Raw genomic sequence first — 57671 nt, forward strand, 5'->3', positions numbered from 1 at the left:
TGGGTCTGCTCATGCATCACAGCTACCACGCTGGATTCACGAGATGAATCCCTCACGCGATTTGTGCAACAGAGCCGTGTAGGGCCTGAAACCCTGCATAAGTGGAACCCGGATTTAGTTATTCTGCGCGTTTCGGGTTACGGTCAGGACGGCCCGATGCGGGACGTGCCCGCTTTCGGGCGCGCGGCAGAGGCGTTGAGTGGTCTAGCCCATCTGACTGGTTTTGCGGACGGGCCACCGATGCACCCCGGATTTCCAGCGGCCGACAGCACGACAGGGTTGATGGGTGCTTTGGGGATCATGATCGCGCTGTTTGCCCGGGAAAAAGGGATTGCGCGTGGTCAGGTCGTCGATCTTGCGGTGTTCGAGGCGCTGCTTCGACTGATGGACTATCCCGTGCCCGCATTGACGGGCGCGAACCTCTCGCCGCGGCGCAACGGGCTGCGCCAGCCGATGGATTTTGCGCCGGGGGGCATGTTCCGAACCTCTGATGGGGTGTGGGTGACCGTTTCGGCTGGCAGCGCAGAAACAGCGCAACGCCTGTTGCGGGCGGTCGGCGGAGATGCGCTGGCCGATGATCCGCGGTTCGCTACACTCGACGAGATGTCGCAGCATATGGCCGTGGTCTTCGACGCCATAAATGATTTCGTCACGCAACACACGCTTGCGGAAGTCGAGGCGGAGTTTGCCCGCTATGATGCGGTTGCCTCTCGTGTGCTGAGCGTCGAGGAGATCATGACGAATGAGCAGATACGTCATCGCGGCGACATCGTATCGGTTGAGGGCGAGCAGACGCAGGTGATTGGACCTATCCCGCATCTCAGCGCCACCCCCGGTGAGTTGCGCTGGCTAGGGCGGCCGCCGGGCGCGGACAGCCGAAGCATTCTGCGCAATCTTGGATATGAAGATGACCGGATCACTGTCCTGTGTGAGGCAGGGTTTGTAGGTGTGGATGGGAGCGAGACACAATGACATTTCGAATGACGGGTGAACAAAAGGAAATTCGAGATCAGATCCTGCGTGTATGTGTGCAGTTTGATGACGACTACTGGCTGGACCGGGATCGGAACGGGGGTTTCCCTCATGATTTGCACAGGGCGATGGCAGATGGTGGCTGGCTTGGCATTGCCATGCCGGAAGACGTAGGCGGTGCTGGTCTGGGGATCACCGAAGCGACCATCATGATGCAGGCGATTGCCGAATCGGGGGCTGGCGCCAGCGGGGCCTCGGCCATCCACATGAACATTTTCGGGCTCAACCCGGTGGTCAAGTTCGGAACCGATGAACAGCGCGCTCGCATGCTGCCCCCTCTGATCGCCGGCGATCAAAAAGCTTGTTTCGCTGTAACCGAGCCGACGACCGGGCTGGATACCACCAAGCTTAAAACCATAGCTGTGCGACAGGGGGACAGGTACGTCGTTCATGGTCAAAAGGTCTGGATTTCGACCGCGCAGGTGGCCCACAAGATGTTGCTTCTGGCCAGAACGACACGGCTTGAAGACGTGACTAACCCGACCGAGGGTTTGAGCCTGTTCTATACGGATCTGGACCGCAATTTCGTGGATGTTCGCGAAATCGAAAAAATGGGCCGGAAAGCCGTTGACTCGAATGAGATGTTCATCGACGGACTGCCAATCCCGGCCGAAGACTTGATTGGGGAAGAGGGCAAGGGTTTCCGACAGATTCTGCATGGGCTGAACCCGGAACGCATCCTCGTTGCCGGCGAATGCATCGGCATCGCACGCAATGCATTGGTGCGCGCCGCGCAATACGCCAACGAGCGTGTGGTCTTTGGGCGGCCGATCGGCCAGAATCAGGGCATCCAGCATCCGCTGGCAATGGCATGGGCACGGGTGGAAGCTGCCAATCTCATGGTGATGCATGCCGCCGCCCTCTATGATTCGGGAGAGGCGTGCGGAGTGGAAGCCAACGCTGCCAAGCTACTGGCCGCAGATGCCGCGGTCGAGGCGACTGAAGCAGCGCAGATTACCTTTGGCGGGTTTGGATACGCCAAGGAATATCATGTGGAGCGTCTGGTAAGAGAGGCACTACTTTTCCGTATCGTCCCCGTGACACCACAGATGCTTTTGTCGTTCATCGCCGAAAAAGCGTTAGGGCTTCCAAAGTCTTACTGACGAGAGGTGATCACTATAGCAAAGCGCATTCTTGTCTTGCATAGTTTTCTAACACGCGTCAGATTATCCGCAACGAACCCGAACGGGACACAGGGAGGAGGCGTCATGACTAAGACGCAGTACGGGTCTTCGCGAGGAGGCTTGGCGTCACGCGCAACCGTGTATGCAAGCGACTTGTTTGCGGGTAAAACCGTTGCTGTGACGGGCGCCGGCGGTGGCTTGGGTCTTTCCATTGCGGTGCTGTTCGCTAGGTTGGGTGCCAATCTTGCGATCAATGGACGCGACGCGGTAAAGCTGGCCACGGCGAAGGAATTTCTCGAAACTTTTGGTGGCATGGTGTTTGCCAAGCCTATGACGATCCGGGATCCTGGCCAGGTCGAGGACTTCGTTGGCGAGGTCAACCGTGAATTCGGATCGATTGACGTTCTGGTGAACAATGCCGGGGGTCAGTTTCCCCAAGCAGCGTTGGACTTTTCTCCGAAGGGCTGGAACGCGGTCATCGACACCAACCTCAACGGGACCTGGTGGATGATGCAATCCACCGCACGACACTGGGTCGAGCAAAAGCGACCCGGTTCCATCGTGAATATCGTGGCCGACATCTGGCGCGGCATGCCGGGCATCGCGCATACCTGTGCGGCGCGAGCAGGGGTGATATACTTGTCAAAATCGGTCGCGGTAGAGTGGGCGCCGCATGGGATTCGCGTGAACTGCGTGGCGCCCGGATGTTGTGAAAGCAACGGCTTTCACAACTATCCCGAAGACGGCGCGGCCACCTTCCAGGACTCAAATCCGATGCGCCACGCCGGCGACGAATGGGATGTCGCCGAAGGCGTTGTTTATATGGCGGCAAATTCGGGGAAATTCGTAACCGGTGAAGTTCTGAATATCGACGGTGGGCAGCAGTTGTGGGGAGATCCCTGGCCCACAGGTCGACCGGATTACTTCCGGATATCTTGATACGTGCATTGCCTGGGGGAAAACGGGGGCCATATGACGACACTAAGTAATAAGCCGATACTGGAATGCACAGGGATCGAACGCCGTTTTGGCGGTATCGTTGCTGTCACCGGTGTCGATCTTGTCATCCAGCGAGGGGAAATCTTCGGCCTTGTTGGGCCGAATGGCAGTGGCAAGACGACGCTTACCAATGCAATCACCGGGTTCTACCCGCCAAACGAGGGGACTGTCCGGTTGGCCGGAAAGAACATCACCGGCACGGCACCCCACAAGGTTGCAAAGCTCGGTGTGGCCCGGACGTTTCAGAACCTCGCGCTCTTCAATGGGATGAGCGTTCTCGATAATATCCTGCTCGGCCGGCACATTCATATGCACCCAGGAGTTTTCCGCACGGCGTTCTATTGGTGGGCGGCCCGCCCTGAAGAAGTCGAGAACCGCAAAATCGTCGAGGAGGTGATCGAGTTCCTGCAGCTCGAGAGCATCCGGTACGAACTGGTCGACGGCCTTCCGATCGGGCTGAAAAAGCGGGTCGAACTTGCGCGGGCCCTGGTGGCAGAGCCGCAGATGTTGATCCTTGACGAGCCGATGGCGGGTATGAACCAGGAGGAGAAGGGGTATATGTCCCGCTTCATTCTGGACGCGCGGGATGAACGCGGCGTTAGTGTCCTGCTTATCGAACATCATATGGACGTCATCATCGGTATTTGTGATCGGGTGCTGGCACTCAACTACGGCGAAATGATCGCCAGCGGTATCCCGAAGGATGTTGTAAAAGATCCTAGGGTTATCGAGGCATATATTGGAGGATCGCATGGTTGAAGCAGCAAAATCGCAGTTTTCCGCCAGCGAAACGATCGGGGCATTGCTGGCACGGAACGCGTCAAGCTACGGGTCGAATATTGCTATTCGCGAAAAGGAGCGTGGAATCTGGAAAGAAACCACCTGGGCAGAGTACGCCGAAGAAGTACTGGCCTGCGCTGCCGGGCTTGAGAAGATCGGCGTAAAGCCCGGCAAGGCTGTGCTCATTCTGGGCGACAACCGTGCGCGGCTATATGGAGGCATGCTCGCGATTTCGCTACTCGGGGCTTATGCAATGCCGGCTTATCCTGGCGCAACGATCGAAGAGCTTCAGCATTTCCTGAGCGAGGTCGAGATCGTAGCAGCCATAGCAGAAGATCAGGAGCAGGTGGACAAACTCCTCGAGCTACGGAGTGCGAGCGCGAGTGGCATAGCTCATGTTATATACGATGAAACACGCGGCTTGGGATCCTATGAAGACGATGGACTAATGTCATGGGATCACCTGATTAAAGTCGGACTGGATTATCTCAACTTGGATCCACACCGCCGCGATGAACTTCTGAACAGAGCAAAACCCGAGGACCCGGCAATCTTCCTGCATTCGTCGGGAACCACGGGCAAACCGAAGGGTGTCGTACTGAGCCAAAAAAACGTTCTTGCCGCAGCTCGCAACGGCCACGCGGCGGGAGTGTACGGAGAGGATGAGGACATCCTCGCATATCTCCCGATGGCCTGGGTCGGCGATTATGCCATCACGGTGGCGGCGGCGCTGATGTTCCGGTTCACAGTGAACGTACCGGAGAGGCAGGAAACGGTCGTGCGGGACATGCGGGAAATCGCACCGACCTTTTATTTGGCGGCACCCAGGAGCTGGGACCAAATGTTAACTACGATCCAAGTCGGCATGGAGAACTCAACCCCGTTGAAAAAGTGGTTTTACCACTTCTTCATGGACCGGGCGATTGCCGCCGAGACGCGCAAGCTGAACGGCCACAGTGGCGGTGCGTTGGAACCACTGGGCCGTTTTCTGGGGGAGGCGCTCATTTTCGGTCCAATCAAGGATCAATTCGGCATGAGTCGCCTGAGGAGTGCGTTTACCGGTGGCGAGGCAATTGGCGAAGACACCTTCGTGTTCTATCGCGCCCTCGGGATCAAGCTGCGCCAGTTCTACGGCCAGACGGAGAACAGTGCGATCACCGCGATGCAAGCCCCTAACGAAGTGCGCCTGCATACCGTCGGTAAACCCGCGCCCGGTGTCGAGGTGAAGATCGATGCGAGCGGCGAAATTCTCTTGCGCTCGGAAAGCGTGTTTGATGGCTACTTCAACAAACCGGAGGCGAGCGCTGAAGCCTTGGTGAGCGGGTGGTTGCATACCGGTGACGCCGGCTATCTGGAGGATAATGGCCAGCTTGTGGTTCTGGGGCGCGTCTCCGAGGTCATGCATACGGCGGGCGGTGAACGCTACGTGCCTAACTATATAGAGAACCGGCTGAAATTCAGTCCGTATATCAAGGATGCGGCCGTTGTCGGAGCGGGGCGGAATGAGCTGACTGCGATGATCTGCGTGGATTTTGAAGCTGTCGGTCATTGGGCCGAGGTGAACGGTGTGCCATATGTGTCCTATTCAGATTTGTCTCAGCGCGACGAAGTCGCGGCGCTAATACGCCCGGCTTTCGAACGGGTAAACAAGGCCGTCACCGAGCCACTGCACCTGAAGCGCTTTGTCTGCCTTCCAAAGGAATTTGACCCGGACGACGGCGAGATCACTCGAACCCGAAAATTGCGTCGCAAGGTCGTAGAGGAACGCTATGCCGACGTTATCGCGGCACTCTACGACGGTTCAGCCGAGGTCCATGTGAGTGCCCAGGTGGCTTACGAGACCGGAGAAATGGGGAAGGTTGAAAGAAACCTTCCCATAAGGGAGGTTTAAATGGATTGGGTTTTTTTATCAGAGCTTGCGATCAACGGTGCCCTGACGGGTCTGTTGTATTCACTTTTTGCCATCGGCCTGGTCCTGGTCTATAAGGCATCCTCGGTGCCCAATCTGGCGCAGGGCGGGCTGACAATGGTCGGGGCTTATGTGGTTCTTGCCCTAGCGCGCGATCTGGGAATGCCGTTATGGCTAGCTATTCCGCTTGCTGCGGTCGTCATGTTCGGTCTGGGGTTTGGCATTGAAAGGGTGGCGCTTCGGCGTCTCGCGGGCCGTCCGGTCGTCATGATCCTGATGCTGACACTTGGCCTCGACATCTTCCTGCGGGGCACAACGCTTGCAATCTCGGGTGGGACGTCGCGTTCGATGGAACTCGGTGTCAGCTATGAACCATTGCTCCTGGGCGACATCTTCATCAGCCGCATCCATCTGGTCGGCGCCGGCGTTGCGCTTGCCCTGTTCGTCGCTTTCATTGTGTTCTTTCGAACCCGGACCGGGATCAAATTGCGGGCGATCGCGGATGATTACATGGCATCATGGTCTGTCGGAATTTCGGTCGAGCGCGGTGTCGGGCTGTCCTGGGCCCTCGCTTCTGTGGTGGCTGTGGCGGCAGGTGTCATTTGGGGCGAAATCCAGGGTGTCGATCAGGCACTGTCGCTTCTGCTTCTCAAGGGTCTGACTGTCGCTGTTCTGGGTGGTCTCGACAGCATATTAGGCGCGATCGTTGCTGGTATCATTCTGGGCGTAATCGAAAATGTCGGTGCGGAATTTCTTGATCCGCTTGTCGGAGGCGGCAGCCGCGAACTCATCGTCGCCGCGGTCCTGATTCTTACGGTCATGATCCGTCCGCACGGACTGTTCGGCCGTCACGACATCGAAAGGGTGTAAAATGTTCTATCGACTCTCGGGTGTCTACCACTCCAGCTTGATCTCGGACAGCCGCATGTTCAAAGTTCCGGCAGACCGGAACTTGGCGGTGTTCCTTCTGTTGATCGGACTTGCGGCACCGTTTATCCTACCGTCACTTTACCTTAACAGTTACATTTTGCCTTGGCTGATCTGGACCGCCGCCGCTTTAGGACTGAACTTGGTGACAGGCTGGGCCGGACAGCTCCATCTCGGATATGCCGCAGTAATGGCCGTTGGTGCCTATTCGGCCATACATACCGTGCGGCTCGGGGTGCCTTGGGAAATCGCCTTGATCATTGGTGGGTTGGCGGCATCAGTGATCGGCAGTCTGTTCGCCTTTGCTGCATTGCGGGTCAAAGGTCTTTATCTCGCGCTCACGACCCTCGCGATGCAATTCGTGATGGACTGGGTATTGACCCACTCCCCAACGATTTCCGGCGGGTCACACGCATCACTTCAGGCTCCAACTTTGGCGCTGTTAGGACAGCAGATCACCTCTGATGCCGGCTATTATTATGTCGCACTTGGCTGGTGCGTCTTGGTCACAATCTTCATGCTAAACCTCAAGCGCACTGGGCTGGGACGTGCACTTGTCGCAGTGCGTGAGAAGGATTTTGCTGCGGCGATCCTCGGCGTAAACAGCTTCTACTACAAGATCCTAGCCTTCGCGGCATCGTCTTTCATTGCCGGTGTCAGCGGGGCCCTGCTGGTCGCGACCTTCTACTTTCTGGCCGCACCCGAACAGTTTTCGGTAAACGTATCAATCCAGGTATTGGCGATGGTGATCGTAGGCGGACTTGGCAGCATCATCGGGTCCTATTTCGGAGTTGCGTTGATCCTGCTCGTGCCGGGGCTGGTGAACGGGCTCGTCGTGACAGCGAGCGAAGAGCTCGGCATGCAGGTCAATGTGGAAACGCTCGCTCATATCCCCAATGCGGTCTACGGCGCGTTGATCGTCATCATTCTCATGATCGAACCGCTAGGTCTCGGAAAACTCTACGGCAATATCAGAGACTATCTTATGACCTGGCCCTTCGATCAGCTCAGAAAGTAAAGAGGAATGCCGATGCAAGAGAAAGCCCAAGGCCAGTCCATTCTGTCGATGAATAGCATCGAGGTGCTGTACGACAACGTAATGCTGGCGATCAAAGGCGTTTCTGTTCAGGTGCCGAAGGGCGGAATGGTCGCGCTTCTGGGCTCCAACGGAGCCGGAAAAAGCACAACATTGAAGGCGATCAGTGGTCTTCTGAAGGCAGAACGCGGCCATATCAGCCGGGGTGAGATAAAGTTTGACGGGACCGACATCACAGAGATGCTGGCGCAGAAACGTGTCGAAATGGGCATCTGTCACGTCATCGAAGGACGGCGCGTTTTCGAGCATCTGACTCCAGACGAGAACCTGACTGCGGCCGCACCGATGGGAATGTCCAGATCTGAATTGAGTGTGCAAAAGGATAAAATATACGACTATTTTCCCAGGCTTGCCGAGCGCCGCAATTCGCAGGCGGGTTATCTGTCGGGCGGCGAACAGCAAATGCTTGCCATTGGCCGAGCTCTTGTGACCCAACCGAGTCTTCTGATGCTCGATGAGCCGAGTCTTGGGCTAGCGCCATTCTTGGTGGCTGAAATTTTCGGCATCCTTCAAAAAATCAACCGCGAGGAGGGTTTGTCGGTGCTTTTGGTTGAACAGAATGCCTTGGCCGCGCTGGAAATCGTTTCGGAAGGTTATCTGATCGAAAACGGCCGCGTGGTCATGCATGGTACAGCCGAGGCGCTCAAATCCAACTCGGACATCCAGGAATTCTACCTTGGCGGCGGAGAAGGTACCAACTTTCACAATGTCAAACATTACAGCCGACGCAAGCGTTGGCTGAGTTAAGTCACTAGACAGAGATTGTTCAGGGAGGAAAAGATGAAGAAACTTACCAAGACACTAGCTGTTTTTTCTATGATGGGGAGCTAGATGGCCGGAACACTGGCTCTGGCGGAGCCATTCAAGGTCGGGGTTTGTTATGATCTTAGCAAGGCCTATACTTTCGCCACGCCTCAGGTGTCGCAGGCGGCGATGGATGTGGCGAAGCTGATCAACATGCAGGGTGGTATCGGTGGAGAGCCGGTAGAGGTTATCGTTCGTGATCACGGAAACGAGCCACAGCGCGGCATCGAGTGTTATTCCAGGCTGAGCCGGGAAGGGGTTTTCGTCTTCGACACGCTGTCGACGCCTGTATCTTTGGCGATCCTGCCACGCGCTATGGAAGATGGGCGGATTCTGATGCAGTCACTGGTGGGTCGGGGCGATGCGGTGGATGGAACCGTTTTCGAATGGGTCTATCCCGTCGGCCCGACATATTGGGGGCAGATGGCAAACGATATCAGATATATCAAACAGCTACATGACGACGATCTCTCGGACGTCAAGATCGGCTACATTTATTTCGACTACCCGTTCGGGCAGGAGCCGATCGAGATTCTGAAAACGCTGTCGCAGAAAGAGGGTTTCGAACTACTGCTTTACCCCGTGCCGCTGCCGGGCAGCGATCAATCCGGTGCATGGTCGAAGATGCGTCGTGACAATCCCGACCATGTGATCTCATGGATGCTTGGTGGTGCGCATGTCGTCGCTTCGAAGGAAATGCAACGCAATCGCATTCCGATGGACAAGTATATTTCCGTAAACTGGCTGAATGAAGTCGACATCGCCAATATTGGCGCCGAGGCCGCCACCGGGCTCAAGCGCGGCACAAATGTCGTGGGTGGTCAGGACGTGCCCCTGCGTCTGGAGATCATCAATAAACTTTATGACGAGGGAGAGGGCTCCGGTCCGCTCGTGAACACGCAGGACGTCTATTACAACACAGGTCTGGCGATGTATTCGATCATCTTCGAGGCTGCCCGCAGGGCCGCAGACCTGGAGGGGATGCCGATCACGGCGGAATCCTATAAAAAGGGCCTAGAGTCGCTGGAAAACTACGACGCCAACGGTCTGATGGCACCAATCACGGTCACAGCCGAGGATCACGGCGGCGGCGGCAAGACGCGTATCGAGATGTGGGATGGCGAAACCTGGGTTCCGCAGACTGACTGGATCGCGGCGTACGGAGAAGTTGTTTGGGACGTCGTTAGGGAAAGTTCTTCGAAGTACGGGGAATGAAGAATGGCAACTGAACGCAAAATGCGTGGGGCTGAGAATCAGTATTGGAACTATGAGCCCTGCGTTCAACAACGGGAGAGAGAAACATGAAAACCAAACGGAAAGTATGGACTATTGCCATCGCCGCTGCGTTGGCAACCAGCGGGGCGATGGCATCAGCTCAGGAAAATGAGCCGATCAAGTTCGGCCTCTGCTTTGACCTCAGCAAGTCATACGCATTCATTACGCCACAGGTCGCACAGGCGGCCCAAGATCTTGCGATGTACACCAATGAAAACGGTGGCATCGAGGGGCACCCGGTTGAAATCATCGTGCGCGATCACGGCAATGAGCCGCAGCGGGGCGTGGAATGCTATGAGCAGCTGAAGCGTGAGGGCGTTTTTATCTACAACTTCCTGTCTACGCCGGTCACGAACGCGGCTTTGCCGCGTGCCATGAAGGATGGCAACATTTTGATGCAATCTTTCGTCGGCCGTGGTGACGCAGTCGACGGCGAGGTTTTCGGATGGGTCTTCCCTGTCGGTCCGACCTATTGGCAGCAGGCGGCGAACGATGTTGCCTTCATCAAGGGCCAAATGGGGGGCGATCTGAGCGATGCCAAGATCGGCTTCATCTATCTGGACTATCCTTTCGGGCAGGAGCCGATCGAGATTCTTAAGACGCTTGCCGAGAAGGAAGGCTTCCAACTGGAGCTCTATCCGGTTCCGCTGCCGGGGTCGGATCAGTCCGGCGCATGGAGCAAGATTCGCCGAGACAAGCCTGACTATGTGATCAGCTGGCTATTGGCCGGTGGGCATGCTGTTGCGTCCAAGGAAATGCGTCGTAACGGTTTCCCAATCGACCGCTACTTGTCGGTGAACTGGATGAACGAGGTCGATATAAATAACATCGGCGCGGAAGAGGCAAAAGGTGTCTTGCGCGGGACTAACGTGGCCGGCGGGCAAGACGTGCCGATCGTCAAGACGATGCTCGACACCTACTATGCAAACGGAAAGGGAAGTGGGCCGGAAAGCCTGGTTCGTGACGTATACTACAATCTCGGCCTTGCGGTCTATACGACGGGTTTCGAAGCTGCTCGGCTTGCGATCCAGGAGAACGGTTGGCCGTTGACGCCCGAGAGCATGAAATCGGGCTACGAGGCGATAGAAAACTTCGACGCCAATGGCTTGATGGCCCCTGTGACCGTAACGCCCCAGGATCACGGTGGCGGTGGCAAGACACGCATTGAACAATGGGACGGGGCAAACTGGGTTCCTTTGACCGACTGGAGCGCGGACTACATCGATGTGGTGTGGGAAGTGATCAAGGAAAGCTCGGCGAAGTTCACTGTCGAATAGATGGCAGCTCCCCCGTGGCGATCATGTCGCGGGGGAGCAACAACCGCGTGTTCAAGTTAAAACGATGCTGGAGAAACGAAGTGGAAACCATGAGCCCGATCAAGCTTACAATTGAAGACGGAATCGCGACCGTCTGTATCAATCGGCCCGAACGCAAGAACGCGTTGTCTGTGGACGCAACGAACGGGCTGACAGATGCTTGGAAGAAAATCGGAGCGGATGACACCGTCCGCGTGGCGATACTTACCTCGACCGATTGCGGTGTCTTCAGTGCCGGGCTGGATTTGAAGGAAGCTTCGCAGATAGCGCGTGATGAAGGGGTCGATATTCTGACGAAAATGCGTGACCCGTTTCATGAAACCATGCGCGCCTGCAAGAAGCCGATCATCGCCGCGATGACCGGATCGCTGATGGCGGGGGGCATGATGCTGACCCTCAATTGCGACCTGCGCGTCGGCCTCAAGGGAACAAAGGTTGGTGTTACAGAGGTGAAGATTGGCCGGGGGTCGCCTTGGGCGGCGCCGGCGCTGTCGATGCTGCCGCAACCCATTCTCATGGAAATCCTTCTGACCGGCGATCTGATGCCGATTGAGCGTCTGCATGATTACGGGTTCACCAATTATCTCGAGGATACGCCGGACGCGGTGCGCGCGCGGGCGTTGGATCTCGCCAAGCGGATTGCCGGGGGCGCGCCGCTTTCCGTGATCGCCGCCAAAGGCGGCGTTCGCGCCACCATGGATCTGGGCTGCGCAGGCGGTCTGGAAGAAGGTAAGCGCCTGCACGAGGTCGTTTACGCCAGCAATGACGCAATCGAGGGCCCCAGAGCATTCGCCGAAAAGCGCGCCCCGGTGTGGACCGGAACCTGAAGGAGATTGGCATGACCGAGTTGATGCGCCTAGACCGGGACGGCCCTATCGGCATCCTACGCTTTACCCAGCCCGGGAAACGTAACCCCTACAGCATCGGGTTTGTCGAGGATCTCGTAGCATGCCTGCGGCAGGCGGAGCGGGACGACACGCTACGCGCAGTTGTCATGACCGGTGGCGATTATTTCAGCAGCGGTGGGGATCTGGTCGGCTTTCAGTCTGAGATTGCCAAAGGCGCGAGAGCCACATCGGAAATGGTGGACAAGGTTCATGATGGCGGGCGCGCCGCGTATCTCTTTCGGAAACCCCTGATCTCCGCCGTCTGCGGTGTCGCCTTCGGTGCCGGCCTGAGCCTGGCCCTGTCGGCGGATATCGTCGTAGCGGCCGAAGATGCCCGGCTGTGCGAGGTTTTTGCCCGTGTCGGCGGCTGCCCTGACACCGGGTCGAGCTGGCTTCTTCAGCAACGCGCCGGCGCGGGCGTGGCGCGGACGCTTGTTCTCACGGGGCGCGAGATCGACGGGCGCACCGCCCGCGACCTGCGCGTCGTCGAGGAATGTGTGCCGGCCGGACAGGTCGAGGCCCGCGCGCTTGAGATCGCGCGCGAGATTGCACAGCATCCGATGTTCGGCGTTCAAACCGCCAAGCGTGTGATGCGCGCGTCGGCGGAATGTAGTTATCTTGAGGCTCTGGACATCGAGCGTGACTGCCAAAGTGTTCTGCTGTGCGCGCATGACTTTCCCGAAGCTATGAACGCGTTTTCGGAGAAGCGCAAACCACAATTCACGGACCGATAAGTCGGTCGAAACCATATCGAAGAACTCAAGGGAGACCACGCCAATGAAGGTACTCGTGCCTGTCAAACGTGTGATCGACTACAACGTGAAGGTTCGCGTCAAGGCGGACGGAAGCGGTGTCGATCTCGCCAATGTCAAAATGTCCATGAACCCTTTCGACGAGATCGCGGTGGAAGAGGCGATCCGGTTGAAGGAAGCGGGAAAGGCTGATGAGGTCGTGGTGGTTTCCATCGGCGTCAAGCAAGCGCAGGAAACCCTGCGGACCGCGCTGGCCATGGGCGCCGACCGCGCCATTCTGGTCGTGGCTACGGACGATGTTCACAACGACATCGAACCGCTGGCCGTGGCCAAGATCCTGAAAGCCGTCATCGCCGAGGAAAACCCCGGTCTGGTGATTGCGGGCAAACAGGCCATCGACAATGACATGAACGCAACCGGTCAGATGCTGTCCGCTCTGCTGGGCTGGTCACAGGCGGCCTTCGCCTCGCATCTGGACATTCAGGGCGATCATGCGCTGGTCACGCGCGAAGTGGATGGCGGCCTGCAGACGATCAAGGTGAAACTGCCCACCATCGTCACCGCCGATCTGCGCCTGAACGAGCCGCGCTATGCATCGCTGCCGAACATCATGAAGGCCAAGAAAAAGCAACTCGATGAAAAGACCGCCGCCGATTACGGCGTCGATGTCACCCCGCGCCTGACTGTGGTCAAGACCACGGAACCCGCAGCGCGCGCGGCAGGCATCAAGGTGGGCTCGGTCGATGAGCTTGTGGCGAAACTCAAGGAAGTGGGGGCTGTATAATGGCTGTTCTTCTGATTGGTGAAGTAACCGACGGCACGCTGGCGCTGGACGCCACCGCCAAGGCCGTCACTGCGGCCAAGCAATTGGGCGAAGTGACCGTGCTCTGCACCGGCGCATCGGCCAAGGCCGCCGCGGATGAGGCGGCCAAGATTGCAGGCGTCTCCAAGGTGCTTGTCGCCGAAGACGCGCTCTATGGGCACCGTCTGGCTGAACCCGTCGCCGCGCTGATCGCCAGCATGGCCTCGGAGTATTCGCATATCGTGGCCCCCTCCACGACGGATGCGAAAAACATCATGCCGCGCGTCGCCGCTCTGCTGGACGTGATGATCCTGTCCGATGTCGTGGGCGTGGTCGATGCAGACACGTTTGAGCGTCCGATCTATGCGGGCAACGCGATCCAGACCGTGAAATCTACTGACAGCGTCAAGGTCATGACGATCCGCACCTCGACCTTCGATCTGGCCCCGATGGGCGGCTCTGCCTCGGTTGAGGCGATTGCCACGGGCGACAACCCCGGCCTGTCCGAATGGGTCGAAGACAAGGTGGCCGCCTCGGACCGCCCCGAACTGACCAGCGCAGGCGTGGTTGTGTCGGGCGGGCGCGGCGTCGGCTCGGAAGCTGACTTCGCCCTGATCGAGAAACTGGCCGACAAGCTGGGTGCCGCCGTCGGTGCATCCCGTGCCGCCGTTGACTCGGGCTACGCGCCCAACGACTGGCAGGTCGGACAGACAGGCAAGGTCGTGGCCCCCGATCTTTATGTCGCGGTCGGCATCTCGGGTGCGATCCAGCACCTTGCCGGCATGAAGGACAGCAAGATCATCGTCGCCATCAACAAGGACGAAGAAGCCCCGATCTTCCAGGTTGCCGACTATGGCCTTGTCGCGGATCTTTTCACCGCGGTGCCGGAATTGATCGAGAAACTCAGTTGATTCGGGGCGCACAGCGTTTGAAAGGTCCGCCTTGCGCGGAGCTTATCATGAACGGGAGCAACCAGTAGGGGAACCGGCTCTTGGGAGGATATTTGCTTAATCTGTTGAACCTGTTCCTCCTCATTTTCAAGACAAGACACCTGATAGATTTCAACAGATCAAGTCGCCTTTGTAGGAAAAAACATGTCTCTGATCAAGAACTCCCCAAACTGGGTTTCCGATGAACACAAGATGTTCGCGGAGAGTACCCGCAAACTTTTTGATGCCGAGATGGCGCCAAATGTCGACAAATGGGCGTCACAAGGCATCGTCGACAGAGAGTTCTGGAAGGTCGTCGGCGAGCAGGGCGTCATGGGCGGATCCATTGCGGAGGAGTATGGTGGATTCGGGGGCGGTATTGGGTTTGACGCGATCACTGTCTATGAACAAGGGCGCACCGGAGATACCGGCTGGGGTTACGGCATCCAGAGCATCGTAATTCACTATCTGAACACCTACGGCAGTGAAGGGCAAAAGAAAAAGTGGCTGCCGCGGTTGATTAGCGGCGAAAGCGTCGCCGCTATCGCCATGACAGAACCGGGCACCGGCTCGGACCTTCAGAGCGTTCAGACCTATGCAGAACGAGACGGCAATCACTACAAGATCAACGGGTCGAAGATTTTCATAACCAACGGTCATACCGCCGACATAGTCGTAGTGGTGGCCAAGACGGACAGAAGCGCAGGGGCCAAGGGTGTGTCGCTGATCGTTCTGGAGGCCAAGGAAGCAGAAGGATTCCGGCGTGGGAGGAACCTAAAGAAGCTTGGCATGAAGGGCTCTGACACGGCCGAGCTGTTTTTTGAGGATGTCCGCGTGCCCACAGCCAACCTGCTAGGTACTGAGGAAGGGCAGGGGTTCTATCAGCTGATGAAGCAATTGCCCTGGGAGCGATTGATGTCGGAATCACCGCGCTTGGTTTCATCGACTTCGCGATCGATGAGACCGTAAAATACGTTCAGGATCGCAAGGCGTTCGGCAAGCGGATCATGGATTTCCAGAACACCCGGTTCAAACTGGCGGAATGCAAGACCAAAGCCGAACTGCTGCGTAGCTTCGTCAATGACGACATTGCCCGAATAGAGGCTGGCGAGCTTGATGCTGCCACCGCGTCAATGGCGAAATGGTGGGGCAGTCAGACGCAGAACGAAGTCATGCATGAATGTCTGCAACTGCATGGCGGATACGGTTACATGATGGAATTCCCGATCGCGCGTCTTTACGCCGACAGCCGGGTGCAGATGATCTATGGCGGCACCAACGAAATCATGAACGAACTGATCGCTCGTTCGCTGGATGTCTGATCGGTCCGGGTGGGGTTACTCTTCGGCCGGGCCCAAGATCTCTTCGCTGTGCTCGCCCAACCGAGGGGCTGGTCGGTGGTCGTGTCGCGCCGGGGTTGCCGAAAATCGAACCGGCGGGCGTGTTGTCCAAATGGCACCTTCCGTTGGATGAGCAATCTGCTGAAAGAAACCGGTGGCGGCAAGATGGGGGTCGCTGGGCAGATCTGACAGGTTTCGGACTGGCATGGCGGGAATATCGGCCTGCTCCATCAGGGCAAGCCATTCTTTTGTGGTCCGTGTCAGCGCGAGCTGCGCCACCATATCGTAAACCGCGCCTATGTTGCGGCTGCGGGTGTCCATGTCGGTCACCCACAAGTGGCCGAGCATGTCATCCCGCCCGACTGCCTTGAAAAAGCGTGCCCATTGTACGTTGGTGTAGGGCAGAATAGTGATAAACCCGTCCGAAGTCTGAACCGGGCGGCGATGAGGGACAAGCATGCGGGCATAGCCGAAATCTTGCGGGTTGTCCTCGAATGTGGCACCATCCATATGTTCGGTCAGCAGGAACGACGTCAGCGTTTCAAACATCGGCACTTCGACATGCTGGGGCACGCCCGTGCGCTCACGATGGAACAAGGCGGCCATGACAGCATAGGCCGCAGTGACGCCGCCAAGCTTGTCGGCAAGGATCGTCGGGGCATAGGCCGGCGCAGCTTCGGGATCGCGCAATGATGCCAAGCTGGCCATCCCCGAGACCGATTGGACGATGTCGTCGAAGGCAGGTTTGGCCGCATAGGGCCCGTCCTGCCCAAAGCCGGTGGCGGATACCGTAATCAGTTTCGGATTCTCGCGGCGCAACGTTTCGGGGTCAAGGGACAATCTGGCAAGCGCCGCGGGCCGGATGCTGGAGATCATCACATCGGCATCGGCCAGCAGCTTGCGCAGCCGATCGCGATCATTTGGCGTCTTGAGGTCTAGAATGACGCTGCGTTTGTTGCGGTTTGCACCCAGAAAGGCGGCACCCATCAGCTTGTTGCGGGACGGCTGGACCTGGCGCAAAAGATCTCCCTCGGGGCTTTCCACCTTGATCACATCGGCCCCCAGATCGCCCAGCATTTGCGTGGCCAAAGGCCCGAAAACCACAGAAGTAAGATCGACAATCTTCACGCCATCAAGGATCGCGGGTTTCTGCGCAGCGGTCATTTACGCGCGTATCCTGTTTTATGACGAGGGTCGAACTCGGTGCGGATGGCTTTGCCGTCTGCGTCGAAAGCCGGGCAAGGGCCAAGTGTCGTCTCTCCGACGCTGCGCCGGATCGGGGGCGCAGGGACGTTGATTTCGCCAGATGGCGTGCTGATGACGGACCGGTCGAGTTGGGGGTGGTCGGACAGGGACGCCACATCGTTCACCGCCCCGTATGCAATGCCCGCCGCGTCAAGCCGCTTTAGCATCCCGGCGCGGTCATGAGAGGCGAACACGGCCTTGATGAGCGCTTCGAGCGCGGGCTTGTTCAGCAGCCGCGTCGAGTTGTCGTGAAAACGTGGATCGGTTGCCAGGGCGGTATCCCCAAGGATGTTGTCGCAAAAGCTCACCCACTCACCGCTGTGCTGTACGGCTATCACGATAAGCTGGCCGTCCCTGCACTCATAGGCGCCGTAGGGGCAGATCATCGTGTGGTTAAGACCGACGCGGGGCGTCGGTTTGGAAAGATAGTCGTGATAGAGCAGCGGAACCGACATCCAGTCGGCCATCACGTCGAACATGGCCACCGAAACGCCGCTGCCTGTGCCGGAGCGCTCACGCCCGATCAGCGCTTCGCAGATCCCGGCATGAGCTGTCATGCCCGTGGCGATGTCGCAGACCGACACGCCAACCCGCCCCGGACCGTCCGGCGTGCCGGTCACCGATGCCAGGCCGCTTTCGCATTGCACCAGAAGGTCATAAGCCTTGGCGTTGCGCATCGGGCCGTCTTCACCGTATCCGGTGATATCGCAGGTCACAAGCCGCGGGAACTTCTCTCGCAAGGTCGTCGAATCCAGACCCAGCTTTGCAAGGGCGCCCGGCAAAAGATTTTGGATGAACACATCCGCGTTTTCCAGCATTTTCAGCAGGATATCGCGATCTTCTGCTGCTTTGATGTCTAGTGCGACCGATTCCTTGCCCCGGTTCAGCCATGTAAAATAGGCGCTTTCGCCGTTGGCAACAGTATCATAGGCGCGCGCGAAATCGCCCACGCCCTTGCGTTCGACCTTGATCACCCGCGCACCGGCATCGGCAAGCCGCGAAGAGCAAAAAGGCGCCGCCACCGCCTGTTCGAGCGCGATGACGAGCTTGCCGGAAAGGGGCGCTGAATTTGAACTTGACATGGCGTTCTCTCACGTGATCCTAGGAGCGTGACAGAATCTAACAGATGTTAGAAACATTATCAATACGATTAACCAGGAATGGGCCATTTGAGGAGAATGCCGGTGCCGGACGCCACAGGACCAGACCAGATATTCCAACGCGCGCTGACAAACGGAGAGATCGTGCTGCCCAGATGCGATGATTGCGGAGCCTATCATTTCTTTCCAAGGGTCTTGTGTCCGCACTGCCATGGGACCGCGATCTCTTGGCATCCCGCCAGCGGTAAGGGCCGGGTCCATACTACCACTGTCGTGCGTCAGAAGCTCGAGCGCGGCGGCGACTATAACGTGTGCGTGGTGGAACTGGAGGAAGGCGTTCGGATGATGAGCCGAGTCGAGGGCATTGCCCCCCGTGACATTGTCATCGACATGGTCGTGACCGCCTTCGTGGGCGGGGCCGAGGGGCAACCGGCCGTGTTGTTCAAACCGGCGGAGGTATAGGCCATGACACCCAAACTTCGGGGAAAATCCGCCATTGTGGGAACCGGGCACGCGGGTTTTGGCGAGGCGCATGGGCTTACGGCCTATGATGTCATGGCGCAATCCGCGCTTGCGGCGCTTGGCGATGCGGGGCTGAAGCTGTCTGATGTGGACGGTCTGTTCTGCACCATGATGGAAGACAGCATGCCGGCGCTGATGGCGGCCGAATATCTGGGTATTCAGCCCAGGTTCATCGACGGCACCATGACGGGCGGTTCGTCCTTCGTGAATTACTTGACCTCCGCCACAATGGCGCTGGAGGCCGGCCTGTGTGATGTGGCGCTGATCGTTTATGGCTCCAACCAGCGCACCGCGTCGGGCAGGCTTGTGACGGCATCGCGCCCGCCCGCCTATGAGGCGCCGTATAATCCGCGCTATCCGATTTCCGCATATGCGATGGCGGCGGCACGGCACATGCATGAATTTGGCACCACCCGCGAACAGCTGGCCGATGTGGCCGTGGCCGCGCGGGCTTGGGCGCAGCACAACCCTGAGGCATTCGAGCGCGGCCCGCTGAGTCTTGAGGATGTTTTGGGCGCGCGTATGGTGGCCGATCCGTTGACGGTGCGCGATTGTTGTCTTGTCACCGATGGCGGCGGGGCGATCGTGATGGTGCGCGCCGACCGCGCCAAGGACTTCCCGAAGGCCCCGGTTTACGTTTTGGGCAGCGCGGCGGAAAGCTCGCACCGGCAAATATCGCAGATGAAGGATTTCACCGTGACCGCCGCTCGCGAGTCGGGCGCACGCGCCTTTGACGCGGCTGGCGTGTCGCCCGCTGACATTCAGGTGGTCGAGCTGTACGATGCGTTCACCATCAATACGATCCTGTTTCTGGAAGATCTCGGCTTTTGTGCCAAGGGCGAGGGCGGCGCCTTTGTCGAGGGCGGGCGCATCGCGCCGGGCGGGGTCTTGCCGGTGAATACCAATGGTGGGGGTCTGTCCTGTGTGCACCCCGGCATGTATGGCATTTTCACCGTGATCGAGGCGGCGCGGCAGATCCGTGGCGATGCGCCCGGCATTCAGTTGAGGGATGTCGACCTGGCGCTGGCCCATGGGAACGGCGGTGTGCTGTCCAGTCAGGTCACGGCAATCTTGGGTTCGCAAAACACCCTCTAAGAACAAACCAGGGAGGAAAGATCATGCCATTGGATTTCGACGCGCTATCGAACTGGGACTTCGAAGAGATCGAGCAGACACTGACCGATCGGGATACGATCCTTTATGCGCTCGGCCTCGGGTTTGGCGAGGATCCGACCGACAGGAAAGAGTTGGCCTTTGTCTATGAAGCTGGGCTGAGGGCGGTTCCCTCAATGGCGGTCACGATGGGGTACCCGGGCTTCTGGCTGCGCGACCCCAAGACCGGCGTGAACTGGCAGAAGGTGCTGCATGGTGAACAATGGCTAGACATCTACAAGCCGCTGCCGGTGAACGGCAACATCATCGGCCGCAGCCGGATCGACTTTATTTCCGACAAGGGCGAGGGCAAAGGTGCCGTCATCTACCAGAGCCGCGACATCATCAATGCCGATAGCGGCGAAAAGCTGGCTCGCGTGGCGATGTCGGCCTTCTGCCGTGGCGATGGTGGGTTCGGTGGCGAAAACAGGCCCGGCCCGGCCCCGGCGGCCTTGCCCGACCGCGCGCCCGATCATGTCTGCGATATCGAAACACTGCCGCGCCAGGCGCTGGTTTACCGCCTTAGCGGTGACATGAACCCGCTTCATGCCGACCCGGATGTGGCGCGTTCGGTCGGGTTCGACCGCCCGATCCTGCACGGCCTTGCGACCTATGGTCTGGCGGCGCGGGCGATCCTCAAATCGCTGCTCGATTATGACGCCGCCCGGCTTGTCGGGCTGGACGTGCGGTTTTCCGCCCCGGTCTATCCCGGCGAGACCGTGCGGTTTGAGATCTGGGAAGAGGGTGGCGAGGCCCGGTTCCGCGCTTCGATCCCGGCCCGCGACGTGGTGGTTCTAAACAATGGGGCTGCGCGTTTCGCGTGAGGGAGGGAGGATGACACAGCCGCTCAAGGATATCTTGGTGCTGGATTTCAGCACCCTTCTTCCCGGCCCGATGGCCACGCTCATGTTATCCGAAGCCGGGGCCGAGGTTATCAAGTTCGAGCGTCCGGGCACGGGTGAGGACGCACGCCTGACCGCGCCGAAAATAGACGGGGAGAGCATTGGCTTCGCTGTTTTGAATCACGGCAAGCGGTCGGTGGCAATCGACCTCAAGTCAAAGGGCGCAATGAATGTTCTGCGCCCTTTGCTTGAAAAGGCCGATGTTCTGGTAGAGCAATTTCGCCCCGGAGTGATGGACCGGCTCGGTCTGGGATACGAGGCCGTGCGCGAGATCAATCCCGGTCTCATCTATTGTTCGATCACCGGTTATGGACAGACCGGCCCGAAGGCTTCGACTGCCGGGCACGATCTCAATTATGTGGGCGATGCGGGGATTCTGTCGCTGAGCCGGGGACCGGATCAGCAGCCAACCATGCCCTTCGGGTTGGTCGCTGATATCGGGGGCGGAACCTATCCGGCGGTGGTCAATATCCTGCTGGCCCTGATTGCGCGGCAGGCAAGCGGTCAGGGAACGCATCTGGATATCGCCATGTCCGAGGGGGCGTTTGCCTTTGCCTACTGGGCCCAAGCAGATGGCGTGATCGCCGGCAATGACATCGCAAGCGGCAGCAGCCGTCTGACCGGCGGCCTAGCGCGCTATCGTCTCTATACCGCGGCGGACGGCCGTCAGATCGCCGTCGGGGCGATCGAGGAAAAGTTCTGGCAGTTGTTCTGCGATGTCATCGGCCTGCCGCAGGAGCTTCGTGATGACTGGTCCGACCCCAATGCCAGTGTTGCGGAAGTGGCGCGTCGTCTGGGCGACCATCCCTCGACCCATTGGGAGTCTTTGCTGGCCGCTGCGGACTGTTGTTGTTCCGTCGTGAAAACGCCCGCCGAAGCTGCGGCCGATCCGCATTTTATCGCGCGAGGCGTATTCGAGCGAAAGCTGAACATTTCTGGTCGGGAGGTACCGGCGCTGCCGCTGCCAATTGCTCCGGAATTCCGTTCTGCGGCGAGTTCGGCCGGACGTGCTGCGGCATTGGGGGAAGATAATACCCGCTTTGGCCAGGACTTGCGAAAAACACAATGAAATTCGTTGACCCGCAGGTTTTCAGATTGTACTCTAACATTTGTTAGAAAAAAAAATGGAGAGGTCCATTGGCCCAACCCCACGACGACCTGCCGACAGAAGCTGCGCGCTTTGTCTTGCCCGCGCACTTTGTCGAGAGCGACAGCCTCGAAGTGCAGGGTTTCATCACATCGGCTTTGCGCGATCTTCCTGTGGACGCGACCAATCGAGATAAGGCAATCCGCCTGTTCGAAGCGGTTCGCGACGATATCCGTTACGACCCGTATTGTTTTGCGCTGGATGAAGATTCTTATCGTGCCAGCCGGATCGCCGGGGCGGAGGCAGCCTTCTGCGTCCCCAAGGCAATCCTACTTGCGGCCTGTCTGCGCGCCGTCGGTATCCCCGCCGCTTTGGGATTCGCGGATGTGCGCAACCACCTGAATACTCCCAAGCTGCAGGAGCTGATGGGGACCGATCTCTTTATCTATCACGGTTATGTTCAACTGTGGCTGGGTGGTGAATCCTATAAGGTCACACCCGCTTTCAACATAGAGCTGTGTGAAAGATTCGGGGTCAAGCCTCTGGTTTTTGACGGCTATCACGATGCTCTTTTCCACGAATTCGACGAGAAGGACCAGCGCCACATGGAATATGTGAACGACCGGGGTCTTCATGTCGATGCGCCGATGACGGAATTCCTGACGGCCTTCAAGGAAACCTACCCGAAACTGGAAGAGTTCAACCGGGTGAGAATCTCCAAAGATTCGAGCGGGTATGATTCCGGTTTCGCAAAGGAGGGGGCCGCTTGAAATATCTTGACGATTTCGAGTCGGGCCAAGTCTTTCACTTTCGCAGCGCCCCGATGAGCGCACAGTCCATAAAGGCCTTTGCCCAGGAGTGGGACCCGCAGCGGCTGCACACCGACGAAGACTATGCGACCGCGATACATGGCAGCCTGATCGCCTCGGGATTTCAGACCGCGCTTGAGGTGTTCAAACCTGTCGTGACGGAATTGATGGTCAATGTGGCCAATATCGGCGGCATGGGCTTCGAGAATCTGCGCTGGCTGCTGCCTGTCCGCCCGGATGAACCCCTCGATATCGAAATGACTATCAACTCGGTCACGCCGTCCAAAAGCAAGCCCGATCGAGGTGTCTTGCACTATACGCTCAGCGTCAGGAACCCCAAGGGCGAGGTGGTTCTTTCAGCTGACGTCCCATTGATGATGAAGCGAAAACGAAATGACACAGGTTGATATGCAATCCAGCGAACAAGAAGAAGACCTTCGCCTGCTGCGCGAAAGCGCGCGCACGCTGTTTGACCGCGCGGGCGGAAGTGGACGGTCGCGAAAGCTCCGCGATGCCGGGGGCGAATTTGACCCGGATATGGTCCGGGAATTGGGCGAAGCCGGTGTTTTTGGCGTGGCCGTGCCCGAAGAACAGGGGGGGCTTGGCATGGGCCTGGCTGCCGGTGGCGTTATCGCCGAAGAGGTCGGCCGCGTGATCGCCCCGGAACCGGTCGTGGCGACGATTGGTCTTGGCCTAGGCCTTCTGCGCCGCCTTTGCCCGGAGCATCCGAAGCTGGAACAGCTTATCGGCGGCGAGGCATCGCTGGCGGTTGCCTGGCAGGAACGTGGTCCGGGCGGCGCTTCCGCTGATGCGACTTGCCGGTATGCGGACGGAAAGCTGACCGGCGGCAAGGCCTGGGTGGTTGGCGCGGGAGGAACGCAGGATTTCCTTGTTGTAGCCGAAGCAGATGGTGGCCCGGTTCTAGTTCTGGCCGAGGCCAGCGCGGATGGGCTTGTTACGACCAGGCGGGCGCAGGCCGATGGCAGTTCCTTGGGCGAGCTTTCCTTTTCAGGAACGCCGGCTGCGGAGCTGGCCTGCGGTGCCGCGGTTCAGGGAGCGCTGTCCGAGGCTGTGGCCGACGCAACGGCGCTTGCCGCAGCCGAGCTTGTCGGCCTGAGCCAGCGCGCCTTCGAGATTACGCTCGACTACATCAAGACGCGCGAGCAGTTCAACAAGCCGATCGGATCCTTCCAGGTCATCCAGCACCGCGCCGTCGACCTGAACGTGATGTGCGAGGTCGCGCAGGCCGCAGTGCGCGAAGTTCTGATGCGGATGGATGGCGAAACGGACGCAAGTATCCGCGCACGTCTGGCCAGCCGGGCCAAGGCACGGGCGGTCACGGCCGCCAGGAAAGTCACCCGCGACGCCATCCAGCTGCACGGCGCGGTCGGCTACACCGATGAATTCGATATCGGGCTTTATCTGAACCGGGCGCTGGTGCTGTCGGCCTGGCTGGGCGACGACGCCTATCACCGTCGGATCTGGTTTGACGCGCGCGAAGAAGAGGGGGCCGCACAATGACCGACTGGAACGCAATGAGCGATGCGGAATTCCGCAAAGAGGTGCGCGGGTTCCTCGAGGCCGAGTACCCCGAAGAGCTGCGCCATCTGCCGCACCGCCCCAAGTTCGCCGAGATTGAACATTGGCATCGCAAGCTGCACACCAAGGGATGGGTTGCGCCGGCCTGGCCCGCGGAATACGGCGGTATGGGGCTGAATGCCGCCAAGCTGCTGATCTTCTACGAAGAGCAGCAGCGCTGGGGTGTCAATCGTGGTCGAGACATGGGTGTGCAGATGGTCGGCCCCCTGATCATCAAGTTCGGCACTCAGAAACAAAAAAACTATTGGCTGCCGCGAATCCTCAGTTGCGAAGACATCTGGTGCCAGGGGTATTCGGAACCCGGTGCCGGGTCCGATCTGGCCAACCTGCGCACACGCGCAGAGATTGACGGCGACGACTTTGTCATAAACGGACAGAAGATCTGGACCACGATGGCGCATGACGCCACGCACATCTTCATGCTGGTCCGCACCGATCCGGACGCGCCCAAAAAACAACAGGGAATCAGCTTTGTCCTTGCGTCGATGGATCAACCCGGTGTCGAGGTGCGCACGATCACCACGCTTTCGGGGGAAACGGAATTTTGCGAGGTTTTCTTCGACAATGCCCGTACACCCCGCGAAAACCTCGTGGGCGAGTTGAACAAGGGCTGGACCATGGCCAAGGCGCTCCTGAGCTTCGAGCGCATCTTCATCGGCTCGCCCAGCCTGGCCCAGAACGCGTTGGGGCAGCTTGAGAGCTTCGCACGGGGCCGTGGCGCTTTTGACGATCCAGTGTTCCGCGACCGCTTTGCGCAAGCCGCGCTTGATGTCGAGGATCACGCGGCGCTTTACTCCCGTTTCGCCGACCAACTGAAGCGCGGCGAAACGCTGGGCGCCGATGTCTCGATGCTCAAGATCTGGGTGACCGAGTGCTTTCAGCGCATCACCGAGCTGATGATCGAGGCAGCCGGACCCGATGGCGGCACCGTCGGCCCGCTTCAGGTCGGCAATGTAAGCGTCGATGTCCTTGCGAGTTTCTACAAGGCCAGACCGACGACGATCTATGGAGGGTCGAACGAGATCCAGCGAAACATCCTGTCCAAGGCCGTTCTCGGATTGCCTGACTGAACCTAATACCCTGAGGAGGAAAAGAACCATGTCCGATCGTTACGCAAAATATCACAAGATGAGATTCGACTACCCGGCTGATCGCGTCCTGCGCATCACGTTCGACCGCCCTGAGACTTTCAATTCCGTAGATGCGGAAACCCACACTCAGATGACAGATATGTGGATCGATATCGATCGTGACCCCGACATCAATGCGGTCATAGTCACCGGCGCGGGCAAGGCATTCTCGGCCGGCGGCGATTTCAGCCTGATCGAAAACATGATCGGCAATTCGTACGAGATCATGAAGACGTGGAAAGAGGCCAAAGACCTCGTCTACAACATCATCAACTGTAACAAGCCGATTATTTCCGCCATCAACGGCCCTGCCGCCGGTGCCGGCCTTGTGGTGGCCATCCTAGCCGACATCTCGATCGCCGGTAAGAAGGCCAAGATCGTCGATGGTCACCCGCGTCTGGGCGTTGCCGCTGGCGATGTCGCGGCAATCATCTGGCCATTGCTGACCTCGATGGCCAAGGCGAAATACTATTTGATGACTTGTAAGCCGGTTTCGGGCGAAGAGGCCGAGCGCATCGGCCTAGTGTCAATGTGCGTCGAAGATGACGAGTTGCAGCAAATCGCTTTGGATACGGCCGTCGAGCTCGCCAACGGCTCGCAAAGCGCGATCCGCTGGACCAAATATTCGCTGAACAACTGGCTGCGCCAGGCTGGCCCGATCTTCGATGCCTCGACTGCGCTTGAAATGCTCGGGTTCATGGGCGAAGACGTCAAGGAAGGGGTACTGTCGCATCGCGAGAAGCGCGCGCCGAACTTCCGCAAGGACTGCCCGCTTTAAGCCACGACTGAAGAGGGAGGCATGATCATGTCTGAAGACATCTACAAGGACATAGCTCAAGCCTATGCCGCCGCAGCCGAAAGGGCATCTGGGCTGAAATCACGATTTGCGGCTGCCGGATTCGATCCGGCGGCCGTCAGGTCCTTGGCAGATCTGTCACGGCTGCCGGTGATGAAGAAGGAAGAGCTTCTCAAGCTCCAGCGCGCCAATCCGCCCTTCGGCGGGTTTCTCGCTGCCGATCTAAAGGATGTCGGCCGGATCTACGTGTCGCCCGGCCCGATCTTCGAGCCGTCGCTTTCGGGCGGCGGTGGCCACGGCTTGGACCTTCTATTCAGATCGGCCAGCGTGGGTGCGGGCGACATCATTCTGAACACCTGGATGTATCACCTCGTGCCGGCGGGGCTTTTGTTCGACGAAGCGGCACAGGCCGCCGGGGCCACCGTAATTCCCGGCGGCGTCGGCAATACCGAGCTTCAGGCGCAGATCATCGTCGAAACCGGCGTCACTTCGATCTGCGCATCCACCGCGTTTTTCCTGACGCTGGCGGACAAGGTGATCGAAACCTATGGCCGCGACGCCTGGAAGGTGAAAACGGCCTTCCTCGGTGGTGAGATGGGCGACTGGATGGCCAAGCGCCGCCGGATCGAGGCAGACTATGGCGTGACGACCTGGGCTGCCTATGCCACTGCGGATCTGGGCCTTGTCGGCTATGAGGATGGCGGCGATGGCTATGTGGTTCATCCCGACCGCGTTGTGCAGATCTGCGATCCGGTCAGTGGAGAACAGGTCGCTCACGGGGAACCGGGTGAGGTTGTTGTGACCGCGCGCGATGCCACCTGGCCGATGATTCGGTTTGGCACCGGAGACAGCGCTTTTGCGCTGGGGAGCAACGCTGATGGCACCGTCAGCCGGATTTCCGCACTGCAGGGCCGAGTCGGCGCAGCGGTCAAAGTGCGCGAGATTTTCGTTTATCCGCGCGTGATCGAGGAGGTCGTCATCGGCTCGCCCGGCGTGAAGGCCGCGCAGGCCGTGGTAACGCGCGAGAACGAACGCGACATGATCCGCATCTCGCTTGTGCTGGAAGACGGTGCCGATGCCTCGGCCGCAATCATCGCCGCTGCCGAGGCCTTCAAGTCGCATTCCAGGATCCGCGCCGACGCGGTGAGCGTGGTGCCGGAGTTGCCGGAGAATGCCGATCTGATCGTCAACGACAAGGACGGATGAGGCGCGGACCCGGACCGCGCTGATTTTCCGGGCAGATCGCAAGGCGGGCGACCAAATCCGGCTGATATGACTGTCTTGACCGAAACGGGTTTGCTCAAAGTTGCCCGCGCTCAGTCGCAGAGCGCGTCCTTCGCGGCACGGTATTCCCGGCCGAGGCGGTCGACGTAGTCCGCCGTTGTCGTCACCGCGTGAACCGCTCCGATACCCTGACCGCAGCCCCAGATGTCGCGCCATGCCTTTGGGCGGACGTCGCCGGTGGAGAGGTTTAGCTTGTTGCCTTCGCCGGTCAGGTTTTCCGGATCTAGGCCTATTGACCGGATCGAAGGTTTGAGGCAATTGGCATTCACCCCGCTGAAATGGGTAATCTCCCCCTTTTTGACGGGGTGTATTCGTAGAATTTACGCGGCCATTTTCAGTTTCATGGCAGGTGTGATGCCGCCGATGGCTCTGTTGCACAAGTCCCTTTTGGGATTCATCTCATGAATCCAGCGTGGTAGCTGGAATCCATGAGCAGACCCACACCTCCAACCTACAAGACCAGGAACTGGCCATCCTACAATGAAGCGCTCAAGCGCCGCGGATCGCTGACGATCTGGTTCGATCCCGAGATGAGCTGGGAGGCCGCACCAACTGGCAGGCGTGGCCGCCAGCAGAGCTACAGCGACGCCGCCATACAGACTTGCCTCTCGATGAAGGTGCTGTTCGGCATGGCGCTCCGGCAGACGACCGGGTTCGTCGAGAGCTTGTTGCAGCTGGTTGGTCTCGACTGGACGGTGCCCGACTTCAGCACGCTATCTCGCCGCCAGAAGACCTTGGCCGTAAACATCCCCTACCGCGGCTCCAAGGGGCCACTGCACCTGCTGATCGATAGCACCGGCATCAAGGTCGAGGGGGAAGGCGAGTGGCATGCCCGCAAGCATGGCGGTCCCAAACGGCGCGTCTGGCGCAAGATCCATCTCGGAATCGATGAGGAAACACTGGAGGTCCGCGCTGTCGAGATCACCGGGAGCCACATCGGTGATGCCCCTGTGCTACCCGACCTGCTCGGTCAGATCCCGGCGGACGAGCGGATCGGCAGCGTCACCGCCGACGGTGCCTACGACACACGTAAATGCCACGACGCCATTGCCGACCGCGGCGCCCATGCCGTCATCCCGCCCCGCAAGAACGCGAAGCCCTGGAAGACGATCACCGCTGGAGCCGTGGCGCGAAACGAGGCCCTGCGCGCGGCGAAATACCTGGGCCGCGCGCTCTGGCGACGATGGAGCGGATACCACCGCCGAAGCCGCGTCGAGACAAAGATGCATTGTGTGAAGTTGCTGGGGCAGCGGCTCATGGCGCGGGACTTCGACCGTCAGGTCGCTGAACTCCAGGTCCGAATCGCCGTCCTGAACGGATACACCGCGCTCGGCATACCCGTCACGGAAGCTGTGGGATAAGTCGGTCCGGGGAAGGGGGAACCTCGGCCATCACCCGATTTGTGCAACAGAGTCTATCCCCGATCACCGAGCGGCGGGTGACGGCTTCGCCGATCGTCAGCGGCGTGAAATGTGTAACATCGCCGCCGGCCCACATGCGGGCGGGCAGCGGGACAGGGGGCAGAAATCCACCCCTTGCGGCATGGCCATCGTCTGACAGGGCGGCAGCTGGCACGGTATCAAGGGCAATACACCAATGAACCCCCAGCGGGACATCACCTGCTCCGCCCCAAAGATGCGGACCGAACGTGGCACGGAATTTGTCGATCAGACCGTGCGTCAGGACGTCTTCTTTGGTTTCAGTGCGTCCTAGCCAGGGTGCCAGCGCGTCAAGGTCGATCTCATTCATGGTCCCTGGCCTCAGAACGACCGCGGCATACCCAGGATATGCTCGCCGACATAGGACAGGATGAGGTTGGTCGAGATCGGGGCCACCTGATACAGTCGGGCCTCGCGGAACTTGCGCTCGACATCGTATTCGCGCGCAAAGCCGAAGCCGCCATGAGTCTGGATGCAGGCATTTGCCGCTTCCCAGCTGGCATCGGCGGCCAGTAGTTTTGCCATGTTCGCCTGTGCCCCGCAATCCTGCCCGGCGTCAAAGCGTCTTGCGGCCTCGAAGCGCATCAGGTTGGCGGCCTCGACGTTCACATAGGCCTTGGCGATAGGAAACTGCACGCCCTGATTCTGACCGATCGGGCGATCGAAGACAATACGCTCGCCGGCATAGGCGCGGGCCTTGTCCACAAACCAGTATCCGTCCCCGATACATTCCCCGGCGATCAGCGTGCGCTCGGCGTTGAGCCCGTCAAGAATGTGGTAAAATCCGCGGCCTTCGGTTCCGATCAGGTTCTCGGCGGGAATCTCCAGGTTGTCGAAGAACACTTCATTGGTTTCGTGGCCCGGCATGTTGGCGATGGGGCGCACCTCCATGCCATTGCCAATGGCCTCTTTCAGATCAACCATGAAGATCGACAGGCCCTGGGACTTCTTCTTGACATCTTTCAACGGTGTGGTGCGGGCCAGCAGGATCATCAGGTCCGAATGTTGAATGCGGCTGATCCAGACCTTCTGGCCGTTGATCACATAGCGGTCGCCCTTCCTGACCGCTGTAGTCTTGAGCTTGGTGGTGTCGGTCCCGGTCGTCGGCTCGGTCACGGCCATGGACTGCAGGCGGAGCGCGCCGCTGGCGATGGCGGGCAGGTATTTCTGCTTCTGCTCGTCCGAGCCGTGCCGCAGAAGCGTGCCCATGTTATACATCTGCCCATGGCAGTGGCCCGCGTTGCCGCCGCAGCGGTTCACCTCTTCCATGATGATCGAGGCTTCGGTCAGACCCAGGCCCGATCCGCCGTATTCCTCGGGGATCATCGCGGCGAGCCAGCCCTCGCGGGTCAGCGCATCGACAAATTCCTCGGGGTAGGTTTCGTTCTCGCCGAACTTTCGATGATATTGCGGCGGGAACTGTGCACAAAGCGCGCGCAGGGCATCGCGCAGGTCGCCATGGGTGTCGGGGGCTGATGTCTGCATCGCTTATTTCGCTCCCGGTCCCGAGGTTTCAAGGATTTCCTGCTCGGCACGCTGCCACAGCTCATAAGAAATTGGGTTTTCGCTTTCCTCAAGGATATGGCCGACCAGCCCGATGGCCCGCGCCATCACGCCAAAGCCGCGCACGATCTTCCACGGAAAGCCGAATTCGCAGCAGATCGCGCCTATGGCACCGGTAGCGTTGATCGGCAGCATCTTGCCCGATTTCGCCTCGGCCACGCCCTGAATTTTCTGGATCAACTCGATGTATTGACCGGATCTGCCGTTCTCGGCTGCGATCTGGAACAGGCGCGGTGTGCGCGGATCGACCGGCTTGTGAACCGGGTGGCCCAGCCCCGGCACGATGGCCTTGCGGGCGTGGAACTTCTCAACCGTTTCCAGCGCTATGGCATCCAGGTCGGCGCCGGTGCCGCGCCTGTCCTGCGGCAGCGCCTCGTAGAGCATTTTTGAGGCGCCCTCCATCGAGCCAACAAAGACCGTGCCCAGCCCGCACAGTCCCGCCGCCACCGCCGCCTGAAGCGATTCCGGTGCGCCCATATATGTCATGCGCGCGGCCAGCGCCGAGGGCGTGATGCCATGTTCTACCAGGGTGATGATGATGGCGTTGAAGACCCGGCTTTCCTCTGGCGTGGCCTTGCGGCCCGTCAGTTGCAGAAAGGCGAGATCGCCCAGGTTCATGTGGCCCAGGATCTCGTTCGGCAGATCAAGGCCCCGCACGCAGATCTTTTCCGGCGTGCTCCAGGCGATGTTCGAGCTAATCTTTTCCTTACGTTTTCCCATCAGACCGGATCCCACGAAAAGACGTCCGCCGACACTTCGAGCGGTGTGAACTGCGATCTGAGCGTGGGCATGGCGCGCTCGGCGATTTCGTCCGCTGTCCAGCCCTCGCCGGAATGAACCGACCGCACCGGGCGGGGCTGGTTGAACAGGAAGATCTCGTTCTTGCGAACCGCAAAGACTTGTCCGGACACGTCAGCCGCGCGGTCGCTCATCAGGAAACAGGCCATCGGCGCAACTTTTGCAGGGGTCATCTGCTTGATTTTCTCGACCCGCGCCACCTGTTCCGGGGTGTCTGTCTTGATAGACGAGATCATCCGGCTCCAGGCGAAGGGCGCGATGCAGTTCGACCGCACGTTCCACCGCTTCAGGTCGAGCGCAATCGATTTCGACAAGGCGGCGATGCCCAATTTGGCAGACGCATAATTGGCCTGCGCCAGATTGCCGATCAGACCCGAGGTCGAGGTCATGTGAACCAGAGCGCCGCCTTCCTGTTCGCGGAAATAATCGGCGGCAGCGCGGCTGGTATTGAAGGCACCATAAAGATGGACCTTCACCACCGCATCGAAATCCTCGTATGTCATCTTGTGGAAAAACCCGTCGCGCAGGATGCCTGCGTTGTTGACCACCGCGTCAATGCGACCGAATTCCTTGACACCGGCCTCGATCATCGCACGCGCGGCCTCGGGGTCGGTGACCGAACCGCCATCGGCGATCGCATCACCTCCGGCGGCTTTGATCTCTGCGACGACGGCCTGAGCGGCGCTTTCGGTCTGGCCGGTGCCTTTCAGGGACGCCCCCAGATCATTGACTACCACCGCCGCCCCTTCGGACGCCGCCATCAGCGCGATATCGCGGCCGATACCGCCACCCGCGCCGGTGACCAGAACCACTTTTCCGTCAAGCGCCTTCGCCATCTTCATCCCTCCTCAGTTTGCCTTGCGGTACTTGTCGAGCCCGCCGGTATGCATGACCCGGCCCATGAGAGGCACGCCGATGATCTCTTCCGCCTTGACCGCCGCTGCGATCAGCTTGTCCAGATCAATGCCGGTTTCGATGCCAAGCTCGTGGCACAGGAACACCGCATCCTCAGTGCAGACATTTCCTGCGGCGCGGGCGTGGCCGTGGCCCGCGAAAGGACAGCCGCCAAGACCGGCGACCGAACTTTCGAACATGTCCACGCCCATCGACAGGGCGGCATGGAGATTGGCGATGCCAAGCCCGCGCGTGTCATGAATATGCATCCCGATGCGGGCACTGGGTGCCAGTTCCCGCAGCGCGCCGATCATTCGTTTGAGAGCCTCGGGGTTGCCCCAGCCCATTGTATCGGCGATCACAAGGATCGGTACGGGGATGTCCTCTTCTTCGCACAGCTGAAGAACGAAGCGGAAATCGTCCAAGATGCGCTCTTGCGGGATGGGGCCTTCGAGGTTGCAGCCGAAGGCCGTCATCACATAGGCCGCGTCGATCGTATATCCCTCTTCCTTGTAAAGACGAACCCAGTCGCGTTGTTTTTCCCGCATTTCCGCGGAGGAACAATTGTTGTTCGATTGGGCAAACGCCTCGGAAGGATATAACAGCAGGCGCGGGTCGATATCGACCTCATGCGCCGTCAGGGCCTTGCGAAACCCTTTGTCGTTCAGCCATAGTGACGTGTAATTCACGCCCGGCTTGCGCTTGATACGCTGGAACAACTCCCCGGTGTCCGCCATCTGCGGCACGTATTTCGGGCTGACAAAGCTGCCGACCTGAATGCGCTTCAGACCGGTGTCGCTGAGCATATCGATCAGTTCGATCCGCTGTTCGATCGGATAGATCTTCTTTTCGATCTGAAAGCCCTCGCGCGGGCCTTCCTCACGAAATTCGACGAATTTGGGAAAGTCGCTCATCTCATTGCTCCTCGGATGGCAGTATCTCGGCGATGACCTGGCCGCGATTGACCATGTCACCATTCGAGACGGATATCTTGCTGGCGGTACCGGCTGCGGCAGCGCGGATCGAGATTTCAAGTTTCATTGATTCCATGACCGCGATCACGTCGCCTGCGGCGACGGGTTGACCGTCGGTCACCTTGATCTCGACGATCATGCCGGTTAGCGGCGAGACCACGGCGCGATCCGCTGCCGCATCGCCGCCGGCAAAGGCCAGCGGCGTGGCCGGGCGAAAGATCAGCCGACCTTCGGGCGTGTCCATCTCAATCACCCCGGCGTGGAGCCGCGCGTCGATCAAAAGGACGGTATCGCCCTCGCTCAGGCGCCATCGACCCGGCGTGATTTCACGCGCGGTCAACATGGTAGCATCGCCGTTTTCCAAAATAACGGTGTATTTGTCACCCGGTTTGACAGGGCCGACGCGCAATTCCTCCGATGCACCGGCGGAATCGGTGAGCGTCACGCGCTGTCCCGCCTCAACCGCATCTCCACCCAGGCCAAGCCGCCAGCCGGTGAAGGTATCGCGGTTGCTCCAGGGATCCACGTCCGCATCGCGGCGCGACGTTGCCACGAACAGAATCGCGGCTGCCGCCTTCCACCGCTCGGGGCGGGTAAGGGGGGGCGGCTGTGTCAGCGCGTCAAGCTGGCCGTCGATCCAGCGCGTATGAACCTGCATCTGCCCGAATTCGGGGTTTCGCGCTAGCGCCGTCAGAAAGGCACGGTTAGTTTCCACGCCCTCCACCGCGATATGGTCCAGCGCCGTCGCCAGCCGCGCCAAGGCGGTTTCCCGGTCGGGCGCGTGAACGATCAGCTTAGCGATCATCGGGTCGTAATAGGGCGTCACCGCGTCGCCTTCTTCGACACCGCTGTCGATCCGCAGGCCGCCGGGCAGGCTGAGCGTGGTCAGCGTGCCCGTCGAGGGGGCGAATTGCATGGCCGGGTCTTCGGCATAAAGCCGCGCCTCGACGGCGTGGCCGTTGATCCGCAGATCCTCCTGAACAAGCCCCAAGCCCGCGCCCTCGGCAATGCGCAGGTGCAACGCGACCAGGTCCAGCCCGGTGATCGCCTCTGTGACGGGGTGTTCCACCTGGATGCGCGGGTTCACCTCCAGAAAGAAATACTCGTCCCCCGCGACCAGAAATTCGACCGTGCCCAGGCCGCGATAATTGAGCGTTTCGCCCAGGCGCACCGCGTCATGCGCGATCTCGTCAAGAAGCGCGCGAGGCAAGCCCCAAGCCGGGGCCTCTTCGATGACCTTCTGGTGGCGGCGCTGAAGCGTGCAGTCGCGCTCGAACAGGTGCAGCACATGGCCCTTGCCGTCGCCCGCGATCTGCACCTCGACATGGCGTGCCTCGGGCAGGAAGCGTTCCAGCAGAAGGCCCTCGGAGCCAAAGGTGGACTTTGCTTCGCGCAGCGCGCCCTCGATGTCCTCCACAAGCGTGGCTTCAACCGTCACGAGCCGCTGCCCGCGCCCGCCGCCGCCGCCGACCGCCTTGAGCAGCACCGGTAGGCCCATCTTGCGCACTTCCTGTGCGATTTCCTGCGGGTTGGAGCGCGCGCCCTGGGCGCCCGAGACAACCGGAATGCCGGCAGCAACCGCCGCATCCTTGGCGCTGGCCTTGTCGCCGAAGCGTTCCAGCGTGTCCGGTGTCGGCCCCATGAAGATCATGCCTGCGGCTTCGACCGCGCGGGCGAAATCTGCGTTCTCTGCCAGAAAGCCGTAACCGGGATGGATCGCATCGGCGCCGACGGATCTGGCGGCGGCGATGACTGCGTCGATCTTCAGATAGCTCTCGGATGCGGGACCGGCACCGATGCAGACAGATTTGCCGATCTCACGGACGTGAAGGGCGTTGGCGTCGGCCTGCGAATGCACGCCAACAGGGGTGATGCCGCTGGCCCGCGCGGTGCGTGCGATTCGGCAGGCGATTTCGCCGCGATTGGCGATAAGAAGCGTTTTGATTTTCATGGTTTGCGCCTCACATCCTGAACACGCCGAAATGCGTTTCGACCTTGGGCCTGCGCGAAGCGATGTCCAGCATCAGCGCCATGACGTCCCGGGTCTCGGCAGGCTCGATCACGCTGTCGATCCAGAGGTTGGAGGCGAAATTGTAGGCCCCCTGGAAATCCTCGTATTCCTTGCGGATTGGTGCCTTGAAGGTTTCCTCCTCCTCGGGTGTCCATTTCTTGCCTTCGCGTTCGTTGATCTGGGCGCGCACCTGCGCTAGCACGCTGGCGGCCTGTTCCGGCCCCATGATCGCGGACCGGCCCGTGGGCCAGGCGAACATCGCGTCCGGCTGGAACGGGCGGCCAAGCATGGCCAGGTAACCCGCCCCGTAAGAGCCGCCGGTGATGATGGTGAACTTCGGCACCCGCGCCGAAGACATGGCGGTGATCATCTTGGCGCCCGCCTTGGCAATGCCCATCTGCTCGACGTCGCGGCCTACCATGAAGCCGTTCACATCCGCGAGGAACAGCAGCGGGATATCGCGCTGGACGCAGAGATTGATGAAATGCGTAGCCTTCAGCGCGGCCTCGACAAAGAGCACGCCGGTGTTGGCCAGGATGCCGACCTCGTGGCCATGGATTCGGCCCCAGCCGGTCATGAGGGTGTCGCCGAAAAGCGGCTTGAACTCGTGAAAATCGCTGTCATCGACAAGGCGCGCAACAATCTCGCGGTTGTCGGTCGGCACCCTTGGGTCTCGGCTGACGACGCCATAGATCTCCTCGACCGGATAGGCAGGGGGGCGCGGCGACGTCGGCGTCTTGCGCGGCTGCGGTTTTTCGCCCAGGTGGCTGACGATTTCGCGGGTGATGGCCAGCGCGTGCGCGTCATCCTCGGCAAGATGGTCTGTCACGCCGGAAACGGACGAATGCATCTTACCGCCGCCCAGCGTTTCGGCATCGACCTTTTCGCCGGTCGCAGCAAAGGTCAATTCTGGCCCGCCCAGATACATGAAGCCCTGACCGCGCACGATCACCACCTCGTCGCAAAGCGCCGGGATATAGGCGCCGCCCGCGGTGCAGGGCCCCATGACCACGGCGATCTGCGGTACGCCATCGCCCGACATGCCGATCTGTTGATGGAAGATTGAGCCGAACTGCCCCTCATCGGGAAAGATACTCGCCTGCTCCGGCAGAAACGCCCCGCCGGAATCGACCAGGGTGATCACCGGAAGACGGTTTTTCCAGGCGATTTTCTGCGCCCGGACGTGTTTGCGGCAGGTCATGCCGAAATAGGTGCCGCCCTTCACGGTAGCGTCATTGGCGATTATCATGCACTGACGTCCCTCGATCACGCCGATGCCGGTGATGATCCCTGCACCGGGTGGCACGCCTTCATATTTGTTCAGCCCGGCGAGTTCTCCGATTTCAAGAAAGGGCGTTCCCGGATCGATCAGCCGCTCGACCCGTTCGCGCGGCAAGATCTTGCCTTTGCTGACATGCCGTTCCCGCGCATTTTCCGGGCCGCCGACGCGTTGTAGCAGCCGAAGCGCATGCAGTTCGCCGACCTTTTCCCGGTAAAGCGCATCGTTTTTCCGGAAGTCGTCGGACCCGGTGTCGAGAAGGGATTTCATTTTCGTCATGGCAGGTCCGGGTACTTTCTGAGGACAAAGGCGACCTTAGCTGCGCCGGGTTTTTCAAACGTATCCGGCGCGACCAGGCGAATGTCGGCCCTGAAAACGAGGGCATCGCGCAAGCGCTGCTCAATCTTATTCTTGAGGGCGTTGTCATCAGATGGATCGCGACCGGGACCGCGTTCGACGATCACTTTCAGCGCGCCCTGAGTAGTGTGGCCTTCGAAATCTGCCACGATCCGCATGACACCATTGGTTTCGGGCACCATTTCTGTGATCACGCTGTTGATCGCCGAAGGAAACACATTGGCCCCGCGCACAATCAGCATGTCGTCGGTCCGACCGGTGCAACGGATCTTGGGGCCGGTGCGGCCGCAGGAGCACTCGGTGTCGATGACCTCAATATAATCGCCCGACCGGAACCGCACCAGCGGGCTTGCCCGCCGGCCGATCGCGGTATAGATCATCTCGCCCTCGGCGCCTTTTTTCCAAGGAATGATCTCGCCACTTTCGGGATTGAGCAGTTCGGTGATGATGTAGTCCATGTTGACCATATGCATGCCCGATTGCGCGTCGCATTCGGCCCAATAGGTCACGCCCAGATCGGTGCCCCCCAGCATCTCGGTGCATTTGGCACCCCAGGCCGCTTCGATCTTGGCGCGGATCGCCGGGATGCCGCCGCCCGGTTCGCCGCCCACGACCACCCGCTCGACGCCCAGCTCGCTGGCCTTGCAGCCAAGCACTTCCGGAGCCTTTTCAGCCAGTTGCAGAACGAAGTTAGGTGCGCCGACGATACAGCGCGGGCGCGTGTCCGCACAAGCGCGCAGCAGCCTTTCCGCGCCGCCATCCGCCCCCACCGGCACGTCGATCGCACCCATGTATTGCAGTCCCTGCATCACCGGGATGCCGCCGACAAAGCCCTTGGCCAGCGAAAACGCATGCAGCACCATGTCGCCGGGCCGCACGCCGTTGGCAAAGAAACAGCGCGCCGTCATCTCGTGCCACATCTCGGCGTCGGATTCGGTCAGGGCCACATATGCGGGGCTGCCGGTTGTCCCCGACGAGGCCTGCATCTGGATGATGTCGGCCATCGGCGCGGCGCGGTGCTTGCCGAAGGGCGGCTCTGCCGCGAGGCTTTCGCGAATCTCGGTCTTGTATGTGTAGGGCAGCTTTTGCAGATCTTCGATGGTGCGGATATCGCCGAATTCCACACCGGCCTCGGCGAACTTCTCCTGATAGAAGGTCGAGTTCACCTTGAGATAGGCCATTTGATCGCGCAGCCGCTCTTCCTGAATGCGGCGCACCTCCTCGAGCGGCGTGCCCTCGACTGGGTGCCAGAAGTGATCGTTTACCTTGTCGGCGGCATCCTCCCGCCGGAAGCGCATTCTAAATTGCATATTATCCTCCATTCCCGGCCGGGCGATCAATAGGACCGCGGCAGACCCATGACCTTTTCGCCGATGAAGCTCAGGCACAGCTCGCGGTTCACGGGTGCCGTACGCAACAGGCGCACCAGCGGATACATCTCGTAGAGTCCGGTATCCTCGGTGAAACCCGATCCGCCATGCGCCTGCAGTGCGGCGTCCACCGCTTCGATCCCGGCTTCGGCGGCGAAGTATTTGGCCATGTTCGACGAGGCCCCCGCGGGCAGCTTGTTGTCGAACTCCCACGCGGCGCGACGGGTCATCAGGCTGGCCATTTCAATGGCGGTGTAGGCCTTGGCCATCGGGTGCTGCACACCCTGGTGCGCCCCGATGGGTTGACCGAAGACATTGCGTTCGGACGCATAGGCCACACCTTTGTTCAGGGCGAAGCGGCCGATGCCGCAGCATAGTGCGGCCAGGATGATGCGCTCGGGGTTGAGGCTGTCGAACAGGATGGAAAACCCTTCGTCCACTTCGCCGACCACGTCCTCGGGACCCAGATCCACCTCGTCGAAAAACAGGGTCCACTGTTCTTCGGGCAAGGGGATCGAGATCTTCACCCGTTGTTGCGCGACGCCCTTCTTTTTCAGGTCCACGGCAAAAAGGGTGAACCCGTCGGTCTTGCGGCTGACCTCGGTGTGCGGCTTGGTCCGCGCCACAACCAGGCAATAGTCGGACACATCGGCCCCGGTGATGAAGGTCTTTTCCCCCGTCAGGCTGAACCGGTTGCCCCGGCGCTTGGCCAGCGTGGTGGACTTCATCGTGTTCGACCCGGCCCCCGGTTCGGTGATCGCGAAACAGAACTGGATTTCGCCCCGGCAGGCGGCTGGAAGCAGCTCTTTCTTGTGGAACTCGGTGCCGTGGCTGGCGATATGGGCCAGCGACATGGTCGGGCCGACCACCATCATCAGCAGCGGAATGCCGTGATTGGCCGTGCCTTCCATGAACAGGGCCATCTCGGTCATGCCAAGCCCGGCACCGCCGTATTCTTCGGGAACCATGATGCCCAGAAAGCCGTCATCGGCAATCTTTTGGAACATGTCCCTGGGAAATTCATGTTTCCGGGCATGCCGCAGCCAATAATCGTTGTCGAATTCTTGCGCCAACTGACCGCCGTATTCGTAGATCTGGCGTTGTTCGTCGTTCAAAGTGAATTCCATGTTTTCCTCAAGTCTTGAATTCGGGGGCGCGCCGGTTCTCGAATGCGTCGAGCCCCTCGGCCACGTCATCACTGGGCAACGCGCGCACGGCGGCGTCACGCTCCAGCCGCATTTGCTGGTCGATGCCCAAGTCCGCACCTTCCCGTGCCAGCCGCTTCATCTCGGCGATACCGGGACGCGACCGGGTCGCGATCTTTTGGCAGTATTCCAGCGCGGACTTGTGCAGATCCGCATCCGGCACGATGTAATTGACCAAACCCGCCTCTTTGGCCTCCTCGGCCTTCAGCCAGCGAGCCGAAAACATCAAGTCAAGCGCCCGGCGTTGTCCCATCAGCCGCGTCAGACGCTGCGAACCGCCCCAGCCGGGTATCAGACCAAATTGCGCATGTTGATCGCCGAACTGCGCCGTCTCGGCTCCGAAACACACGTCACATGCTAGCATTAGTTCGACCCCGCCGGCCAAACACAAGCCCTGCACTGCCACTACGACAGGGAGGGAGGAGGATTCGAGTGCGCGCAGGTTGTTCATGCCAAAGGCGACGAAATGGTCCAGCGCGGCGGGATCGTTCAGTTTGCCCTTCACCTCAGTCAGATCGGCTCCGGTGCAAAAATGTTTGCCCTGTGCCCGGATCAGGATCGACCGAACATTCCGTTCGGCCTCGAACCTGGCGCGCGCGTTCGAAATGCATTCATGCACCTTGAGCGACAAGCAATTGAACTTCTCTGGTCGAGCCAGCTCGATGATGCCGACGCTACCTTCGATGGTTACGGCGACGGGAGCGCTCATTTCGCTACTCCCTTCGCCTTCTTGTCATACTGCAGCGCCAGCCGCCCGACCTTCTCGCGGGCAATCACCAGCTTCTGGATCTGCGCGGTGCCGTCGCCAATCTGCAGACCGAGCACGTCGTTGTAACGCTGATGATGGGGCAGGTCGGTGGTGTATCCGTAATGCCCGTGCAGGATCAGACACTGGTGAATGATCTCGCAGGCGGTCTTGGGCAGATACCACTTGCACATCGCCGCCTCGGAGGTATGGGGCAGGCCGCGGTCGCGCAGATCCAGCGTGTAATAACAAAGCTGCCGCATCATGGTAAGTTGCGTCTCGGCCTCTGCCAGCGGGAAGCTGACGCCCTGATATTGCACGATGGGGGCGCCGAACGCCTCGCGTTCCCGGACATAGGCCCAGGTTTCGTCCACCGATGCCTGTGCCGCGCCCAGGCATTCCAGTCCTATCAGCGCGCGGGAATAGTCGAACCCCGCCATGATCGTGCCGAAAGCGCGGTCCTGTTCGGCCATCATGCTTTCGGCCGGCACAAACACATCGTCGAAAAACACTGATCCGCGTCCGACCGGCTTGGTGCCGATGTCGTCGAAATGGGTACGCTTGATGCCCTCCTGGTTCAGATCGACAAAAAACGCGCTGACCCCGCGTGAGCCTCCGTCCGGATCGCCGGTACGCGCAAAGACTACCGCCGCATCGGCTTGGGATGCAAAGCTCATCGAGGTCTTCTCGCCGTTCAGCCGCCAGCCGTTGCCGGACTTCGTGGCCTTGAGGATCAGGTTCGCCGCGTCCGAACCGCCGCGCGGTTCGGTCAGGCCCAAGCCAATGACGGCCTCCCCCGAGACTACCTTGGGCACCCATTCCGAAGCGATCTCCTGGGAAGCATGCTTGGCCACCATCCCCCCCATGAGAGAGCCGAGGAGCTGAACATAGCTTGCGTTGAAATCGGCATAGGCGATTTCCTCGACGATCAGCCCGGAAGTAACCGAACTTTCGCCAAGTCCGCCGAATTCCTCCGGCAGATCGGCACCAATTAGTCCAAGCGCGCCCATGTCGCGGATCAGCGCTCGGTCAAACGTGTGGCCGCTTGCGCGCTCCTGATAGCTGGGCGCCAGTTTTTCAGTGGCGAATCGCTTGGCGGTTTCGCGAAACGCCTTTTGATCCTCTGTTGGCTGGAATTGCATCGGCGCTCCTCCCCGTGACCGAAATATACTCTTCCCAAAAACCTAACGAATGTTAGAATATAGGTCAAGCAAAGATTTGAGGAGGATGTTCACAATGGGAAACACGCAAAGGGAAAGCTTCGGAAACCTGCTTTCGCCCATCCGCGCAGGCACACACATGGTGCGAAACCGGATCATCATGGGGTCGATGCACACACGGCTGGAAACCGAGCCCGATGGCATTTCCAAACAGATCGCGTTCTACGCTGAACGGGCCCGGGGGGAGGCGGCGATTCTGGTCACCGGAGGGTTTTCTCCCAATGCCGAGGGGCTGTTCGATCCGGAAGGTCCGCGAATCGATGACCCGGACGAGGCCATGCACCTGCGTCCGATCTGCGAGGCGGTCCAAGCCGAAGGCAGCCTGTTCTGCGCGCAGTTGCTTCATGCCGGACGCTACGCAAAAATCGAGGGCTGCGTGGCGCCATCACCGATTCGCGCGCCGATCAACCGTTTCATCCCGCGTGAGATGACCGACGCCGATATTCGCCGCACCATTGCAGATTTCGCCAAAGCCGCAGCCAACGCCCAGGCCGCGGGGTTCGATGGCGTCGAGATCATGGGTTCCGAAGGATACCTCATCAACGAATTCACTGTCACGCATACCAACACGCGTGAAGACGACTGGGGCGGCAGCGCCGAGAACCGACATCGCTTTCCGGTCGAGATCGTGCGCGCCGTGCGAGACCAATGCGGGCCGGATTTCCTTGTCATCTACCGAATTTCGGCGGCTGATCTGGTCGAGGGCGGCGCGCCTGCCGATGAAATTGCGGCACTGGCGCGCAAGATCGAGGCGGCGGGGGCGGATATTCTGAACACCGGCATCGGTTGGCACGAAGCGCGCGTGCCGACGATTGCTTATCCGGTTCCGCGAGGTGCCTGGCGGCAGGCGGCGGCCAATGTGAAGGCCGCAGTGTCCATTCCTGTGGTCGCCTCGAACCGGATCAACACGCCCGCAATGGCCGAGGACATCCTTGCCTCTGGCGAGGCAGACATGATCTCGATGGCCCGGCCCTTTCTGGCCGACCCGCATTTCGTCAAGAAGGTGCGCGAGGGCCGCGCGGACGAGATCAACACCTGCATCGCCTGCAACCAAGCCTGTCTGGATTTTATCTTTTCCGACCGGCCGGTGAGCTGTCTGGTCAACCCTCGGGCAGGCCGCGAAACCGAATTCCGGGACACGCCGACAGATTCACCCCGGAAGGTGGCGGTTGTCGGCGGCGGCGCCGCGGGCATGGCCACGGCGGCCGAGGCGGCACGGCTGGGCCATGTCGTCACCTTGTTCGAAGCCCATGACAGGCTGGGCGGTCAATTGAACCTGGCGCGTGCGGCGCCGGGCAAGGACGAGTTCGACGAAACCCTGCGCTATTATTCCGGCCAGATGCACAAACACGGCGTCACGCTGCGCCTGGGGCAGCGGGCCGGTCTGGATGATCTGACCGGTTTCGACCATGTAGTGATCGCCACAGGGGTCACGCCGCGCATTCCCGATCTGCCGGGCGTGGACCATCCGAGCGTTGCCACCTATGCCGAGATCCTGTCCGGCGAACGTGCTGCGGGTGACAACGTCGTGGTGATGGGGGCAGGCGGCATCGGCCATGACGTGGCCGAATTCCTCGTGACCGGATCGGCAGAGGTCCACAGCACCAACGCATTCTGCGAGACATGGGGCGTAGACCCGACATTCGCCGCGTCGGGCGGTCTTGCGGGCGATCCGCTGGCACCGAAACCTTCGCGTCGCAAGGTGGTCATGCTTCAGCGAAAAACCTCGAAACCGGGGGCAGGGCTTGGCGTCTCCACGGGCTGGATCCTGCGCAACGCGCTGCGCAAACACGGGGTCGAGGCCATGGGCGGCGTGGTCTATGACCGTATCGACGACGCGGGGCTGCATATCCTCATGGACGGAAAGCCAAAGGTCATCGCCGCCGATACAATCGTGCTGTGCACCGGGCAGGAGCCAGAGCGGGCGCTGGCCGAGGCCCTCGCCGGGCGCGGAGTCACCGTCACGATGATCGGCGGGGCAAAAGAGGCGGCGGAGCTTGACGCGCTGCGCGCCATTGATGAAGGGGTGCGTTTGGCGCAGGGTCTTTGAATTGGCATGAGGGGAGGATGCGATGCAGCCAGAGGTTTTTCGCGCAGGACGCACCGATCTGTATTCGATCTTTCGAAGCCGCGCGCAGGACAGTGCCAGGGTTCTTGCCGTCGAGGACGGTCGCAAACGGCAGACCTACGCCGAGTTGCTGGAGCGGGTTGATCGTCTGGCCGCCGTCTTTCTGGCGAGAGGCGTCACGCCCGGAGACAGGATCGCGATCCTGTCCCACAACCGGGCGGAATATCTTGAAACCGAACTGGCCGCTGCGGGGATCGGCGCAATCGTCGCCTGCCTGAACTGGCGGCTTGCGCCGAATGAACTGCGGCATTGCATCGACCTGGTCGAGCCGGTTCTGGCGCTGGTCGAACCCGGCCTGCGCGGCGCGTATCATGCGGTCTCCGCTACCCGATGCATGGAGATCGGGCCGGATCTGGACGCGGCCATCGCTGGGGCCAAACCAGATCCGCGCACCGGAACCCTGGTGGAGGATCCCGAGGCCGGGCTGACGATCCTTTACACATCGGGGACGACAGGCCGACCCAAGGGGGCGCTGATCAGCCACCGCGCCCATATCGCTAGATCCATGGTCCTCGCGGCGCAACTGGCGCTCGATCCCGGCGAGGGCTTCATCGCCTGGGCGCCCATGTTTCACATGGCGTCCACCGATCATGCGCTGGCGACGATCTTGCGCGGCGGCACGGTGGTGATGGTGGACGGGTTGCAACCTGCCGTCATCAATGAGGCGCTGTCACGCCACAGTATCGGCTGGTTCGTGATGATGCCGGGCGCGTTGGATGCCTTCATCGCCGAGCGGCGCGCCAACCCGCTGCCGGTGAAAGGGATCAAGGTCTGCGGCGCGATGGCTGATCTGGTGCCTCCACATCAGATCGCGGAGTTGACCAGCCTTCTGGATACGCCCTTCCTGAATTCCTTCGGGGCGACCGAAACCGGCTTGCCGCCTGGCACCGCGGGTCTGATCGCGCCCGGTGTCATACCCGAAAAACTGTCCAAACGGATCAGCGCATTCTGCGAGGTCCGGCTGGTTGACCCTGAAGACCGCGACGTTCCCGACGGAACGCCCGGTGAAATGGCGATGCGCGGCCCGACGCTGTTCTCTGGCTACTGGAACGCCAACGCCACCAATGCCCGAGACTTTCGCAACGGGTTCTTCCACATGGGCGATCTGTTCCGGCGCAATCCCGATGGCACGATCGACTTTGTGGACAGGGTGAAATACCTGATCAAGACCGGCGGCGAGAACGTCTATCCGGCGGAAATCGAGCGCGTGCTTCTGGCGCATCCGTCTGTTGTCGAAGCGGCGGTGGTGCGGGCGTTCGACGCGAAATGGGGCGAAGCCCCGGTGGCCTTTGTCGCCTGCGGCAATGACCGACCGGATGCGGATGCACTGATGAATTTGTGCCGCGAAAGTCTGGCAGGCTACAAACGCCCGCGCGAGCTGCTTTTCATCGCATTCGACGATTTCCCCAGATCGACCAGCGGAAAGGTCCAGCGGCATGCCCTCGAAGCCCGGTTGAAGGTCTGACCCTCGCCCGGTGCCCGGCCCTCACCCCGCCACGCCCGTCCGCCCCACCAGCGCCATCAGCGTCGCGGTCATCGTCGCGACCAGCTTTTCCTGTCCTCCCTTGGTGGCATAGGCGCGTGCCTCGCAGATGGTCAGGTTCCTTCCCGGTTTCACCACGTCGGCAACGAAGCGAAACCGTTCGCCGTCCGCCGGGTTGAGCAGGTTGATCTTGAATTCCACCGTCAACACCGCGGCATCGGCGGGCATCAGCGAAAAACCGGCATAGCCGCACGCACTGTCGAGCGCGGTCGAAACGACTCCGGCATGCAGAAACCCATGCTGTTGGGTGAAATCAGCACTGTGGGCCATCTCTAGGACGATATGTCCGGGGGTAAGATCGGCAATCCTGATCCCAAGCGTGCGCATCACATTCTGTCGATTGAAACTGTCGCGTACGCGTGCGTCATAGGCAGGATTTTTCGGTTCGAATGGCGTCATGGCGTGCTGCCCTCCTGAATTTCATTCATTGATGACCAAGATTAGCCGATCCTTGAGGCGCGCATCTTGTAGCGAACGGCCAAAACCGCACTGTGCCGCCTGTAAGCGAAGTGCGCGGGGTGGTTTTCCTGCAAAGGCACGGCAGGCGGCGGACATATGAGGTTGATCGTAATATCCGGCATCCAGCGCCAGATCTGTCAGGGACACGGTCTGCGTCGCGAGTTGTCCAAGCAACCTCCGAAAGCGCCGTGAGGCAGCGAGTCGCCGTCGTGACACGCTGGTTTCCTCTCGGACCTTACGTCGTTCCGTCCGGGCACTGCACAGCCCGGGTGACGCGGCAAAACGCAGACACTTTGCAAGTTCGTCGAGCATAGTGACCAACAACGGCAGCGCCTCGTCGCTCTGCTGAACGCGCGCCAGAGCTGAAGCCAACGGTTTCATTTCCTCGGCCTCGGGCAAACGCTCCGGTCTTGACGACAGCCGTAGCCCGGCCACGACACCATGGAATGGCATTAGGCGGGGCGTGAAACCCGGGCGCGGTGGTGCCATCGATCCGCGCGCCCCGCCGCTGTCGTCGCACGTTATCGAAAGGGTAAAGAGGTCGGTCGCGAACCGCCCGCTTCCACGTCCGCTCAGTACACCCATATCGCGGAACACAAAAAGATGGTTGATCTGGGACGCTGCGTTCAGGGGCGGCGCCATTTCAAGATAAAGCGGCGCCGCCGCCAGGTCACTGGACGAACGCATCCCGGTTCTCAGCGATGAAGTCGGTAAATCGACGGGCCGGGCGGCCCAACACGTCGCTGACCGTTGTCTCGATGCCGGCAAGGTAGCCCTTAGGCGCTATGGAGGCCAGTTCGACCATGGCTCCGGCGACCTCATCCTGCATCCCGCCAGCCACCATGGCCGCTTTCGCATCCTCGGCCGACAGGGGGGCACAGGTGACATTTCGCCCTGTCACTTCGGACAAAAGGGCCGCGATGTCATCGCCGGTTAGCGCTTCGGGGCCGGTCAGCCCAAGACACTTGCCCTCAAATCCCGGGGCGGTCAGTGTCTCGGCGGCGACATCCGCGATGTCGCGGGCGTCGATCCAGGCTACAGGGCCACCCAGATCATCGTGGTACACCCCGTTCTTGGCAATGTTGCTGGTCTGCCAGAACAGGTTCTGCATGAAATAGGTCGGCTGGACGAACGTCCAGTCAAGCCCGCCCTGCTTCAGCAGCTCCTGGGTTTCGGAGTGCCACTTTCCAAAAGTCAGCCCCGCCTTGGGCGACGCACCCAGCCCGGTGGCCAGAACGACATGGCGCACGCCCGAGGCCTTGGCGGCCTCGATCACGTTCGCCTTCCACTGGCGCATGTCCAGATGGGCAGGCGTGACCAGGTATATCTTTTCTGCCCCGTTACAGGCCCGCGCCAGCGCGGCGGGATCGGTGAAACTCGCGACGACGGCCTCGCATCCCTTGGCCTTCAGAGCGTCCAGACTTGCGGGGTTGCTGGTGACAGCGCGCACGGTCGCGCCCTTGGTCAGAAGCGTGTCGACAAGGGGGGCGCCGGTGGTGCCGGTGGCTCCGAAAACGGTGATCATGTCTTATCCTTTCGCAGGTCTGCAATGGGCTGGATCGTTTTCGGGTTGCTGATCGACGACAGATCGCCCGGATTCTCGCCAAGGAAGGCCGCGCGCACGATCCGGCGCATCGTCTTCATGGTGCGGGTCTTGGGCAATGCCTCGACGAAATGGATCTCGCGCGGGCGGAAGGGTTTCGACACGACCTCGCCCACCCGGTCCTTGAGCCGTTCGACAAGCGTCGCATTGGGCGACACCCCCGGCGCCGCGACGCAGATACAGACCACGGCCACCCCCTTGATATCGTCGGGCGCGGCGATGGCGGCGGCGTCCACCACCTCGCCGGTCCCGGTCAGCGCCGCCTCGATCTCGGGCGGGCCGATGCGTTTACCGGCGATGTTCAGCGTGTCGTCCGAGCGGCCGAGGATATACCAGGTGCCGTCAGGGTCGCGGCGCACCCAGTCGCCGTGCCGCCAGATGCCGGGATAGGTGGACCAGTAGGTTTCGAGATACCGCTCGCGGTCGTCCCAGATCGCCGGGGTCAGCCCCAGAGGCGGCTGGGTCACGACCAGTTCGCCCACCTCGCCCGGCGCGGCCTCGTGGCCATCCTCGCGCAGTACGCGCGCGCCCACACCCAGGGCCTGGGCCGAAAAACCGCCCTGCTTGATTTCGTGCAGCACAGTTGAGGTCAGGATCGCGCCGAACAGTTCGGTTCCACCGGAAATGTTCAGCGGCACAGCGCGGCGTCGGCAGATATGGTCGAGTTGCCAGAGCCAGGCCTCTTCCGTCCAGGGCTCGCCGGTCGAGGCGACGATGCGCAGGCGTGCCAAGTCATAGGCCAAAAGTGGCTCGGGGCTTTGCGTCATGAATTGCCGCACCAGCGTGGGGGCAACGCCGATGTGGGTCACCTGCATCTCGGACGCAATGCGCAACAGCCTGAAGGGATCGCCGGGGATAGAGGGCGCGCCCTCGGCCAGCACCAGCGTGGCGCCGGACAGCAGCACCGATAGCAGGGTGAGCGGCCCCATCACCCAGCCCATGTCGGTCATCCACAGGTGGCGGTCATCGCGTTTCATGTCGAGGCACAGCAGGATATCCGCCGTTGCCTTGGCCTGCACCCCGAGATGGGTATGCACAACGCCCTTGGGCCGGCCTGTCGTGCCCGAGGTATAGGCGATGAGGAAAGGGTCCTCGGCCTTGACGGCAACCGCTGCGAAATCCGGGTCGGCGGCGCCCAAAGCTTCGGTCCAGTCGAGATCGCGGGCCGGATCGGCCACCGCGCCGCCGAACCGCCGCAGGCTGAACACGGTATGAACGGAAGGCACCTCGGTCAGGGCTTCGGCCAGCACCGCCTCCATCCAGACCGGCTTGCCGCGTCTGGGTGAGGCATCCGCCGTCAGCACCGCCACGGCACCCGCATCCTTCAGGCGCGATATGATCGCATGAGGCGCAAAGCCGGAAAACAGCGGCACCGCGACCGCGCCCAGCCGGGCAATACCCAGCAGCGCAGCCTCGATTTCGGGGATCATCGGCATGTAGATGCCCACCGCCTGACCAGGCTGCACCCCGCGCGCGTCAAGGGCCGAGGCGACGCGGGCGGCTTCGGCGACAAGTTCGGAATAGGTCCATCGGCGGCGGCTTCCGTCTTCGCCGACCCAGTCGATCGCAGTTTCTTCGCCAAGACCTTCGTGAATTCGTGCGTCGAGACAGGTTTCTGTCAGATTCAGAGTGGCTCCGACGGCCCATCTGATCGATTCAGGCCCATCGGAAATATCCCGCAGCACCGTGTGCGGCTTGCCGAACCGTATACCGGCATGGTCAATGATCCGGCCCCAGAACCAATCCGGCTCCTCAATGGCGCGGCGGACAAGATCCTCGTAACTGTCAATGCCGCAGTCTTTCAGAAAAGCGGTCAGCGTGCTCAATCGCTGAATGTCAGTGTCTGGCTGAAACATCCGCCACCTTTCTACAAGGAAAAAGGGCCGCGCATTTGGCGCGGCCAGTCGGGGAGGTAACCCTGGACACGGCGTGACGGCAATACCTTGTGACAGGCACTCCCGCCCACGGTCAACCGTGCATCGACAAGCCGCCGGAAACCGAGATCACCTGGCCGGTGATGAAACCGGCGTCGTCGGACGACAGGAAGCAGATGATGCCAGGATAATCCGTCGGCTGCGCCAGACGCTTCATCGGAATCGCCCGCTTGAGACCCTCGGCGATCTTTTGACCGGCCTCGCCCTCGGCAACCTGAGCAAACAGCGGCGTATCGGTCGGGCCGGGGGCGACAGCGTTCAACTGAATGCCCTTGCGCGCCAGTTCCCGCGCCACGGTTTTGGTGAACGAGATGATGCCGCCCTTGCAAGCCGAATAAACGGCTTCGCCCGAAGACCCGACACGGCCGGCGTCGGAGGCGATGTTGACCACGCGGCCCCCGCCGTTATTGACCATGCCGGGCAACACCGCGTGGTGCATGTTCAGCGGACCATAAAGGTTGATGTCGATGACCTTTTTCCACAGATCCGCATCGCTGTCGAGGAACGGTTTTATCACATCCCAGCCGGCGTTGTTCACCAGCACGTCGATCGGACCACCAGCCTCGAACGCGGCCACAGCCTTGTCCACCTCAGCCCGGTCGGTGATGTCCACCTTGTAAGCTTGGGCTTTTCCTCCGCCGCTCTGGATCAGACGGGCCGTTTCCTGCGCGCCGCCTTCATTCATATCGAAGATCGCAACCTCGGCACCTTCTTCGCCGAAACGTTCGCACACCGCGCGCCCGATTCCGCTGCCGCCACCCGTCACGATGACACGTTTTCCATTTAATCCTCGCATATGGATGTCCTCCTCTGCCGCTAACACCTTCGCAAAGAACTTGATTCGAGGCGTCCTTTCATACATTCTAACACCTGTCAGATTTATTGCAATGGACATCCTTATGGGCGACAAGTATCGATCGCGGATGATGCGAGGACTCGATGTGGTCGATAAAATCGAAGATGACCTGAGCAAGTCCGAAAGGACGCGGGGGGACGTCCTCGCTACGGCTGCCCGACTTTTTCGGCACGATGGCTTTTACGCGACGACGATGCGCGACATTGCCCATGGATCAGGGATAGAAGCCGGAAGCATCTACTATCATTTCCAATCCAAGGACCAGATTTTGAGCGAGGTTCTCGAACTTGGTGTGCGGCAGCTTTACGAGAAGGTCTGCGAAATCGTCCGCGCGACGAAGCAGCGCCCCGAAGAATTTCGCAAGACCTTCGCTTTGCTTATCGAAACCCACCTGACCTATCTTCTGACCGACAGCGACTTCACTTCCGCCAATATCCGGAACTATCCGATGCTGTCGGATGAAGCGCGCGCCCCACACCGTGAGTTGCGTGCCTCCTATGCCGGGGTATGGAGCAGCTTTCTGCAGGATGCCAAAGACTATGGCACCTTGAGAAACGACATTTCCGTTACGGCGATCCGGCAGTTCATATTGAGCGCCATGAACTGGACCGTCGAATGGTATAAAGTGGATCAGTATCCGGTTCATATCCTCGCAGAACGTATGAGCAAACTGATACTTGACGGTATGTGTCCCAGTCACCGGGCTGACGTAGACGGCCAGAAGGCGGGCGACGTAGCCGCTTCTGTTGAAGAGCAAGACACCATCGGCAAGGCCGCAAAAACCCGCGCCGAAATCCTGAGGGCCGCGGCGCGCGTTCTTAGAGACAAAGGGTACAAGGCGACCACGCTAAGACAGATCGCGGATGAAGCGGATATGAAGGCGGGCAGCGTCTATTACCATTTCAAATCCAAAGACGCGATAGTGGACGAGGTTCTGAACGCCGGCTTGAGCGATTTGCTATCTGGGGTCACCGCAGCAGTCCAAGAATTTTATGCGCCAATCGACCATCATGCTAGGATCGCAACTGCGATTTGGACGCATTTACATTTTCTCTTCGAGGCAAGCGAATTCACGTCTGCGAACATCAGAAGCTATGGGATGCTGCCCAATCATTTAAGGAAGAGACACAGGGGTATTCGTCATGAGTATGGGCATCTCTGGGACAGGGTTCTTCGCGAAGCGCAAGAGGCCGATGCCATAAGATCTGACATCAAGATTGTCCCTCTGCGCCAGGTGATGTTGGGCGCCTTGAACTGGACGGTGGAATGGTTTGATCCCAACAAGGAGGGAAGCTCGGGGTATCTTTCATTGTCTGAGTTCTCTGGCATGCTCATCACGCTGCTTCTTGAAGGGATCTGCGACAGGGAGAACGTCGCGCGAGCCTGATGAGCGCAGCCATTGCGATCAAACCAGAAGGAAGTGGTACAGCCCTTCCGCAACCGTCTTTTCCCGGTCCGTCTGCCATGTGGTAACGCTGACGCTCGCCATCCGCTTGCCCTTGCGGGTAACATTAGCACGGGCATAAAGCGATCCCTTCACGCCAGGTCGGAGGTAATCGACGGTCAGATTGATCGGCTTTGCCGGAACGTCCGCGAAATCGGGATGAACTGCGATAGCGGCGGTCGCTTCCATGAGGCTCGCGATGATCCCGCCATGGTAGTAGTCCATGACTGGGTTTCCGATGTGGCGTTCTACAAAGGTCATCTCGGTTTCGGCGTGGCAGCTGTCCACGCTCTGAACCTCAAAGTTGAGAAAACGGAAGAACGGCACGCGGGATACATTTGCATTGACGGCTTGCAAGTTGATCACGATGGATCTCCTTTTTCCAACGCGTCAAACAGGCTGGAGTCTCCACGGGTCAATGCGAATGATGCGACTCCACGTGCAATTTCCGCATTCTCATGGCCATCAAACCAGATACTGCCCGAATCGAAGGCAATATGGCGGGTTTTTCGAAAACAATGCGCGCGAACGATAACGTCCGCGCGCGATCGAGCAGGCCGCAGGTAATCAACCCTGAGGTCAAGCGTTGCCATCGTGCTGACACCCTCGATGGCCACAAAGTTCGCAAGACCGAACACACTGTCCAGAAGAGCGGTCAGGATACCACCATGAAGTAGTGTTTGTTCCCTATCCACGCAGAACTCGGGGTTGAACGGCATTCGAACTTGCACGCCTTGGGTCGAAACCTCCTCAATCTCGAGCGCCATATGGGTAATCAAACCGTTGCCGCGCTCATTCCACATCTGGGCGATCTGCTCGATTTTTTTCTGAGCTATACCGGACATGCGATCTTCCTTTAGCGACCCGTGAAGCTCGGTTTTCTTTTTTCGATATAGGCAGCAACCGCCTCGTGGTGGTCTTCAGTCTGATGCATGAGCGCCTGATAGGCCGCCGCGGAATTCAGGAAATCTGGTAGATCCATTCGTTCGGCATTGCGCATCAGACGCTTTGCGATCCGCACCGCGCGCGGCGGCTTCGATGCGATGACGGCGGCGCGATCGAGGGCGCGGTCCATCAACTGGTCATGCGGCACGACCTCCAGCACCATTCCCATTTCCAGGGCCTCGGCGGCATCGATCATGCGGCCCGAGAAGGTCAGATCGGCAGCTTTCTGATGGCCCAGACGGCGCAGCATGAACCAGCTGCCCGCATCGCCCGGGATGATTCCGAGGTTCAAAAAGACTTCGCCGAACCGCGCCTTGTCCGAGGCGACGCGCATATCGCACATCATCGTCAGGTCGCATCCCGCGCCGACCGCCGCGCCGTTGACCGCTGCTATGGTCGGAACATCGAGGTTGTACAGCGCCAAAGGCAACCGCTGCACCCCATCGACATAGCTCTGCGCTGCCGCAAGCGGTTCCTTGCGAAAGATACTGTCGGGGTCATTCATTTCCTTGATGTCGCCGCCGGCGCAAAAGGCCGGATCCGCGCCGGTCAGGATCATGACGCTAACTTGCGGGTCCGCCTGAACTTTCGCGAATATCTCAAGAAGGGACGCGATCATCTCGTTGCCGGTGATCGGATTACGACGTTCTGGATCGTTCAACGTAACCGTGGCGATCCTATCGGAGATATTCAGAAGGACGGGAGGGTTACTCATTTCTTCCATCTCCTCGTGCGCGTTTCTCGAACATATCAGGGTTTATCATGTCACGGGCATCGTGACCCATGTGCAAGGTTTCCCCGCCGTCTACATAGATGTCTTCGCCGGTCATGAAATTCCCCAATCTGGATGCGAGGAAAATGATCGTCCCGGCGATGTCCTCCGCCGCGCCCATCCGGTTCAGGACCGAGCGGTTAAGCTCCTTCCAGCGTTCCGGCGGAATAGGATAGCGGCCAAGCGCCTCTGTCTTGATCGTTCCCGGCGCGACGCAGTTCAGCCGGATCCCGTATTCGCCCCATTCGGCGGCCAACGTTTTCATCATGCCCGTCACGCCCGCGCGGGCGGCGACGGTATGGGTGAAACCGGTGAGCGCGGTGCGCGCTGAAATGGCGGTGACAAAGACGATGGAGCCGCCGTTCTCGTACATGAAATGATCGGCCACGGCGCGTGTCATCTGCCACGATCCGATCAGGTTGTTGCGGATCACGGCCTCGAAGCCCTTGTTGGTGATGTCGCGCGCGGCAGCTATATACTGGCCGCCCGCGTTGTTCACCAGAACATCAAGCCGCCCGTAATGGTCCTTGATGCGCTCCATCGCTATTTCGATACTATTCGCGTCACGGGTGTCGCCGGGCACGACAAGGGCCTCGCCACCCGCCGCGCGGATCATCTCGGCGGTCTCCTGCAGCGGCTCTTCGCGGCGCGCGAACAGTGCCAGCCTGGCCCCGCAGGAAGCCATTTCCAGGGCCGTGGCCCGGCCCATCCCCGAGCCGGATCCGGTGACCAGAGCCACCTGGCCCGCCATGAGATCCGGCGCGTAACGCCGTGCTTCTTCTTCGCTCATGTTCTGCCCCCTCAGTTTTTCAGCAGTTCGCCGGCGATGATCAGCTTGCGCACCTCCTGGGTGCCCGCGCCGACCTCCAGCACACGTCCGGTGCGGTAGAGGCGGTTCACTTCGGTATCACGCATGTAGCCCGAACCCCCGTGGATCTGCACCGCCTTGTCCAGCACGAAGGACGTCGCCGCGGCGGTCTTGAAGATCGCCGCAGCGGTCAGCTTGTGGATCTCGCCGCGTCCGCCTTCGCCCTCTTCCAGCCCCTCGCACATGGCGGCCGTCTTCAGCGACAGGCTGCGCGCCGCCTCGATCTGGGTATACATGTCGGCCAGCATCGCCTGCACCATCTGGAAACTGGCGATCGGCTTGCCGAACTGCTGCCGCGTCTTGGCGTAATCGATGGAAATATCCAGCGCCCGCTGCGCAATCCCCAGGGCATTGAAGCAGACGATGGCGCGCTCCAGGTCCAGCCCCGACATTGTCACCGCAACGCCGCCGTCCAGCTTGCCAACCATGTTCTTCGCAGGCACCCGGCAATCCTCGAACACCAGCTCGCCAGTGGGCGAGCCGCGAAAACCCATCTTGTTGAGCTTCTGCGCCACCTTGAAGCCGGGCGTGTCGGTTTCGACGATGAAGGCGGAAATGCCCTTGGCGCCCTTTTCGGGCGAGGTCTTGGCATAGACCAGCACCAAGTCGGCAATCGGCCCGTTGGTGATGTATATCTTGGTGCCGTTCAGGATATAGTCATCGCCATCCTTCTTCGCCGTGGTCCTCATCGAGCCGAGCGCGTCCGACCCGGCGCCCGGTTCGGTCAGGCCAAGCGCGCCCACCAGGGTGCCGTTGCACAGGCCGGGCAGATACTTGCGGCGCAGATCGTCATTGGCGTTTCGGTAGATGTTGTTGACGCACAGGTTGTCATGCGCGACATGGGTCAACCCGATGGCCGCCGAGGCGCGCGACAGCTGTTCGGTGATGATGCAGGCCGAGGTGAAGTCGAGCCCCGCGCCGCCGAATTCCGGCGGAACGTTGAGGCCGAGATAGCCCATTTCGCCCAGCTTGGGAAAGACCGAAGGCGGCAGGTCGTCGGTGTCGTCCATCTCCGCGTTCAGGTGGTGGAACTCGGAAAAGAAGAACTTTCCGGCCTGATCGGCCAATGCCTGCTGTTCGTCTGTCATGAAATGTGTCGGAAGATTGATGTCGTTGCGCAGTTGCTTATTCATGGTCTCGTCCCCCCTCAGGCGCGCAAAAGTTCTTCGGCGATGATGATCTTGCGCACTTCGCTGGTGCCCGCGCCGATCTCCAGCAGCTTGTTGGCGCGGAACAGCCGGTTGATCTCGGTGTCCTGCATGTAGCCCGAGCCGCCGTGGATGTGGCAGGCTTCGGTGACGGCCTTGTTGAAGGCCTCTCCCGCGTAAAGGCAGGCGGCCGCGGTCAGCTTGTGGATCTCACCGCGACCCCCTGCACCCTTCGGCAAGCCGACACAGGCCGCCAAGGCCCGATAACTGAAGGCCCGAGCGGTTTCGACCTCGGTGTAGATCTCTGCCAGTTTCGACTGCATCATCTGGAAACTGGCGATCGGCTTGCCGAACTGTTCGCGCATCTTCGCGTATTCCAGACCCAGTTCAAGCGCGCGTTCGGCCATGCCGACGCAGACCGAAGCGACCATCGCTCGTTCTAGATCAAGCCCGCTCATCACCACTGCAACGCCGGAGTTTTCGACCCCCAGCATGGCCGAGGCCGGAACGCGACAGTCCTCGAATACCAGCTCGCCTGTAGGCGAGCCGCGAAAGCCCATCTTGTCCAGTTTCTGCGCCACTTTGAAGCCGGGATTGTCGGTTTCGATGATGAAGGCGGAAATGCCCTTGGCGCCTTTGGATTTGTCGGTCTTGGCATAGAGCAGGATCACATCGGCAATCGGTCCGTTGGTGATGTAGATTTTCGAGCCGTTGATGACATAGTCGTCGCCATCACGACGAGCGGTGGTGGCCATGGAGCCAAGCGCATCGGATCCCGCGCCGGGCTCGGTCAGCCCTAGCCCCCCGACCAGGTCACCCGAACACAACCCCGGCACATATTTTTTCACCTGCGCTTCGGAGCCGTTGCGCAGCAGGTTGTTCAGACACAGGTTGTCATGCGCGCCATGCGACAGGCCGACGGCGGGGTTCCACTTCGAAATCACCTCCGACACCAGCGCCTGGGTAAACTCGTTCTGGCCCGATCCGCCCAAAGCCTCCGGGGCCGTGATTCCCAGAAGGCCAAGTTCGCCCATCTGCTTGAAAAGATCGTCAGGCCACCAATCTTCTTGGTCCATGCGTGCCTGTAGCGGGTGAAGAACCTCGCGGGACACCCGCGCCACGTGATCGACGATCTGGCGCTGCTCATCGGTCAGCGAATAATTTGCCCTGATGGCCGCCAGATCAGCCGAGATAGCCTCACTCTGAGTTGTCATTTCTTCATCCTCCCAAAAGTAGTTATCTGCAGCGTTGACCAAAATCAAACATATGTTAGAAAATATTTCAAGGCCGCTGATCAAGTGGGAGGAAAACGCACATGTCGGATCGAAAACTGCGCATCGGGTGCGCATCGGGATTCTGGGGCGATACGCCTGAAGCGATCGGTCAACTGGTCTCCAAAGGCGAGATCGACTATCTGGTGTTCGACTATCTGGCCGAAGTGACGATGTCGCTGATGGCGCGAGCCCGCGCCAAGTCGCCCGATGCGGGTTATGCGCCGGATTTCGTTACGGCGCTGGCGCCCTGGTTGCCGGAAATCAAGGCCAAGGGGATCAAGGTCGTTGCCAACGCCGGGGGTGTGAACCCGCGTGGCTGCCGCGATACGCTGGCTAAAGTCGCCGCCGAGGCCGGGATAGATGTGTCCATCGGTGTTGTGCTGGGCGATGATTTGTCGGCGCGGGCCGACGATATCCGCGCCGGTGGTCAGACGGAGATGTTCTCGGGCGTCGCGTTTCCCGACGATATCTGGAGCATGAACGCCTATCTGGGCGCCCGCCCAATCGCGGCGGCGCTGGATGCCGGGGCCGACATCGTGATCACCGGGCGCTGCGCCGACAGCGCGGTGGCGCTTGGGCCCCTGATGCATGAATTCGGCTGGGGCGACGATGATTGGGACAAGCTCAGCCAGGGATCGTTGGCGGGCCATTTGATCGAGTGCGGCCCCCAAGGGACCGGCGGCAATTTCACGGACTGGCAGGACGTTTCGGGCTGGGACGACATGGGGATGCCCATTGTCGAGGTCTCCGAAGACGGCAGTTTTGTCATGACCAAAACACCAGACACGGGCGGGCTGGTCGTGCCCGGGTCGGTCGGAGAGCAGATGCTCTATGAAATCGGCGATCCGCGCGCTTACCTTCTGCCCGACGTGATCTGCGACTGGTCGCAGGTCACGCTGGACCAGGTCGGGACGGATCGGGTGTTGGTCAAAGGCGGCAAGGGTCTCGGGCGTACCGGAAGCTACAAGGTGTCGGCGACCCATGCCGATGGCTGGCGCGCTGTTTCCACCCTGACACTAGCCGCGATTGACGCACCCGCCAAGGCCGAACGCGTGGCCGAGGCGATCCTGACCCGCTGCCGCCGGATTCTCCGCAACCGCAACCTGGGCGATTTCCGGCAGGTCAACGTCGAAGTGTTGGGCGCCGAGGCCGCCTATGGCGCGAACGCCCGCGCCCAGACGCGCGAAGTTGTGCTCAAGATCGGCGCGATCCATGACGACCGCGCCGCGCTCAACATCTTCGCT

53 protein-coding genes and 1 pseudogene (1 of these 54 running past the window's edge) are annotated in these 57671 nt (G+C 60.3%); 30 read left to right on the forward strand and 24 right to left on the reverse strand.

Translation table 11 applies throughout. From position 1 onward, the window contains the following. From Q0938_RS14110 to Q0938_RS14180, 15 genes and pseudogenes are all read left to right on the forward strand, one after another. The coding region (locus Q0938_RS14110) for a CoA transferase (RefSeq protein WP_299363555.1) at positions 1–972 on the forward strand (972 nt) is incomplete at its 5' end. Between the two features lie 8 nt (positions 973–980). Beyond that, on the forward strand, positions 981–2135 hold the full coding sequence (locus tag Q0938_RS14115) for an acyl-CoA dehydrogenase family protein (protein ID WP_084732224.1): 1155 nt from the start codon (positions 981–983) through the stop codon (positions 2133–2135). Positions 2136–2240: 105 nt separating this feature from the next. Beyond that, entirely contained in the window at positions 2241–3095 is an 855-nt protein-coding gene (locus Q0938_RS14120) for an SDR family oxidoreductase (RefSeq protein ID WP_073068816.1), read from the forward strand. Positions 3096–3128: 33 nt separating this feature from the next. Next, positions 3129–3914, forward strand: a complete 786-nt coding sequence (locus Q0938_RS14125; protein WP_047998078.1) for an ABC transporter ATP-binding protein — start codon at positions 3129–3131, stop codon at positions 3912–3914. After that, entirely contained in the window at positions 3907–5826 is a 1920-nt protein-coding gene (locus Q0938_RS14130; protein WP_073068815.1) for an AMP-binding protein, read from the forward strand. Before Q0938_RS14125 ends, Q0938_RS14130 begins: the two co-directional genes overlap by 8 nt. Further along, complete coding sequence (locus Q0938_RS14135; RefSeq protein ID WP_073068814.1) at positions 5827–6714, forward strand: branched-chain amino acid ABC transporter permease; 888 nt, start codon at positions 5827–5829, stop codon at positions 6712–6714. A 1-nt stretch (position 6715) separates the two neighbouring features. Continuing rightward, entirely contained in the window at positions 6716–7789 is a 1074-nt protein-coding gene (locus Q0938_RS14140; protein ID WP_073068813.1) for a branched-chain amino acid ABC transporter permease, read from the forward strand. A gap of 12 nt (positions 7790–7801) precedes the next feature. Beyond that, on the forward strand, positions 7802–8614 hold the full coding sequence (locus Q0938_RS14145; protein ID WP_073068822.1) for an ABC transporter ATP-binding protein: 813 nt from the start codon (positions 7802–7804) through the stop codon (positions 8612–8614). Between the two features lie 84 nt (positions 8615–8698). Continuing rightward, on the forward strand, positions 8699–9886 hold the full coding sequence (locus tag Q0938_RS14150; RefSeq protein ID WP_073068812.1) for an ABC transporter substrate-binding protein: 1188 nt from the start codon (positions 8699–8701) through the stop codon (positions 9884–9886). An 86-nt stretch (positions 9887–9972) separates the two neighbouring features. Next, positions 9973–11223 (forward strand): ABC transporter substrate-binding protein, encoded by a 1251-nt coding sequence (locus Q0938_RS14155; RefSeq protein ID WP_073068811.1) that lies wholly within the window; start codon positions 9973–9975, stop codon positions 11221–11223. 89 nt (positions 11224–11312) lie between these two features. Further along, positions 11313–12089, forward strand: coding sequence for an enoyl-CoA hydratase-related protein (locus Q0938_RS14160; RefSeq protein WP_073068810.1), 777 nt, complete (start codon positions 11313–11315; stop codon positions 12087–12089). Positions 12090–12100: 11 nt separating this feature from the next. Further along, the gene (locus tag Q0938_RS14165; RefSeq protein ID WP_073068821.1) at positions 12101–12883 is read left to right on the forward strand and encodes an enoyl-CoA hydratase/isomerase family protein; all 783 of its coding nucleotides are present in this window, start codon (positions 12101–12103) and stop codon (positions 12881–12883) included. 43 nt (positions 12884–12926) lie between these two features. Then, on the forward strand, positions 12927–13685 hold the full coding sequence (locus Q0938_RS14170) for an electron transfer flavoprotein subunit beta/FixA family protein (RefSeq protein WP_073068809.1): 759 nt from the start codon (positions 12927–12929) through the stop codon (positions 13683–13685). After that, the gene (locus Q0938_RS14175) at positions 13685–14614 is read left to right on the forward strand and encodes an FAD-binding protein (protein WP_073068807.1); all 930 of its coding nucleotides are present in this window, start codon (positions 13685–13687) and stop codon (positions 14612–14614) included. Before Q0938_RS14170 ends, Q0938_RS14175 begins: the two co-directional genes overlap by 1 nt. A gap of 183 nt (positions 14615–14797) precedes the next feature. Then, positions 14798–15954: pseudogene (locus Q0938_RS14180) on the forward strand (acyl-CoA dehydrogenase family protein). A gap of 15 nt (positions 15955–15969) precedes the next feature. On the opposite strand, the gene Q0938_RS14185 reads toward Q0938_RS14180, so the two are convergent. Together Q0938_RS14185 and Q0938_RS14190 are read right to left on the reverse strand one after the other, a co-directional pair. Then, positions 15970–17136, reverse strand: coding sequence for a CoA transferase (locus Q0938_RS14185; RefSeq protein WP_073068805.1), 1167 nt, complete (start codon positions 17134–17136; stop codon positions 15970–15972). Next, positions 17133–18299 carry a CaiB/BaiF CoA-transferase family protein gene (locus tag Q0938_RS14190; RefSeq protein WP_073068803.1) on the reverse strand — a complete coding sequence of 389 codons (1167 nt, stop codon included), beginning with the start codon at positions 18297–18299 and terminating at the stop codon, positions 17133–17135. Before Q0938_RS14190 ends, Q0938_RS14185 begins: the two co-directional genes overlap by 4 nt. A 96-nt stretch (positions 18300–18395) precedes the next feature. On the opposite strand from Q0938_RS14190, the gene Q0938_RS14195 reads away from it, so the two are divergent. The 11 genes from Q0938_RS14195 to Q0938_RS14245 all read left to right on the forward strand — a co-directional run bounded on the left by Q0938_RS14195 (position 18396) and on the right by Q0938_RS14245 (position 28959). Beyond that, positions 18396–18779 carry an OB-fold domain-containing protein gene (locus Q0938_RS14195; RefSeq protein ID WP_073068820.1) on the forward strand — a complete coding sequence of 128 codons (384 nt, stop codon included), beginning with the start codon at positions 18396–18398 and terminating at the stop codon, positions 18777–18779. A gap of 3 nt (positions 18780–18782) precedes the next feature. Beyond that, positions 18783–19934 carry a thiolase gene (locus Q0938_RS14200; RefSeq protein WP_073068800.1) on the forward strand — a complete coding sequence of 384 codons (1152 nt, stop codon included), beginning with the start codon at positions 18783–18785 and terminating at the stop codon, positions 19932–19934. A 23-nt stretch (positions 19935–19957) separates the two neighbouring features. After that, a complete protein-coding gene (locus tag Q0938_RS14205) occupies positions 19958–20815 on the forward strand; it encodes a MaoC/PaaZ C-terminal domain-containing protein (protein ID WP_185968604.1) in 858 nt (285 codons plus the stop codon). Between the two features lie 10 nt (positions 20816–20825). Then, a complete protein-coding gene (locus Q0938_RS14210) occupies positions 20826–21962 on the forward strand; it encodes a CaiB/BaiF CoA-transferase family protein (protein WP_073068819.1) in 1137 nt (378 codons plus the stop codon). Positions 21963–22030: 68 nt separating this feature from the next. Continuing rightward, complete coding sequence (locus Q0938_RS14215; RefSeq protein WP_073068796.1) at positions 22031–22750, forward strand: transglutaminase family protein; 720 nt, start codon at positions 22031–22033, stop codon at positions 22748–22750. Beyond that, positions 22747–23196, forward strand: a complete 450-nt coding sequence (locus tag Q0938_RS14220; protein ID WP_073068794.1) for a MaoC family dehydratase — start codon at positions 22747–22749, stop codon at positions 23194–23196. The genes Q0938_RS14215 and Q0938_RS14220 overlap by 4 nt, the downstream gene beginning before the upstream one ends. Next, entirely contained in the window at positions 23183–24310 is a 1128-nt protein-coding gene (locus tag Q0938_RS14225) for an acyl-CoA dehydrogenase family protein (RefSeq protein WP_073068792.1), read from the forward strand. The genes Q0938_RS14220 and Q0938_RS14225 overlap by 14 nt, the downstream gene beginning before the upstream one ends. Then, positions 24307–25458: an acyl-CoA dehydrogenase family protein gene (locus tag Q0938_RS14230; protein ID WP_073068790.1), complete on the forward strand. Its 1152-nt coding sequence runs from the start codon at positions 24307–24309 to the stop codon at positions 25456–25458. The genes Q0938_RS14225 and Q0938_RS14230 overlap by 4 nt, the downstream gene beginning before the upstream one ends. Before the next feature lie 28 nt (positions 25459–25486). Continuing rightward, positions 25487–26296, forward strand: a complete 810-nt coding sequence (locus Q0938_RS14235; RefSeq protein WP_073068788.1) for an enoyl-CoA hydratase/isomerase family protein — start codon at positions 25487–25489, stop codon at positions 26294–26296. A 171-nt stretch (positions 26297–26467) separates the two neighbouring features. After that, positions 26468–27520 (forward strand): phenylacetate--CoA ligase family protein, encoded by a 1053-nt coding sequence (locus Q0938_RS14240; protein ID WP_299363610.1) that lies wholly within the window; start codon positions 26468–26470, stop codon positions 27518–27520. 506 nt (positions 27521–28026) lie between these two features. Then, on the forward strand, positions 28027–28959 hold the full coding sequence (locus Q0938_RS14245) for an IS5 family transposase (protein ID WP_073068870.1): 933 nt from the start codon (positions 28027–28029) through the stop codon (positions 28957–28959). Here the strand turns inward: Q0938_RS14245 and Q0938_RS14250 are convergent. From Q0938_RS14250 to Q0938_RS14300, 11 genes are read right to left on the reverse strand one after another with little or no spacing between them, the layout of a single operon-like run. After that, positions 28940–29347 carry a hypothetical protein gene (locus tag Q0938_RS14250; protein WP_299363615.1) on the reverse strand — a complete coding sequence of 136 codons (408 nt, stop codon included), beginning with the start codon at positions 29345–29347 and terminating at the stop codon, positions 28940–28942. The genes Q0938_RS14245 and Q0938_RS14250 overlap by 20 nt on opposite strands. Before the next feature lie 11 nt (positions 29348–29358). Next, complete coding sequence (locus Q0938_RS14255; RefSeq protein WP_073068775.1) at positions 29359–30522, reverse strand: acyl-CoA dehydrogenase family protein; 1164 nt, start codon at positions 30520–30522, stop codon at positions 29359–29361. Positions 30523–30525: 3 nt separating this feature from the next. Beyond that, complete coding sequence (locus tag Q0938_RS14260) at positions 30526–31335, reverse strand: citryl-CoA lyase (protein ID WP_299363619.1); 810 nt, start codon at positions 31333–31335, stop codon at positions 30526–30528. Further along, positions 31320–32234, reverse strand: a complete 915-nt coding sequence (locus tag Q0938_RS14265) for an SDR family NAD(P)-dependent oxidoreductase (protein WP_082135449.1) — start codon at positions 32232–32234, stop codon at positions 31320–31322. Before Q0938_RS14265 ends, Q0938_RS14260 begins: the two co-directional genes overlap by 16 nt. 12 nt (positions 32235–32246) lie before the next feature. Then, a complete protein-coding gene (locus Q0938_RS14270) occupies positions 32247–33206 on the reverse strand; it encodes a hydroxymethylglutaryl-CoA lyase (RefSeq protein WP_073068772.1) in 960 nt (319 codons plus the stop codon). A 1-nt stretch (position 33207) separates the two neighbouring features. Next, a complete protein-coding gene (locus tag Q0938_RS14275; protein ID WP_073068770.1) occupies positions 33208–35217 on the reverse strand; it encodes a biotin carboxylase N-terminal domain-containing protein in 2010 nt (669 codons plus the stop codon). A 10-nt stretch (positions 35218–35227) separates the two neighbouring features. Further along, positions 35228–36835 (reverse strand): carboxyl transferase domain-containing protein, encoded by a 1608-nt coding sequence (locus Q0938_RS14280; RefSeq protein WP_073068768.1) that lies wholly within the window; start codon positions 36833–36835, stop codon positions 35228–35230. Next, positions 36832–38223: an AMP-binding protein gene (locus Q0938_RS14285; RefSeq protein ID WP_073068783.1), complete on the reverse strand. Its 1392-nt coding sequence runs from the start codon at positions 38221–38223 to the stop codon at positions 36832–36834. Before Q0938_RS14285 ends, Q0938_RS14280 begins: the two co-directional genes overlap by 4 nt. Positions 38224–38249: 26 nt before the next feature. Then, on the reverse strand, positions 38250–39410 hold the full coding sequence (locus tag Q0938_RS14290; RefSeq protein ID WP_047998038.1) for an acyl-CoA dehydrogenase family protein: 1161 nt from the start codon (positions 39408–39410) through the stop codon (positions 38250–38252). Positions 39411–39417: 7 nt separating this feature from the next. Then, a complete protein-coding gene (locus Q0938_RS14295) occupies positions 39418–40197 on the reverse strand; it encodes an enoyl-CoA hydratase/isomerase family protein (RefSeq protein WP_073068767.1) in 780 nt (259 codons plus the stop codon). Next, the gene (locus Q0938_RS14300; protein WP_047998036.1) at positions 40194–41375 is read right to left on the reverse strand and encodes an acyl-CoA dehydrogenase family protein; all 1182 of its coding nucleotides are present in this window, start codon (positions 41373–41375) and stop codon (positions 40194–40196) included. Before Q0938_RS14300 ends, Q0938_RS14295 begins: the two co-directional genes overlap by 4 nt. A gap of 94 nt (positions 41376–41469) precedes the next feature. Here Q0938_RS14300 and Q0938_RS14305 point away from each other — a divergent pair, with 94 nt between their 5' ends. Continuing rightward, complete coding sequence (locus Q0938_RS14305) at positions 41470–43503, forward strand: NADPH-dependent 2,4-dienoyl-CoA reductase (RefSeq protein WP_073068765.1); 2034 nt, start codon at positions 41470–41472, stop codon at positions 43501–43503. A gap of 22 nt (positions 43504–43525) precedes the next feature. Further along, positions 43526–45046 carry an AMP-binding protein gene (locus Q0938_RS14310; protein WP_073068763.1) on the forward strand — a complete coding sequence of 507 codons (1521 nt, stop codon included), beginning with the start codon at positions 43526–43528 and terminating at the stop codon, positions 45044–45046. A gap of 21 nt (positions 45047–45067) precedes the next feature. On the opposite strand, the gene Q0938_RS14315 is transcribed toward Q0938_RS14310, so the two are convergent. The 5 genes from Q0938_RS14315 to Q0938_RS14335 form a co-directional block, all read right to left on the reverse strand. Next, entirely contained in the window at positions 45068–45523 is a 456-nt protein-coding gene (locus Q0938_RS14315) for a PaaI family thioesterase (protein ID WP_047998035.1), read from the reverse strand. A gap of 21 nt (positions 45524–45544) precedes the next feature. Further along, on the reverse strand, positions 45545–46270 hold the full coding sequence (locus Q0938_RS14320; protein ID WP_073068762.1) for a helix-turn-helix domain-containing protein: 726 nt from the start codon (positions 46268–46270) through the stop codon (positions 45545–45547). Beyond that, positions 46254–47108 (reverse strand): SDR family oxidoreductase, encoded by an 855-nt coding sequence (locus Q0938_RS14325; RefSeq protein WP_073068759.1) that lies wholly within the window; start codon positions 47106–47108, stop codon positions 46254–46256. Before Q0938_RS14325 ends, Q0938_RS14320 begins: the two co-directional genes overlap by 17 nt. Further along, the gene (locus Q0938_RS14330) at positions 47105–49012 is read right to left on the reverse strand and encodes an AMP-binding protein (RefSeq protein ID WP_234952120.1); all 1908 of its coding nucleotides are present in this window, start codon (positions 49010–49012) and stop codon (positions 47105–47107) included. Before Q0938_RS14330 ends, Q0938_RS14325 begins: the two co-directional genes overlap by 4 nt. Positions 49013–49154: 142 nt before the next feature. Beyond that, a complete protein-coding gene (locus Q0938_RS14335; protein WP_073068781.1) occupies positions 49155–49916 on the reverse strand; it encodes a glucose 1-dehydrogenase in 762 nt (253 codons plus the stop codon). Between the two features lie 103 nt (positions 49917–50019). Here Q0938_RS14335 and Q0938_RS14340 point away from each other — a divergent pair, with 103 nt between their 5' ends. Then, positions 50020–51363 carry a TetR family transcriptional regulator gene (locus Q0938_RS14340; RefSeq protein ID WP_234952119.1) on the forward strand — a complete coding sequence of 448 codons (1344 nt, stop codon included), beginning with the start codon at positions 50020–50022 and terminating at the stop codon, positions 51361–51363. 18 nt (positions 51364–51381) lie between these two features. On the opposite strand, the gene Q0938_RS14345 is transcribed toward Q0938_RS14340, so the two are convergent. The 6 genes from Q0938_RS14345 to Q0938_RS14370 are packed head-to-tail and all read right to left on the reverse strand — an operon-like array spanning position 51382 to position 56409. After that, the gene (locus tag Q0938_RS14345; RefSeq protein ID WP_234952118.1) at positions 51382–51786 is read right to left on the reverse strand and encodes a PaaI family thioesterase; all 405 of its coding nucleotides are present in this window, start codon (positions 51784–51786) and stop codon (positions 51382–51384) included. Beyond that, on the reverse strand, positions 51783–52265 hold the full coding sequence (locus Q0938_RS14350; RefSeq protein ID WP_143794852.1) for a PaaI family thioesterase: 483 nt from the start codon (positions 52263–52265) through the stop codon (positions 51783–51785). Before Q0938_RS14350 ends, Q0938_RS14345 begins: the two co-directional genes overlap by 4 nt. Positions 52266–52276: 11 nt before the next feature. After that, positions 52277–53089, reverse strand: a complete 813-nt coding sequence (locus Q0938_RS14355) for an enoyl-CoA hydratase-related protein (protein WP_299363661.1) — start codon at positions 53087–53089, stop codon at positions 52277–52279. Further along, positions 53073–53927 (reverse strand): SDR family oxidoreductase, encoded by an 855-nt coding sequence (locus Q0938_RS14360; protein ID WP_073068731.1) that lies wholly within the window; start codon positions 53925–53927, stop codon positions 53073–53075. The genes Q0938_RS14355 and Q0938_RS14360 overlap by 17 nt, the downstream gene beginning before the upstream one ends. Before the next feature lie 11 nt (positions 53928–53938). Next, positions 53939–55138: an acyl-CoA dehydrogenase family protein gene (locus Q0938_RS14365; RefSeq protein WP_047998027.1), complete on the reverse strand. Its 1200-nt coding sequence runs from the start codon at positions 55136–55138 to the stop codon at positions 53939–53941. Between the two features lie 14 nt (positions 55139–55152). Then, complete coding sequence (locus Q0938_RS14370; protein WP_299363664.1) at positions 55153–56409, reverse strand: acyl-CoA dehydrogenase family protein; 1257 nt, start codon at positions 56407–56409, stop codon at positions 55153–55155. A gap of 59 nt (positions 56410–56468) precedes the next feature. Between Q0938_RS14370 and Q0938_RS14375 the strand changes: the two genes are divergently transcribed. After that, positions 56469–57671 carry the 5' portion of an acyclic terpene utilization AtuA family protein gene (locus Q0938_RS14375; protein WP_073068727.1) on the forward strand. 612 nt of this gene lie beyond the right edge of the window, so only the first 1203 of its 1815 coding nucleotides appear in the window; its start codon is at positions 56469–56471; its stop codon lies beyond the right edge, outside the window.

The sequence above is a fragment of the uncultured Paracoccus sp. genome, from assembly GCF_947496875.1.
Taxonomy (GTDB): Bacteria; Pseudomonadota; Alphaproteobacteria; order Rhodobacterales; family Rhodobacteraceae; genus Paracoccus.

Excerpts from the sequence above, each read along its gene's own strand:
- Q0938_RS14115 (WP_084732224.1), top strand. The coding sequence starts at position 981 with ATGACGGGTGAACAAAAGGAAATTCGAGATCAGATCCTGCGTGTATGT.
- Q0938_RS14120 (WP_073068816.1), top strand. The coding sequence starts at position 2,241 with ATGACTAAGACGCAGTACGGGTCTTCGCGAGGAGGCTTGGCGTCACGC.
- Q0938_RS14125 (WP_047998078.1), top strand. The coding sequence starts at position 3,129 with ATGACGACACTAAGTAATAAGCCGATACTGGAATGCACAGGGATCGAA.
- Q0938_RS14130 (WP_073068815.1), top strand. The coding sequence starts at position 3,907 with ATGGTTGAAGCAGCAAAATCGCAGTTTTCCGCCAGCGAAACGATCGGG.
- Q0938_RS14135 (WP_073068814.1), top strand. The coding sequence starts at position 5,827 with ATGGATTGGGTTTTTTTATCAGAGCTTGCGATCAACGGTGCCCTGACG.
- Q0938_RS14140 (WP_073068813.1), top strand. The coding sequence starts at position 6,716 with ATGTTCTATCGACTCTCGGGTGTCTACCACTCCAGCTTGATCTCGGAC.
- Q0938_RS14145 (WP_073068822.1), top strand. The coding sequence starts at position 7,802 with ATGCAAGAGAAAGCCCAAGGCCAGTCCATTCTGTCGATGAATAGCATC.
- Q0938_RS14150 (WP_073068812.1), top strand. The coding sequence starts at position 8,699 with ATGGCCGGAACACTGGCTCTGGCGGAGCCATTCAAGGTCGGGGTTTGT.
- Q0938_RS14155 (WP_073068811.1), top strand. The coding sequence starts at position 9,973 with ATGAAAACCAAACGGAAAGTATGGACTATTGCCATCGCCGCTGCGTTG.
- Q0938_RS14160 (WP_073068810.1), top strand. The coding sequence starts at position 11,313 with ATGAGCCCGATCAAGCTTACAATTGAAGACGGAATCGCGACCGTCTGT.
- Q0938_RS14165 (WP_073068821.1), top strand. The coding sequence starts at position 12,101 with ATGACCGAGTTGATGCGCCTAGACCGGGACGGCCCTATCGGCATCCTA.
- Q0938_RS14170 (WP_073068809.1), top strand. The coding sequence starts at position 12,927 with ATGAAGGTACTCGTGCCTGTCAAACGTGTGATCGACTACAACGTGAAG.
- Q0938_RS14175 (WP_073068807.1), top strand. The coding sequence starts at position 13,685 with ATGGCTGTTCTTCTGATTGGTGAAGTAACCGACGGCACGCTGGCGCTG.
- Q0938_RS14185 (WP_073068805.1), bottom strand. The coding sequence starts at position 17,136 with ATGACCGCTGCGCAGAAACCCGCGATCCTTGATGGCGTGAAGATTGTC.
- Q0938_RS14190 (WP_073068803.1), bottom strand. The coding sequence starts at position 18,299 with ATGTCAAGTTCAAATTCAGCGCCCCTTTCCGGCAAGCTCGTCATCGCG.
- Q0938_RS14195 (WP_073068820.1), top strand. The coding sequence starts at position 18,396 with ATGCCGGTGCCGGACGCCACAGGACCAGACCAGATATTCCAACGCGCG.
- Q0938_RS14200 (WP_073068800.1), top strand. The coding sequence starts at position 18,783 with ATGACACCCAAACTTCGGGGAAAATCCGCCATTGTGGGAACCGGGCAC.
- Q0938_RS14205 (WP_185968604.1), top strand. The coding sequence starts at position 19,958 with ATGCCATTGGATTTCGACGCGCTATCGAACTGGGACTTCGAAGAGATC.
- Q0938_RS14210 (WP_073068819.1), top strand. The coding sequence starts at position 20,826 with ATGACACAGCCGCTCAAGGATATCTTGGTGCTGGATTTCAGCACCCTT.
- Q0938_RS14225 (WP_073068792.1), top strand. The coding sequence starts at position 23,183 with ATGACACAGGTTGATATGCAATCCAGCGAACAAGAAGAAGACCTTCGC.
- Q0938_RS14230 (WP_073068790.1), top strand. The coding sequence starts at position 24,307 with ATGACCGACTGGAACGCAATGAGCGATGCGGAATTCCGCAAAGAGGTG.
- Q0938_RS14235 (WP_073068788.1), top strand. The coding sequence starts at position 25,487 with ATGTCCGATCGTTACGCAAAATATCACAAGATGAGATTCGACTACCCG.
- Q0938_RS14240 (WP_299363610.1), top strand. The coding sequence starts at position 26,468 with ATGAAGAAGGAAGAGCTTCTCAAGCTCCAGCGCGCCAATCCGCCCTTC.
- Q0938_RS14245 (WP_073068870.1), top strand. The coding sequence starts at position 28,027 with ATGAGCAGACCCACACCTCCAACCTACAAGACCAGGAACTGGCCATCC.
- Q0938_RS14250 (WP_299363615.1), bottom strand. The coding sequence starts at position 29,347 with ATGAATGAGATCGACCTTGACGCGCTGGCACCCTGGCTAGGACGCACT.
- Q0938_RS14255 (WP_073068775.1), bottom strand. The coding sequence starts at position 30,522 with ATGCAGACATCAGCCCCCGACACCCATGGCGACCTGCGCGATGCCCTG.
- Q0938_RS14265 (WP_082135449.1), bottom strand. The coding sequence starts at position 32,234 with ATGGCGAAGGCGCTTGACGGAAAAGTGGTTCTGGTCACCGGCGCGGGT.
- Q0938_RS14270 (WP_073068772.1), bottom strand. The coding sequence starts at position 33,206 with ATGAGCGACTTTCCCAAATTCGTCGAATTTCGTGAGGAAGGCCCGCGC.
- Q0938_RS14275 (WP_073068770.1), bottom strand. The coding sequence starts at position 35,217 with ATGAAAATCAAAACGCTTCTTATCGCCAATCGCGGCGAAATCGCCTGC.
- Q0938_RS14280 (WP_073068768.1), bottom strand. The coding sequence starts at position 36,835 with ATGACGAAAATGAAATCCCTTCTCGACACCGGGTCCGACGACTTCCGG.
- Q0938_RS14285 (WP_073068783.1), bottom strand. The coding sequence starts at position 38,223 with ATGCAATTTAGAATGCGCTTCCGGCGGGAGGATGCCGCCGACAAGGTA.
- Q0938_RS14290 (WP_047998038.1), bottom strand. The coding sequence starts at position 39,410 with ATGGAATTCACTTTGAACGACGAACAACGCCAGATCTACGAATACGGC.
- Q0938_RS14295 (WP_073068767.1), bottom strand. The coding sequence starts at position 40,197 with ATGAGCGCTCCCGTCGCCGTAACCATCGAAGGTAGCGTCGGCATCATC.
- Q0938_RS14300 (WP_047998036.1), bottom strand. The coding sequence starts at position 41,375 with ATGCAATTCCAGCCAACAGAGGATCAAAAGGCGTTTCGCGAAACCGCC.
- Q0938_RS14305 (WP_073068765.1), top strand. The coding sequence starts at position 41,470 with ATGGGAAACACGCAAAGGGAAAGCTTCGGAAACCTGCTTTCGCCCATC.
- Q0938_RS14310 (WP_073068763.1), top strand. The coding sequence starts at position 43,526 with ATGCAGCCAGAGGTTTTTCGCGCAGGACGCACCGATCTGTATTCGATC.
- Q0938_RS14315 (WP_047998035.1), bottom strand. The coding sequence starts at position 45,523 with ATGACGCCATTCGAACCGAAAAATCCTGCCTATGACGCACGCGTACGC.
- Q0938_RS14320 (WP_073068762.1), bottom strand. The coding sequence starts at position 46,270 with ATGCGTTCGTCCAGTGACCTGGCGGCGGCGCCGCTTTATCTTGAAATG.
- Q0938_RS14325 (WP_073068759.1), bottom strand. The coding sequence starts at position 47,108 with ATGATCACCGTTTTCGGAGCCACCGGCACCACCGGCGCCCCCCTTGTC.
- Q0938_RS14335 (WP_073068781.1), bottom strand. The coding sequence starts at position 49,916 with ATGCGAGGATTAAATGGAAAACGTGTCATCGTGACGGGTGGCGGCAGC.
- Q0938_RS14340 (WP_234952119.1), top strand. The coding sequence starts at position 50,020 with ATGGGCGACAAGTATCGATCGCGGATGATGCGAGGACTCGATGTGGTC.
- Q0938_RS14350 (WP_143794852.1), bottom strand. The coding sequence starts at position 52,265 with ATGTCCGGTATAGCTCAGAAAAAAATCGAGCAGATCGCCCAGATGTGG.
- Q0938_RS14355 (WP_299363661.1), bottom strand. The coding sequence starts at position 53,089 with ATGGAAGAAATGAGTAACCCTCCCGTCCTTCTGAATATCTCCGATAGG.
- Q0938_RS14360 (WP_073068731.1), bottom strand. The coding sequence starts at position 53,927 with ATGAGCGAAGAAGAAGCACGGCGTTACGCGCCGGATCTCATGGCGGGC.
- Q0938_RS14365 (WP_047998027.1), bottom strand. The coding sequence starts at position 55,138 with ATGAATAAGCAACTGCGCAACGACATCAATCTTCCGACACATTTCATG.